36 protein-coding genes (2 of these 36 cut by a window edge) are annotated in these 57671 nt (G+C 42.6%); 6 read left to right on the top strand and 30 right to left on the bottom strand.

The window, feature by feature from the left end; genetic code table 11:
* Window positions 1-42 carry the start of a helix-turn-helix domain-containing protein gene (locus CLV51_RS26745; protein ID WP_106531182.1) on the bottom strand. Its footprint begins 786 nt before the window's first position, so only the first 42 of its 828 coding nucleotides appear in the window; its start codon is at window positions 40-42; the stop codon falls past the left edge of the window.
* A gap of 140 nt (window positions 43-182) precedes the next feature.
* Here CLV51_RS26745 and CLV51_RS26740 point away from each other — a divergent pair, with 140 nt between their 5' ends.
* Window positions 183-365: an RNA polymerase sigma factor gene (locus CLV51_RS26740; protein WP_106531181.1), complete on the top strand. Its 183-nt coding sequence runs from the start codon at window positions 183-185 to the stop codon at window positions 363-365.
* Between the two features lie 62 nt (window positions 366-427).
* Window positions 428-652 (top strand): hypothetical protein, encoded by a 225-nt coding sequence (locus CLV51_RS26735; RefSeq protein ID WP_158267167.1) that lies wholly within the window; start codon window positions 428-430, stop codon window positions 650-652.
* 280 nt (window positions 653-932) lie between these two features.
* On the opposite strand, the gene CLV51_RS26730 is transcribed toward CLV51_RS26735, so the two are convergent.
* The 15 genes from CLV51_RS26730 to CLV51_RS26660 form a co-directional block, all read right to left on the bottom strand.
* Window positions 933-1346, bottom strand: coding sequence for a BrxA/BrxB family bacilliredoxin (locus CLV51_RS26730; protein ID WP_106531179.1), 414 nt, complete (start codon window positions 1344-1346; stop codon window positions 933-935).
* 186 nt (window positions 1347-1532) lie between these two features.
* Window positions 1533-3917 (bottom strand): alpha-amylase family protein, encoded by a 2385-nt coding sequence (locus CLV51_RS26725; protein WP_106531178.1) that lies wholly within the window; start codon window positions 3915-3917, stop codon window positions 1533-1535.
* A 261-nt stretch (window positions 3918-4178) separates the two neighbouring features.
* Window positions 4179-4808 carry a response regulator gene (locus tag CLV51_RS26720; RefSeq protein WP_106531177.1) on the bottom strand — a complete coding sequence of 210 codons (630 nt, stop codon included), beginning with the start codon at window positions 4806-4808 and terminating at the stop codon, window positions 4179-4181.
* Between the two features lie 101 nt (window positions 4809-4909).
* A complete protein-coding gene (locus CLV51_RS26715; RefSeq protein WP_158267166.1) occupies window positions 4910-6505 on the bottom strand; it encodes a RagB/SusD family nutrient uptake outer membrane protein in 1596 nt (531 codons plus the stop codon).
* A 17-nt stretch (window positions 6506-6522) separates the two neighbouring features.
* Entirely contained in the window at window positions 6523-9906 is a 3384-nt protein-coding gene (locus CLV51_RS26710; RefSeq protein ID WP_106531175.1) for a TonB-dependent receptor, read from the bottom strand.
* Window positions 9907-10051: 145 nt separating this feature from the next.
* A complete protein-coding gene (locus tag CLV51_RS26705; protein ID WP_106531174.1) occupies window positions 10052-11254 on the bottom strand; it encodes a FecR family protein in 1203 nt (400 codons plus the stop codon).
* Window positions 11255-11316: 62 nt separating this feature from the next.
* The gene (locus tag CLV51_RS26700; protein WP_106531173.1) at window positions 11317-11922 is read right to left on the bottom strand and encodes an RNA polymerase sigma factor; all 606 of its coding nucleotides are present in this window, start codon (window positions 11920-11922) and stop codon (window positions 11317-11319) included.
* Between the two features lie 182 nt (window positions 11923-12104).
* Complete coding sequence (locus tag CLV51_RS26695) at window positions 12105-12518, bottom strand: hypothetical protein (RefSeq protein WP_106531172.1); 414 nt, start codon at window positions 12516-12518, stop codon at window positions 12105-12107.
* Window positions 12519-12758: 240 nt separating this feature from the next.
* A complete protein-coding gene (locus tag CLV51_RS26690; protein WP_158267165.1) occupies window positions 12759-14612 on the bottom strand; it encodes an OmpA family protein in 1854 nt (617 codons plus the stop codon).
* Window positions 14613-14637: 25 nt separating this feature from the next.
* Complete coding sequence (locus tag CLV51_RS26685; RefSeq protein ID WP_106531170.1) at window positions 14638-15639, bottom strand: PorP/SprF family type IX secretion system membrane protein; 1002 nt, start codon at window positions 15637-15639, stop codon at window positions 14638-14640.
* Between the two features lie 19 nt (window positions 15640-15658).
* Window positions 15659-17428 carry a T9SS type B sorting domain-containing protein gene (locus tag CLV51_RS26680; protein WP_106531169.1) on the bottom strand — a complete coding sequence of 590 codons (1770 nt, stop codon included), beginning with the start codon at window positions 17426-17428 and terminating at the stop codon, window positions 15659-15661.
* A gap of 24 nt (window positions 17429-17452) precedes the next feature.
* Window positions 17453-18385, bottom strand: a complete 933-nt coding sequence (locus CLV51_RS26675) for a hypothetical protein (protein ID WP_106531168.1) — start codon at window positions 18383-18385, stop codon at window positions 17453-17455.
* Window positions 18386-18429: 44 nt separating this feature from the next.
* Window positions 18430-19851: a beta strand repeat-containing protein gene (locus tag CLV51_RS26670; RefSeq protein ID WP_106531167.1), complete on the bottom strand. Its 1422-nt coding sequence runs from the start codon at window positions 19849-19851 to the stop codon at window positions 18430-18432.
* A 69-nt stretch (window positions 19852-19920) separates the two neighbouring features.
* On the bottom strand, window positions 19921-20502 hold the full coding sequence (locus tag CLV51_RS26665) for a hypothetical protein (RefSeq protein WP_106531166.1): 582 nt from the start codon (window positions 20500-20502) through the stop codon (window positions 19921-19923).
* A gap of 636 nt (window positions 20503-21138) precedes the next feature.
* On the bottom strand, window positions 21139-22509 hold the full coding sequence (locus CLV51_RS26660; protein ID WP_106531165.1) for a twin-arginine translocation signal domain-containing protein: 1371 nt from the start codon (window positions 22507-22509) through the stop codon (window positions 21139-21141).
* Window positions 22510-23074: 565 nt separating this feature from the next.
* On the opposite strand from CLV51_RS26660, the gene CLV51_RS26655 reads away from it, so the two are divergent.
* On the top strand, window positions 23075-26449 hold the full coding sequence (locus tag CLV51_RS26655) for a M43 family zinc metalloprotease (protein WP_106531164.1): 3375 nt from the start codon (window positions 23075-23077) through the stop codon (window positions 26447-26449).
* Between the two features lie 51 nt (window positions 26450-26500).
* On the opposite strand, the gene CLV51_RS26650 is transcribed toward CLV51_RS26655, so the two are convergent.
* The 13 genes from CLV51_RS26650 to CLV51_RS26590 all read right to left on the bottom strand — a co-directional run bounded on the left by CLV51_RS26650 (window position 26501) and on the right by CLV51_RS26590 (window position 47872).
* On the bottom strand, window positions 26501-27136 hold the full coding sequence (locus tag CLV51_RS26650; RefSeq protein WP_106531163.1) for a response regulator: 636 nt from the start codon (window positions 27134-27136) through the stop codon (window positions 26501-26503).
* Window positions 27137-27286: 150 nt separating this feature from the next.
* On the bottom strand, window positions 27287-30631 hold the full coding sequence (locus tag CLV51_RS26645) for a sugar-binding domain-containing protein (RefSeq protein WP_106531162.1): 3345 nt from the start codon (window positions 30629-30631) through the stop codon (window positions 27287-27289).
* Window positions 30632-30725: 94 nt separating this feature from the next.
* The gene (locus CLV51_RS26640; protein ID WP_106531237.1) at window positions 30726-32309 is read right to left on the bottom strand and encodes a RagB/SusD family nutrient uptake outer membrane protein; all 1584 of its coding nucleotides are present in this window, start codon (window positions 32307-32309) and stop codon (window positions 30726-30728) included.
* Between the two features lie 39 nt (window positions 32310-32348).
* Complete coding sequence (locus tag CLV51_RS26635) at window positions 32349-35654, bottom strand: SusC/RagA family TonB-linked outer membrane protein (protein ID WP_158267164.1); 3306 nt, start codon at window positions 35652-35654, stop codon at window positions 32349-32351.
* Window positions 35655-36020: 366 nt separating this feature from the next.
* The gene (locus tag CLV51_RS26630) at window positions 36021-36308 is read right to left on the bottom strand and encodes a hypothetical protein (RefSeq protein WP_158267163.1); all 288 of its coding nucleotides are present in this window, start codon (window positions 36306-36308) and stop codon (window positions 36021-36023) included.
* A gap of 147 nt (window positions 36309-36455) precedes the next feature.
* Window positions 36456-37352: a zinc-binding metallopeptidase gene (locus tag CLV51_RS26625; RefSeq protein ID WP_106531159.1), complete on the bottom strand. Its 897-nt coding sequence runs from the start codon at window positions 37350-37352 to the stop codon at window positions 36456-36458.
* Window positions 37353-37368: 16 nt separating this feature from the next.
* A complete protein-coding gene (locus CLV51_RS26620) occupies window positions 37369-38865 on the bottom strand; it encodes a RagB/SusD family nutrient uptake outer membrane protein (RefSeq protein ID WP_106531158.1) in 1497 nt (498 codons plus the stop codon).
* Window positions 38866-38895: 30 nt separating this feature from the next.
* Window positions 38896-42564 (bottom strand): SusC/RagA family TonB-linked outer membrane protein, encoded by a 3669-nt coding sequence (locus CLV51_RS26615; protein WP_106531157.1) that lies wholly within the window; start codon window positions 42562-42564, stop codon window positions 38896-38898.
* Between the two features lie 286 nt (window positions 42565-42850).
* Window positions 42851-43876 (bottom strand): FecR family protein, encoded by a 1026-nt coding sequence (locus tag CLV51_RS26610; RefSeq protein ID WP_106531156.1) that lies wholly within the window; start codon window positions 43874-43876, stop codon window positions 42851-42853.
* Window positions 43877-43881: 5 nt separating this feature from the next.
* Window positions 43882-44475 carry an RNA polymerase sigma factor gene (locus CLV51_RS26605; RefSeq protein WP_106531155.1) on the bottom strand — a complete coding sequence of 198 codons (594 nt, stop codon included), beginning with the start codon at window positions 44473-44475 and terminating at the stop codon, window positions 43882-43884.
* Between the two features lie 205 nt (window positions 44476-44680).
* Window positions 44681-46282 carry a DUF6029 family protein gene (locus CLV51_RS26600; RefSeq protein WP_106531154.1) on the bottom strand — a complete coding sequence of 534 codons (1602 nt, stop codon included), beginning with the start codon at window positions 46280-46282 and terminating at the stop codon, window positions 44681-44683.
* The gene (locus CLV51_RS26595) at window positions 46279-46803 is read right to left on the bottom strand and encodes a TlpA family protein disulfide reductase (protein WP_211302131.1); all 525 of its coding nucleotides are present in this window, start codon (window positions 46801-46803) and stop codon (window positions 46279-46281) included. The genes CLV51_RS26600 and CLV51_RS26595 overlap by 4 nt, the downstream gene beginning before the upstream one ends.
* A 130-nt stretch (window positions 46804-46933) precedes the next feature.
* Entirely contained in the window at window positions 46934-47872 is a 939-nt protein-coding gene (locus tag CLV51_RS26590) for an Omp28-related outer membrane protein (protein WP_106531153.1), read from the bottom strand.
* Between the two features lie 418 nt (window positions 47873-48290).
* Between CLV51_RS26590 and CLV51_RS26585 the strand changes: the two genes are divergently transcribed.
* A complete protein-coding gene (locus tag CLV51_RS26585; protein ID WP_106531152.1) occupies window positions 48291-50684 on the top strand; it encodes an eCIS core domain-containing protein in 2394 nt (797 codons plus the stop codon).
* 7 nt (window positions 50685-50691) lie between these two features.
* Here the strand turns inward: CLV51_RS26585 and CLV51_RS26580 are convergent, their stop codons facing one another.
* Window positions 50692-53916, bottom strand: a complete 3225-nt coding sequence (locus CLV51_RS26580) for a TonB-dependent receptor (protein ID WP_106531151.1) — start codon at window positions 53914-53916, stop codon at window positions 50692-50694.
* Between the two features lie 400 nt (window positions 53917-54316).
* On the opposite strand from CLV51_RS26580, the gene CLV51_RS26575 reads away from it, so the two are divergent.
* Both CLV51_RS26575 and CLV51_RS26570 read left to right on the top strand, forming a co-directional pair.
* A complete protein-coding gene (locus tag CLV51_RS26575) occupies window positions 54317-57577 on the top strand; it encodes a SusC/RagA family TonB-linked outer membrane protein (RefSeq protein ID WP_106531150.1) in 3261 nt (1086 codons plus the stop codon).
* 10 nt (window positions 57578-57587) lie between these two features.
* Window positions 57588-57671 carry the 5' end (the start) of a SusD/RagB family nutrient-binding outer membrane lipoprotein gene (locus CLV51_RS26570; RefSeq protein ID WP_106531149.1) on the top strand. It continues 1395 nt past the right edge of the window, so only the first 84 of its 1479 coding nucleotides appear in the window; the start codon lies at window positions 57588-57590; its stop codon lies off the right edge, out of view.

Below are 57671 nucleotides of genomic sequence, written 5' to 3'. Positions count from 1 at the left end.
TTCCTGCAACGCAGGATGGGGCTTATATACTTTCGCTTTCATTGAAGGCCGACGGATATAGGTTAATGTGTACAGAATTATCCGATCGACAAATATATATAAATCTCAAAAAAAATAACCGGAACTATCCGCCATACATTTTTTTAGTATTTTGGTCACGCAACCAAGATATATAGCGAAGTATGGAGGGATACACGGATGATGCATTAGTAATGCTGCTCAAAAATGAAAACAATGCTGCTTTCGTGGAAATATACAACCGGTATTGGGCCGCATTGTATACTGCTGCGTGTAAGCGTGTAAGATCCAGAGAGCTGGCAGAAGAAATGATCCAGGACCTGTTTACCGCGTTATTATGTAGATAGCATACGCAATACCAGAAGAGTCATGTCCCCAAAGTTGCTTCTCACCGCAGGAAATAGAATGTTTGGAACAACAAATCGAACAATTAGAAGGTAAAACAGAAAAATTAAAAAAACCATATACATCTTCCGATTTGAAAAGATATATATGGGCTATTGCCAGATTAGACGGATGGAAAGGCTACCTCTCCGAACGAAAACCCGGCATCACTACCTTTTGGATGGGGCTACAAAAATTTGCAGCCATCATGCAGGGCTGGATGCTCTTTAGAGATGTGTCCAGACGGTAGCTTTAAGAGCGGGTTTTCTGGTAGAATAAATTACTTCTATTTTCTACTTTGGCATCCCAACGCTTTTACCAAAGCGTATTTAGAAATCCAATAAGAGAATATAATTAATACAGGCAGACCGATGGCCTGCCTGCACAAGATAAACTTTTGCCTCATATAATGGGACCAAAGCCTTCCTTCTGAATACAAAATTCAGATAATTATTTGGAAATTAAAACAGTACCTCTTTTTATTTGTACTTTTAAGAACAATATCTGGATACAAAATGAAATATCAGGATTTAGCAAAACTCATCAAAGACGGCAACTAAATCATTGGCAAGACCATTTGCATCCCGGCCTTCAATTCTGTGTTTGGGGATAAAGGCGACCAGCTCTTGATCTTTAAAAAAGGCAATGGAAGGGGATGATGGTGGGATATCCGCAATGTAATTACGAAAGCGGGCGGTGGCCTCTAAGTCTTGTCCTGCAAATACAGTTGCAATCCTATCCGGTTTTTTGTTATGCTCAAGCGCACGGGCTACTCCCGGGCGAGCTGTACCAGCCGCACATCCGCAAACACTATTAACGACTATCATGGTAGTCCCGGATTTGTCCATTATTTCATCAACATGCTTGGGAGTAGGCAGCTCCTGAATACCTAACATTGTAAGCTCTTCTCTGAATGGTCTTACTAATAAAGGAGAATAAGGCATAAAATATTATTTTGAGATGAAGAAATATTCTTAAAAAGAATCGGTTTTCATATACTCAAATTTGCCATCTCCTTACCAGCAAAGGGTTAATTCTATGTTAATGAAACATTGATTAACAAAATGAGTTTTTGAGACAACTATCAAAAGACACAATGTATCGGTAGCAAAATGATGATTACAAAAAAACTATTTCTTAAACCTTAATTGCCATTTTACAATCCGGCTCTTCTTTGTTTTAATAACTATTCTCATCCACCCTTTTTCAGTTTGAGGTAAAACCTCCATTGTTGCTTCTTCCGGATTTTCAACAATTGTTGCTTTATCAATTTTCCATTCTCCTCCATCATTCATTCCTGCAACACGTAGTTCATAATTGTCACCGGCAATCACTTTACTTATCCCTGAAAGTGTGTTAGTTTTCCATTCTTCCTTAAGTAAATCAATCATGCCTTGTGTTACGTGCTGCGAAGTTGAGACAACAACCGGATGATTTGATTTAGCACGTACAGCGATTATCCGGCACGATTCCGAAGGAAGTTCCAATGCAAACGAACCATAAATATCGGGCAGGGATTTGTTTTCCCAGAAATCGAAAGCATAATAGGCGGTTTTATCGTTTAATCCTGCCCAACCCAATGAGCAACCAATATTTTGAGAAAGGGTTTCCCAATTGAATAAGCCAATTACGTTACGCTGAGTACCGGATTTTTTATCCGTGGCAACCCAAATTGAAGGAAGCGTTTTATCAAAAGCATCAACCGGCCGGGCAATCCCATTATGCGAAGCCATACAACGTTTCATAATTTCAATCCGGTCGTTGGGTAGATCCGGAAGCCAGTCGCTGCTCAGGAAAAACTGACCGGAAACAGCAACGAATGAGGGTAGCAACCGGGCCCTGGTAAGGCAACCAATTCCGGTGCTTGCAGCGTCTGCAGTTGATTTGCCGCTATCTCTCAACATGGAAGGGTCGGGATCATTCCACCAAATTCTTCCGTTCAAAAAATATAGCCGGGATGCGCGGATCGCACCTGTACGAATGTTTTGCCCATCATGATTAAAATCAGGACCAATCCGCATAGAATTGACCAATCCGAAAGAAGCCCCAAACGACCGCATATTCTGGCTTACACAACATCCGGAAAAAAACACCTTGTCTCCAGTTGCTTTTCTCAATATTTTCAACCCATCTCTAAATGCTTCAATCTGTGTTTTAAGTGGATTGAATAGCGGTTTGCAATTACCTATACTGTCGTCTTTATATCCATCATTAATGTAAACCTGTTCTGTAACGGTGCCTGTCCATAGTCCATCCATCTTAAAATAATTAAAGCCCCAATTGCACATCGTTTTGGCAACATAAGCGATATGATGTTGTACTTCAGGATTGGTAAGGTCGAGGGAAGTGCCACCCCAATTGGTTTCGAAAGGTTTTCCATTTTTGCGGTAAGCAAACCAATGCTGCCTGTCTTTGTATTCAGGATCCTGATGATTGCGTGCAAAAGGCATCCACCATATTCCGGCTGTCAGTCCTTCTTTTTTAATGGCAGTTGCCGTGGTTGTCATTCCGTTTGGATAGCCTCCTTTGGGATCAACACGATCGAAACCGCGATGAGGGCCGTTATATTGTCCACCAGCCTGCCATTGGTCATCTATTTGAATAACACCAAGTCCAAAAGGCTTTAAATTGTCTTTGACAAATTTCGCCAGTTCAATGGTAGATGATTCGCTACCGGCGCCTCCGTTTTTTTCGGAATACCAGGTGCAATAAACAGCACTACGGGGTTTTAGTTTGATGTTTTGTTGCTTTGCAATTGCATCGGCAAATTGTTCTTCGCCTAAGCGGGCATCGTCGAAATACCCAATGAGCAAGGTTTCGGTAGTTGCACTTTTCCCCGCAGGCAAACGAAAATGTCCGTAGTCGATTTGAGCTTTTATTTCAACCAAATCATTAGTGATGCCAGAAAACACTACACCACTGCCCTTTTCATTCGTTAACCAACCTGTTACAACCCCGTTTCTGGTGACAGGATCTACTGTTGTAAGAAACACATAACTACCAGGATTTTTGCCGGGATCCAGTAAACCGCCTGTCCCCAACGTTTTTAAGCCAGTTGCCGGTTTTCCAAGGTCAACTGAAAAAGAAACCGGATTCAGCTGCTGAATATCAACGTTATCATGACTTATATTTTTAATTGTTTGCCTCACAAACAAAAACGGTTGTAACGGATAAAGCGTGAAGGATATCGAACCTCCATCAGCAGTATTAAGCACTAATGCAGTCCCTTTTCCAAAAGCAGCACTAATCATCTCCTCCTTTCTGGCTATTCCTGTTGCACCATTGGGAATGATATTTTTCAGAAATATATTATTACCTGATTGGTTTGCTACTTTCAGGTTTTTGCCCACCGGGTTGTAGATTACAGTCAGGAAAGAATTGCTTATAGTGTAATGAGTATCGGAAATGCCATCAGCTTTTTTATTCGTGCCGTGTTTTATTGATGACGGTTGCGCATTAAGAACCGTATAGTGTAGGGTGGTTAAGACAGCTACAATTAAAAATGGAATTCTCATAGGGATAATTTAGTTGTTTGTATAACTTCTATTTTATTCAATCCTTTAATCTGCATTTCTATTTTCAGAATTTTTTCATTGTCAAAAGAACAATCAATAATCATATGTGTGCCGGAAGAACCCACCGGAGGGAGCAGCTAATTAGTGATGGTCGTGGTCGTAATATACAAAATAGCTATTTATTGTAGTAAAGCTGTTATTAAAACTTTATCCGATTTTGAAAAACCAGGAGATAAATATTGTTGGAGTGGGATAATGAATTTAAAACCACCGCCATTTATTTATAGCCTCTGTCTTACTGTGCACCTCGAGTTTAGCATAGATATTCTTAATATGCTTTTTAGTTGTTTCCACAGTTATGTTTAACTGTGCCGCTATTTCTTTATACATTTGGCCGTCTGCCAGCAATCCAATGATCTCTCTTTCTCTGATGGTCAACTGACTATTACATGCTTTGCCAGAAAAATGATTGAAGTGCCGGACAATTTTGCAGGCAATATTCCTGCTTAGGGGCGCACCACCGGCCCACGCTTCTTTTATGCCTAAAATCACGGCATCCAGTCCATCTTCCTTTACCAGGTAACCCGAAGCACCGGCTTTAAGTGCTTCAAACACATCCTCATCTTCCTCAGACATAGTAACCACCAGGAACAGGGTATATGGACAGCTTTTTTTCAGCTGCCTGATACATTCTATCCCACTGATACCAGGCAGATTTATATCGACCAGGAGAATATCCGGCAATATATCAGGAATTGCGCGGATAGCACTTTCAGCATCTTCCCATGAACCAACCAACCGAAATGTAGATGATAGATTTAAAATATTTTCCTGCGCCTGTCTACATAAAAGATCATCTTCTACAATCCCTACACAAATAAAATCAGTCATTCAATACCAAATATAAGTTTACAATGTTTACGTCTGTTTTCGGAAATCAGGGAGGATAACAATCTTACCATCAGCACCAATTTAACAGCTTGTGAGAAAGATTAATAATCAGCATTTTGTTTCAGGTTTTTGTTCAGGTCTATTTCTTTTTGAGGAATAGGCCATAAATAATTTTTGTTTACATTAAACGCACGCGGGCTTCCCACCTGGATGCGTGTAGATGGATCCAGGGTTAAGTTACCGGTATACTCATCTACCGAACCTTTTAAAGTACCATACACCTTTCCCGGCATCACCTGATCACCAATCCGCCAGCGTTGTATATCATACCAGCGCAAACCTTCCATGCCAAATTCAACTCTTCTTTCACGACGGACCAGTTTTCTTAAACTGGTTTGGTTGTTATACAGTGCCTGATTAACAGGTGGCATATTAACGCGGTTTCTTACTTTATTGATAGCGTCGTATACCGATTGATCTATTTGCCCTGCTTCAATTTTTGCTTCTGCATAGGTGAGCAGCACTTCTGCATAACGTATAACCATAAAATCCAAACCGCAATCCCATATATTGCTGAAATCTGTGGTAAGATTAGAGATGAATTTTTTCGATATATACCCGGTAGGGGAACAGTTGTTATTCAGATAATAATCAGCAGAATTAGCGCCCAGCGGATCAAAATACATTCCTTCCCAGGAGGCACCCGGTCGTAATATGGTAGCATCTAAACGTGGATCCCTGTTGATAAATGGTTGTACCGGATTATATTTTGAAGACGGATCATCGATTGTTTTTCCGGTATTCATTTCATAGGCATCCACCAGACTTTGTGTAACGGCTACAGAGCTGTATCCACCTTTTGAATTAGGTACCAGCACACCTAAATCGGCAAAAGAGTTGTAGGTTTTAAGGTATTGTATATCCAATATCTCTTCCTGATTATCTGCAAATCCCGGCCTGAACAAGTTGGTATAATCAGGATATAAACTATAAGAGAAAGGGCTATTCATCAGCTGCTGACAGGTAGCAATGCAATCCGTATATTTTTGATTGAATAGCTCAACACGCGCAGCCAGGGCGAGTGCAGCACCACGTGTTATCCTTCCTGCATCTGCTGCCGGATAGTTAACAGGAAGCATACCGGATATTGTATTTAATTCGTTCAACACAAACAGGGTTACCTCTGCCCTGGGCGTTACTGTTACCAGGTTTGCATGCTCTATGGAGATATTATTGATGATTAGCGGAACATCACTGTATAGCTGACTCATAATAAAATACTGATAGGCTCTTAAAAAGCGGGCCTCTCCCTTCATCCTGGATTTGAGATCATCTGCCATCGGCGTTTTGTCTACATTGGCCAGAAACCAGTTGCAGCGCTGAATGGTGATATAACTCCACCTGTTGGCAGCACCCAAATTAGTAGGTGTGGCATTACCCTGTGCTACCGGTTCATATCCTTCCCACGGAAACTGATCGTATGCATTGTCTGTAAAACAATCATAATAGATGACATGATCTCCGTTTTCCCATCCGCTATAACATCCGTTTAATGCAGTCAGGGCATCATTTGCGGAGGTCCATAATGTGCTGTTGCTATAAGTATCCAACGGCACTTTGTTCAACAAATCTTTTTTACAACCGGTTAATATGATGGTAGCGATAAAAAATATTATTATAGCAAAAGACTTTTTCATCGGGCGTGCTTTGAACATTAAAAGGTTACATTCACTCCAATCGTGTTTATAAGTACCTGCGGGTAAGTGTATCCGCTCTCTCCCACCGGGGCTTCCGGATCAACCCATTTATAAAATTTCGAGATCGTCCAGATATTCTGACCGCTGTAATAAATTTTGAAGTGCCGGATTCCTATTTTTTGCGTCAGCACATCGGGAATATTGTACCCGATCTGTAAGTTCTTTAACCGCAGATAAGAAGCATTTTTCACCCAGAAGGAAGAGGGTGTTCTGGCCGGATCATTGTTGGTATATGAAATCCATAAACGTGGAAAAGTTGCTGTAGGATTGGCGGGGGTCCATCTGTCAAGAAAAATGGTAGTTGGCTTATTAACATTGGCGCCTACTTCACCCAGCATGTTAGCCTGCACATAATTTTTCACTCCTAATGCACCCTGGAAAAAAAAATTTACATCAACACCTTTCCAGCTGATCCCTCCGTTTAAACCATAGGTCATTTTCGGGAAATAACTACCCAGGTAAACCCTGTCTTTCCCATCAATAACGCCATCATTATTGATATCTTTATACATGATATCTCCCGGTGCGATAACACCTCCTCTTTGGGTAGCATGTTTTGCAATTTCATCTTTTGTTTGAAAAATACCTTCACTGATGTAGCCATACAATGAATTAACCGGATAGCCTACCTGTTGGAAGGTACCGGCATTGATATATGGGCCGCTTCCTTTAAGATCCGTAATTTCATTTTTGATGAAGGCGGCATTCATGTTCACATAATAGGAAAATTCATGTACCCTGTTTCTGTACCCGATGGCAAACTCCCATCCTTTATTGGTAACAGCGCCGGCATTCTGATAAGGAGCGGTAAGGCTATAGGGAGCACCAATAGGTAATTGCAGCAAAACGTTATTGGTATTTTTAACAAAATAATCAGCAGTAACAGTGAGTTTATTTTTCAGGAATGTGGCATCCAGCCCGACATCATAAGTAGTAGTGGCTTCCCAGGTGATATTGGGATTAGCCCCAACTACCGGCGCAATGCCGGCAGCTATGGCCTGGCCAAATGAATAATTCAGGCCGGGAGAAACGGTGGCAATGGCAGGATAATTTCCAACTACTGCCTGATTACCCAACATTCCCCAGGAGCCACGTAGCTTTAAACTATTTATTATTGACTGCATCTTTTCAAAAAAATCTTCTCCCGCAATATTCCATCCTGCTGAAAAAGAGGGGAACAGCCCCCATCGGTTAGCAGGCGCAAAACGGGAAGAACCATCATACCTCAAATTGGCTTCCAGCAAGTATTTTTCGTTATAATCGTAGTTGAGCCTTCCGAACACAGATTGCAGGGCCAATTCATTTGCACTGCCTGCATTGGTTTGTCCTGCAGCAGGACCGGCATTTATCTGGGTGATTATATTATTCAGGAAACCCTGGCGGTAAAGTGTATCACTTGTATATCGCTGATATTCCTGTGAATACCCTGCGAGTAATTTAAAGTGATGCAATGCTATATCTTTCTGATACTCCAGTAGTGCCTGCAAATTGGTATAGGTAGCGCTTTCAGCGGTATTGGTCAGGTTATTAGGTCCCTGATATTTAGTTGGTGCGCCGGTTAAATAATCATAGAACTGAATATCTTTTACAAATAATTCTCCCTGAATCATATTCAGTCTGTAACCAAAATTTGGTTTAAAATGTAATCCTTTTACAAATTCCCAATCCGCATTTACATTACCTGCCAGTGTATGGTTGCGTGCTTTGTTGAGGGAGCCTGATTCCAGCCAGGCCATGGGATTACCATCGCCTACATACCCATAATAACCGTTGGCATATTTATAAGGTACCGTATTGGAAACCCGGTAGATCTGACTGATCATTTCGGAAAAAGCAGGTACTCCGAAATAGGCACTCGCAGGCTCTTCAAAGGGAGCATAGATATAACCGAGATTGGCATTAATACTGAATTTCGGGGAGAGTGCTGCATTGATATTAAAGCGGGTAGAATACTTTTTATTATCGGTATGCGGAACAATACCATTCTGATCAAAGTAGCCCAGTGAAAAAAGATATTGCGCTTTGTCATCGCCACCTGTTAAACTCAGATAATGATTCTGCTGCACACCGCTGCCTGCGTAAAACTTCCTGAGCCAGTCTGTATCAGGATGTGCCCCTGTAAGGTCGCTGCCATCTTTAAATTGCCGGATATCAGTATTTGTCCATCTTACATATGCGCCTTCGTTTTTCAGGGCTTCATTGTACAGCGTTGCCTGTTGCCATGATGGTAAATAATCCGGGAGGCGTATCGCCTTCTGTTTACCTGCATAAGCATCATAATGGACCTGCAGATGCCCTTTTTGCCCCCTCTTAGTGGTAATAACCACCACTCCATTGGCAGCCCGTGAGCCATAAATAGCGGCTGATGCAGCATCTTTCAAAACAGAAATATGTTCTATATCGTTGGGATTTACATCTTTCAATGAGCTGATTAAGCCATCCACCACCACCATTGGGGCACTGTTATCAAGTTTTCCGAGTGTTCCAATACCCCGGATATTAATAGTACCCTCATCTCTTCCTGGCTGTCCATTATTTTCCACCACTATAACACCTGCCATAGTACCCTGTAATGCGTTGGTTACATTTGTTACAGGGCGATTATTCAGATCATTGGCAGAGATGGAGGAAACAGCGCCGGTAAGATCTGTTTTCTTTTGTGTACCATAGGCCACCACTACTGTTTCCGTGAGGCTGTTTACTGAAGGTAAAAGTGTAACGGCTAACCGGGAAACAGGACCATTCACTGTTATCTTTTTCTCATATTTATTATACCCGATGATGCTGATCTCAAGTGTATAACTACCGGGAGGTATATTCTCCAATGAAAACTCACCTTTGGCATTAGTGACAATACCTTTCTGGACATCGTTGCCTTTAATAAATACCGAGGCTCCTTCTATATCGGTTCCATTTTCATCCCTGACGATCCCACTGATAATTTCCTGCGGGATCATCTGCTCTTTCGGACTATGATTTCCATCCTCTTTTTTAATGACAATCACATTGTTCCTGATGGACCAGGTAAGACCAGTACCTTTTAAACAACGGTCAAGGATTTCTGATACAGAAATATTTTTCACGTTAATAGAAACCGGTTTAATCCTGCTCAACAGGGAATTATCACATACCACTGCAAAACTGGTTTGCTGTTCAATGGTGGCAAATATTTGTTTGCAAGTAAGATCTTTACCCGAAATAGTCACATTTTGTGAAAAGGATTTCGCATTTACGAAAAATATGCCCGCGAGCAATATGGCTGCAAATTTCATGGTCCCCAGCATTTTCACCGGCAAAAGCCTGCATAAAGGGCAAACTTTGCCACGTATGATTAGAAGCATACCTTTGTTATGCTTTGGATTTGATTGATGTGAAGATGTCTTTTTTAGTGAGAGCGTCTCTTATCAGTAAACCAAACATTCGCCGGGAGTGGTTCCAAGCACTTCCGGTTTTTTATAGCCTTCCGGAGCTGTCAGATTACAATATTTATTTTGTCTTTCGCCCGGGCATCACGATGATTGTATCGCCTGCAGTTCTGAAATGGACATTCCCTGTTTCTTCCAATATTTCCAGCAATTGGTTGACATTGCTCTTTCGTGGTAACATTCCGTAGAATTTATTTTGCGGGATATTGCCTTCATATTTAACTTTCACATCGTACCAGCGTGCAATCTGACGCATGATGGTGCCTATTCCGGCACCGTCAAATCTGAATTTTCCTTCTTTCCATGCCAGTACCTCATTCATGTTTGCCGTGGTAATTTTAAGATCATTTTCTCCTGCAGATAAGCTGGCTTGTTGTCCGGGTTTGATCAATTTACCCGATGTACCATAAAACACCTTTACAGCGCCCTGCATCAGGGTTGTTTTTATAGTTGCTTCGTCCGCATAGGCATTCACGTTAAAACTGGTTCCCAGCACCTCTACAGTAACTTTACCGGCACTTACCATAAACGGCTGATCTTTACTTTTGGCTACCTCAAAATATCCTTCTCCGGAAAGCGCCACTAACCTGTTACGTTTCCCTGTAAATGCTGTCGGAAAATGCATAGAAGACGCTGAATTCAGGCGTATTGCTGACCCGTCAGACAGTACCACCTCGCATTGACCACCTTTTAGCGTTTCTATATTATTGTAAACTTCCCTCATGTTGTTCGTTCCGGTAATTTCATATAACAACCGGCCGTTGGCTGATTTCACAATCTTTACATCTCCCTGAACAAACACGGTACCATTTGCTACACTGTCCAGGTTAATTTTTGATCCGTTCCCCAACGTGAGAATAACGCTGTTACTTCCGGAAATAATGTGGGCCATCTTTACCGGGGAAAGGCCGGCATCTGTATTCCGCCATTTGAAATATAGCCAGCCTCCTGTAGTAATAACCAGCAATAAAACTGCTGCAGCAACAGTACGAAGCCAGGGGAAAAGCTGTTTTACCCGAACAGCTGCAACCGGTTGCAGCTTACGTCTATTCAAAATCTCCTTCCACATCTGCTGCTCTATCTCTGGTGTCCAGCTGTTTGTTTTATTCTTATTACCATCACTCAACAGATGAAAAAAATCTTCTTCCAACAGATGATCATAGTTATTCTCTGAAATAGCATTGCGCAACTCCTCCCAGCTTTCTTGTGATAGCTGGTTATTTTTTAATAATTCCAATAGCAATAGAAAGCGTTCTTCGGTCATTTATGGCATTTTTCAAGATAAAGACGATCCTCCACCCCAAAAGAGTCAATCAGCAAGAAAAATCAACGGGGAGAAATTAAAAAAGAAGACAATGCGATTGCAATAAGAATATCGTAGTGAAAATTTTGATTTATATAAAGCCGAACAGATTTTCTGGCTAATCCAAGGTGTCTTTTAATAGTTTCTTTAGACAATTGCAATCGGGTGGCAATTTCATCCAGGGAAAGCCCCATCTCGTGGGCAAGCAAGTACACCTGCTTTTGTTGCGGAGGAAGCTGATTAACAGCAGATTGAAACAGGTATTGGGCATCTTTTTCTTCTACTTTCTTTCCTGCATCATTCACCTCTTTCGGTAGCTGATTATACAGCCTGTCCAGTTGTTTCGACTGTGCTACTATCTTTTTTAAATAATCAAATAATGTATTACGGGCAATAATAAACAGGTAATTTTCAAGGCTTTTCACCTTAACCAGGGAAGCCCGATTGTCCCAAATCTTAATAAAAGTTATTTGCACTATTTCCTTAGCCAGGTAACTGTCTTTTACGTAGACAATTACTGCATTGTACAGATCTCTGTTGAACTGATGATATATCGTATTAAAGGCGATCTCACTTCCACATGACAACTGCTCCAATAATTCGTAGCTATTTTCTAATTTGCTCGACAACGCAAAATTATTTTAATTAAATGCACCCTAAAATTAACTAAAAAACGCTGATATATAATATCATTCACCTACAATTACAGGAAAATAGTCGCCTTGGGTACTTGAATAAGATATTTTAATTTTCCTTAATGAATAATTTTTAAATTAAGGCCAGTAAAATGGGCTGATTAACTTCCATTATTTCAGGCTGCATCCCAACAAACAGGAAATACATTAAAAGTGGTTACTTTCCCTCCTCCTATTTTCATAAAGACGGCGTACCTGCTGTCACAGGATTGCCCTATTATTACTTTTTTATTCACGTCCAGTGTAAGTGCCCATTTGAAATTATAAAAACGTGCAGGCCAATTACCTGGTTTATAATTATCCGCTGCACCTGTTAATCTTCCACAACTTATTAAAATGTCACCAGTACCATTTTCCTCTTTAGCCATTACCGGCAATCTGAGGTGTACACCATTGTCCAGCATTTTTTCAAAAACGCTCCATATTCCGCTTTCCCAGGCTTTGAGAAAAGTGATCGCCACCTGTTCTATCATTTCCTGATCATTTTTTTCCGGCATGTTATCCGCTTCATTCAAGTATTGGTACTTCATATTTTATGATTTCACTTTGATTGAATGACAATTGTTCCTGTCATCGTACATGCTCAACGCCAACATGATTATGTTTATGTACTTTCTGCCGGACTATAATAAATATTTTTATTGTTGAAAGATGAAATACCGGCCAGGAATGGCCAGTACGTTCAGCTAACAGTTATGAGCACCCATGCTTATGAAACACAGGAATAACATTCTTTATAAAACATTCAACGTATTGTTTACTTTTACTTTTCACCGGTATATCACTTTCAGACAGGCGCGCCTGTTCTCTCTATGCTGCGCGCCGGTACATGGCACACCAGCTATGCAGCCATTCACAATTCCCTTTTTACCTATATTTTGGTAATACAAACGACCGGGAATAATGCCTCCTTTTCTCAGGTAATCCAATAAAGTGAAACAGCGTAATGCCGAAAGATCTATATTATAAGTATCGGTACCACGACAATCAGTAGCAGCAATAATGAACAGCTTCCAACCAGGATGACGTTTCATGATATCTTCCACCTGTGCCAGCATAGCAACAGATCCCGTCTCCAGTGAAGCACTGTTGTATTTAAAATAGAAATTAAATGATTCCAGCTGGCAGATATCTGCCTGTTCTTCTTTTGTGAGCTGCAGTGGTGCCGCAGGTTTAAGCGGTACCGATACAGCTATATTTGTTCCTTTCCTTTGCCCTGGTGTTCTTACCGGAATAGGTTTCAAATCCGGTAAGACCTGTTTGTAACGTTTAAAATGTAGTATATCCATAAAATAATAAATATCATCACTGCCACAACCCTCCGGGCGGTTGGATGACAGGTAACCTTCTATACCGCTGCTTTTAAGCACCATGCCAAAATCGTCTGCCCCGGAATTGAAGGGTGGTGGTAAATGAAACGGAGAGCCCCAGTGATCCTTATTACCACTCGCAATGTATATATCATATCCGCCCATACCCACTCTTCCTTTACTGGAAAAATATAGCAAGCCGTCTTCGTTTATCACCGGGAAGTTTTCTGCTGCTGCAGTATTAATGCCTTCCCCACAATTTTTTGGCGTTCCCCAATTGCCATCCGGTTGTTTTTCACTGTACCAGATATCTGTTTGCCCGAGGCCACCCGGCTTATCAGAAACAAAATAAAGTGTGTTACCATCATGACTCAGCGCAGCGTGACCGGAAGAAAAACCATCCTGGTCCACACCGGGGATCATCACTGGTTTGCTCCATACACCATTGCGTTTTGCAGACCAGTACAGTTTCAGGCGACGCACCCCATTCACCGGGTCATGGCGTATAGTTCCCTCCTGTACATTCATGGTAAGATATAAGGTATCTCCGGCCATGTTTGCCGCTACCGGGCCTATGTGATAATGATATTTATCCAGCAGCTCAGGATAACATGCATTCCCCTCAAAAAATGTTTTGTCGCCGCTCTTATACGCGCTGTACTGATACGGTTTGTAGAAAGGCTCCTCTGTGCGGTTATCAATAGCAGGATGTAACTCTTTTTTTCCAGCAAACAGCATCCTGCGTCTGCCGTTCGATACCAATATAATATCCTCGTTCTTTATGCTGCAAACCCAATCTGATGCTGCTGTGTTCAGGCTTTCCATGTTAAAGAAAGGAAGGTTATCTGTATCTGATTTCCATATTATCGCGGAATCACAACTTTGCAAAGCCAGTTGTTTTAAGCGTATACTATCAGCATTGAAAGTGATAAATTGTTGAAATTGTGTGCGCGCACTATCATATCGTTCCAGGTTACAAAGCACTGCTCCATATCCGTAATTTGCAGCAGACGGGCATCCTGGCTGTTTAAGCCATTCGCGGTACCAATAAGCGGCCTCATTAAAATGTCCGGTTTCCTGATTACATTTTGCCAGCCGCTCCTGTAAAGCGGCTGTTATTCCTTTTCCATTCTTTACTGCGGCCACCTTATTGTAAAAAATATTTGCCGTTGCATACTCCTGCCGGGCATATGCTTCCGCTGCAAGCTGCAACAGCTCCTTCTGTTCCTGGGCATGTACATGCAGGCTGGAACATACCGCCAGCAGCAATATGGTGCAACAACGTATTATGCGGTATGTAAATCCTATGTACATTTTTTTACTTTTTTGAGAAGATGAATTAAAAATAACGGGGATTAGTAATGTTATACTTTTTAGAAGGAAACAACCACCCCAAAGACAATTCATGCGAACCACCCTGATACCCGGCCATCCTGTTCACGTTCAGATCATAGGAATAACCAATGCGCAACTGGTTTGTAGCATAAAATTCAACCATGATGCTGGCTGCATCCAGGGTATTCAGGTCATTTGGTAATGCTGATTTCCACAACTTCAGGCTGGTGCGATAAGAAGCGCCTACCCATAATTTTTCGCTCAATAACAAAAAGGCATTCAGATCGACGTTGGTAGGACCTTTAAAATCTTCTTTTATCATCACAGAAGGTTTCAGTTTCAGGTTATCACCAACATTAAATACCGTACCTGTGGTAAGATATAAATGCTGGGTTTTACGAATGGTTGCATAGTGGTAAGCTCTCCAGGTGTAATTTGTGACATCTGTATAGAGCGAGAACAGATCCATTACAGACACTCCCAGGTAAAATGAAGGTGTGTAATAATATATCCCGAAACGTGCATCAGGGATAATCGTAGTAGTCTTTCCTGCGGGGATAGCAAAATCATTGTTATCTATATACTGTAAAGCCGTTCCGTCTATGGCATATTGCGTCACCCCTACTCCGATCCCCAGGCAAAGCCTGCGTGTATCTTCATCATCAAATGGTATACGATAAGCATAAGAACTGTATAATGATAACGCTTCCTGCGGCCCCAGGTTATCAAACGATGCCTGTATACCTACGCCTACACGGTTGTCGCGGACACCGGTCAATCCGTCTAATGAGATACCACCTGTACGTGGTGCACCCGGGAAGCCTACCCATTGATGACGGTAAGATGCATTTAAATACCAGCTCTCCTTATAACCTGCATATGCGGGGTTTACGCTCAGGCCATTAAACACGTACTGACTGAACTGCACATTTTGCTGGGCCTTTGCTTTCAATATTCCCGCTCCCAGCAGCAGGATCATTGCGTATGTTTTACATTTGCGTTGCATGGCTTTTAGTGTTTGGTGTTTAACGCAGTATTTCTACCCATCCTTTATAAATTTTCTTTCCATCTGGTGTTCTCACTTCCAGTATGTAGAAATAAGTACCTTCGTTAATGCCGTTACCAGTCCAATCATTGTGATAATCTTTCGACTGGTACACCATACCACCCCAGCGGTTATAGATATAAATTCCTGATCCCGGATATTTTTCCAGTCCACCAATAATGAAGCGATCATTTTTACCATCACCGTTCGGTGTAAACGTATTGGGAATAAACAATGTGAATCCTTCTACTTCAATGGAGGATACAGCTATGTTATTCGCCATATTCGCATCCGGTTCAAAGGAGGTAACGGTAGCCATGTTCACCAGCGGCCCGCCTTCAATGATCCGGCACACCATGGTAAGATGTGTTTCTTCATTACCATTCATTGCACCTGGTTTCCATCTAATGATCTTTTTATTTACATCCACCGCTGCCAATCCTTTTTCCGCTATTAATGATTTCGGCAGCATGAGACCTGCTGGTAAGGTATCCGTTACTACTACATTGGTAAAGTCGATATTACTTTTGTTGGTGACCGTTATCCTGTAGGTAACATCCATGCCTATACGATATGGCGGGTTAAAAGGGTTAATCACTTCTTTGCCAATAGACAGATCTCCTTTTACCTGGATAGGGCTATAATCTACTGACTTGCTGAAATATTCGTTCATGCCCAGTGTGGTAACAAAATCCCTTGCATTCACATAAGTACCCGCCTGCGTAGCACCGGTTGTAAGATTACCGGGTGTTAATACACCTGACGCAGGCACCGTATCCCATACCTGTTTCACATGATCATAACGGGTTACATAACTGGAATCCCTTTTAGTGGTAAACACGCTGCCTTCCAACGCCTGCGGGTGTTGCAGCGTGATGCGGGTAGCAGCAGTTTCATTATTTTCTTTCCCTATACTCCAGGTGATTTGTACAAACGATGTCATACCACTACTGCCCGTAACGGCATGATCGTATACCTGGTTAAATGATCTTACCTTAAAATCCTGCGCAGTGCCTTTGTATAAAATAGCCGCCGGTGTATAAAAATTGCCATCAGCTCCAACTGGAAATACGACCGTACCCGAAGCGCTATTTATTTTCCTGCGGTATAAATAGCCACCATTAATGCCTGAGCCGGTAACAATATACCGGTCTCCTGTGTAGCCGCTTATAGCACCGGGGCCATTATTACCTACCAATAAATTATTATTATTTAACCATAGTTTACCATTGACAAAGCTGAGTGTATTGCGCACCTGGGCATCCGTTGAAGCCACCAAAAAAACATGTTGCGGGTTATCTATTTGCAGATTGGGAAATGCTGCCCCATTACGGGTATCCACATGAAAGCCACCTGATAATGATTGCGGCAGGTTTTGCGAAACGGCAAAATTATTGAACCAGAAAAGTCCTCCTGTACCTGTAAATGAAGCCGGAACAGACGAACCGGCAACATAACTGTTTTCATCCGGCAGTGTAGCATGGCTGTCATTAGTCCATAACAATCCCATAAATCTCACTACAGCACCTGGCTCTGATCCAACATTTCCGTCATTGGTTACATCACAGAACACGCCTACCGTATCTCCGCCATGCACGAATATATTGGCCTGCGGCGCAATGTACAGGCCGGATTGTGCAGCAACAGGTGTACTTACCCAAAGCCCTGCCAGTATAAAAGCAATCAGCTTTATACTGCCGCTGCTTTTTACAACCGGTACCGTCGTTATGCTATGTTCAGTGCTGTTCATGCTGCTGCTTAATTGGTGTATTACTCAATTCAGGATATAAGTAACTGTAGCTCCGGCTAAATAAGCAATGGGCCAATCTCCCGGATAATCATTTGCTACAGCAAGCGTTAATGTAGCATTAGCCACCGGCTTAAACACGCCTGAAACCTTAATGAAATAAGCAATGTAGCCAGGGGTTCCATCCATCTGCCCCTGCATGGGAAGTATATTATTAAGTATAGTGCCTGTGATCACAGCATTGATACCGCCGCCAGTTGGCTCATAAACACAGGCGGAAAAAACATCAGCAGAGGATACTCCCTGAAACCCTACATTGCCTTCTACAGCTGTAGTACCAGTGACAGGATAACTGGGATTAATCAATCCAACGGTAGTAACCGGCAGGTAATATTCAAAAGTACAGACCTGCCCCGCAGCCACCTGGATCTGTAACTCAGACAATCCATAATAACCGTTTCTGTTGTAAGTAGCACTGTTACTGATAGTACTTGCGCTTGCAAGGCCCAGATAAGTACCGGCTGATGTACTGCTACCACCGGTGTTTTGTGTAAGTACATATGTGTTGCTTGTTTTCTTAACAAACGAAGATGCTAAATTCTGTACCCAGCGTACCTGGTCATGATAATACACTTTTCCATCACTGGCGCTGTAGATCATCATTCCTGCAGGTACAGGATTGGCGATACCGGTAGTATCGGTTATACGCGGCAGCAATAATCCTTTTCCATTACCAGCACCGGCAGGAGATGTAAGATCCAGCAGTGCCTTACTGTTAGGTGCATAAATCCCTACTCCTATTGCACTTGCGCTGTCTATGGGTTTACCCTGCATGCGCAGGCTGTCTGTGGCTTTATGATTACCCAGGTTATCGCCCATCTTTATATTCTGCCCAAAACAGATCATGCCCGTTACAGATAAAACTACCGTCATCAGCCATTGCTTTATAAAAATGCGCATAACTTCCATATTTAGTTTTGCAGAACTTTTTCGCCCTTTCATGACTACCTGTGTATGTAGGTTACCACCAGTCGTTTTCCATCAATAGCGGTGGTAGTGCCGGATGCGAAGTTTGCCAGGGTAACCTTTACCGTATTGGTGCCTGTAGCAACAGCCGACAAGATGGCAATAGCTGTGCTGGCAGTATTAAAGGAGGCCAGATCTGCGTTGAGGAAATTAACCGTAATTCCATCATCTGTGGTTGCACCCGGAACGGCTAATGTAACGGTGGTTGCAAAATTGGTGCTGCTGCCGGAAGTATTCAGATTAGCGTCAGTGCCTGCCGGAATAGCCACCGTATCTTTTGCAACAAAACCTGCACTAAAGGAAGCTGTTTTCACAACACCATTGGCATCTCTTACCAATACCAGGTCAGTAGTAGCTGTGCTGGCAATGGGGTTATTGATCTGCAAACTATCATTCGCAATTACATTGTTATTAAAAGTTTTTACACCACTGAAGGCTTGCGTACCGGCAGTAACAACACCGGCATTGGTAGCATTCGCGCCCTGCATATTGAGCTGAAGCGTATTACCTGTAACTGTTGCCGTTATTGCCTTTCCGTCCTGACCACTGGTAGTAACTGCCGTAGTACCCACTGTTGTTATCGCACCTGCTGCCGTAGTAATGGCCGCCACATTGGTTTTCTTTACCACTCCGCTGGACACATCCATCAACAAAAGACTGTCTGTTGCCGTTATTCCTCCGGAGTTGCCTATACCGGTATTGCTTAATGTAAGACTACCACCCAACGTGCTGGCACCTGTTCCTACAGTGAATGTATTGGTACCTGTTACACTTGTATTACCATTGAAAGAGGAGGCACCATTGGCTGTTAATGTGCCTGTGAATATGGTATTTCCGTTGAAAGTTTTATTACCCCCAAAGGTTTGTGCTGCTGTAGTTATCAAACCGGGATTAATTGCATCTGCAGGTTGCAATGTAATGGTTACATCTCCTGTTCCTGAAACAGGGCTGAGAGAAAAGCCGTTGCTGTTTGGTGCACTGCCTCCTGCAGCTGCCAGCAGCGATGTGACTGCCGCGCCAGTGGAGGAAGAAGCAAATGTTACCCAAACACCATTCTGGCGAACATAAAATTTATTATTGTTGCTGTTGTACACAATCATACCGTTCAGGGGAGTAGTGATAGCCGTAGTATCTGTGATACGCGGTATCAGTATGGAGCTGTTGCTGCCATCTACCTGCAATGCAACATTATTGTTGGCCATTACAGCCGTACCGATAGCAACACCTTTGGCATTTACAATAAAATTATTTTGCATTCTCAGCGTATCAGTTGCTTTGTGATTACCAAGATTATCGCCAAAACGTACCTGGGCCTTCACTGTAACTGTTACCATCATTCCTGCCATTATTAAGATCAACAGGGAAAAAAGCTGTTTCAATTTCATAGATGTTGATTTCATAAAATTTGATTTTGTTTGATCATTAATAATAATTAAACCCACTACAGATAAAATACACAGTTGCCTGCGTTATGATTTTTTGCGGAGTACAGCCAACGTGAGCCTAAGGCTTGGTGGAGTAACTATAGCGGATATACCATTTACTACTGTTATTTCAACAGTATCACTGCCTGTTACTTTTGCCTTCGCTATAAATAGTGAATCATTAAAAGTATCCGATGGTGTTACTGCGATGGCATCACCCGGCTTTGCTCCTTTAAGGGTAAATACCAGTTTCACCACTTCATTATTGGTAAAGGTGACATGGCCATCTCCCGGATAAGGCGCCGGTAAAGCGGGAAAGGTAGTGGTGGAAACCACTGCCTGATAGATAGCTATAGGGATAATGAAACCCGTTGCTGTATCCGTTTGCAGGCTATTATCAACGGAAGCTCCCAATTCCATCCATTTTGAATAATGACGTACATACAAATGTTGTCCGTTTACCGGGCTTATAATATAGATCAGCATTCCATCCGGTGGACTTAAGAGATTGATCAGCGAAGTATCCTGCAACCTGGGCAATAATAAACCCTGATTGGCACTCTCTAATTCCAATAGTGATGCCTTTTTGATATTAGTAGGATTACTACCAATTTTAACCTGGGCCATCAATGTATTGCTTTGGCTGATAAGGAAGCATATTAGTACAAGTAATATCGGCAGCTTTGAGATTGCAGTTATTCGCTTTTCAGAGTAGTGAAGCTTTCTCATAGACAATCATTTATTTTTGGTATAGTTACCTGACCTGCATCGCAAGTTTCAATGCATTCCCTGCCGGTAACATATTTCTATGTATCCGAAATGATCCGGGAAATTTAGCCAGGTAATTATATTTGTTTAACAAAAACCAACTGGGGAACTTCTTTATACAGTTACAATATCGTGTGAGATAATTATTTATTGCAAACCCTATCTACCGGCTTCGCTCAACTGATCCGGCAGTTTTACAAACAGGTAATTTTATCATTTTATCCGACCCTCCTTTTAATAAATCCCGATTTAAAATTGCAGCAATGATTTCAGTGTTGTAGGGATGATGTTCTGATTTTTACTATCATCTTAAGAGCAAAATAAAAGATAAAGTATAAGATAAACAATACCCCTTTTTCGGTATATCAAATAAAATATTCTCCTGAACTGTACTGAGCGTAGCATTCAGATAAAGATATCAACAGGCAAATGAGTAAGGGGATCAGGGTTAACAACAATGTTAAAAACTATTTCCGGTTGCAGGAATTTAGTTGACTATATATCCGGGGAATCTAACTTATAAAATCCTACTCCATGTGCAGGAATTGTGGGGGAAAACGTTCCGGTTATTTTACCTGATTCAGATTTATTCCATATATCTTTTACAAGGGCACCTTCCGGAAAACCAATATCTACCAAACCCTGATCAATAACGCGTGAGGTGAGTCCTGTATTGAATATCGCCAGGTATTTAATATTAGTGCCGTGTACTGTACTTATCCACTTTCTTGTTGAAGCATCCCCATAAATTTCTCTTTGCTTCGATCCATTTTTATTTGCATCCAGGGCATCCCTGTTTATCAACACATCTAATGTAAACGCATCATTTGCTCTTACATCACCACCCATGATTAAAGGTGACCGCGATATACAATGAAGCGTCATACACGTTTTTACTTCATCGTTCGTCAGCTTTGTCCAAATTACTTTTCCCGGATCCGGGCCCCAATTATCCCTCAGCTGCCCGAATGGAAGCATATCAAGATCAGCCCATGTACCATTTTTAGTATAAGGGGCCCAATCTCTTGCACTATCAAACTGCTTATATATATCATTCCAATGATCCCATACGTCTGAAGTTACTCTCCACATTTCCATGTTGTTCTGCAAATTGGCCGCATGCTGTAAATTAGGACCTCCCCCAGGCGAACCACTTATTAAGATAGGTCGTTTCAATTTTGCTCTCCCGGTATGATAACCGCTAACCTCAAGGCTTTCGTAAGGGTCCACTAAATCATCAATTTTGAGGAAATCTATACCCCATTGGTTATACAACTCAAATTGCGCATCAATATAGGCCTGAGCACCCGGGTGCTTCATATTTAAACCATAGTTATAGATACACCAGGAACTTACATTACTTGTATCCGTTACATTTTTTGTATGATAAGTAGTTCCCTTGACAGGTGGATTAGCATTATATATATCCTTAAACATGCCTCTGAAAATATGGAACCCAAATTTTAACCCTTTACTATGTATATAATCTGCCAGGGGCTTAAAACCATTACCATTGGCAGATGACGGGAACTTAGTGATATCAGGTATAAGCCGCCCATATTTATCCCAGGCGTTAGTCCTGGTGGTATTATCCTGATACCATTCAGCATCAAGAATTACGTATACATAACCAGCATCCTTCATCCCTGAGCTGACCATATAATCCGCTATTTGTTTTATTATATCTTCGTTTGCTGCCCCCTGGAAACAATCATAAGTATTCCATCCCATAGGAGGTACAGATGCCAGTAAAGGGTTTCCCCTATCAGCAAATGCTTTTTGAACGGAGAATGGCAGCATACCTGAAAGCCCGGCTGCACCTGCCAATAATGCTGATTTTTTTATAAAGTCTCTTCTCGAATCCATCGTAAAAGGTATAAAATTAGTTTGCGTAATTTATATATTTTGTATGAGCGATGCTAGCATTATTTTTAAAAATCATCACTCATTTATTATGCCGGCATATAATCATTCATAGTCAGGATATAATTAGCATTCCTATGTTAATAAAATAATCAACAAGGTTAATATCGGCAAAGAAGTAATCAATTCCTGCATATGCAGCTACCAGGCTATATGTTAAATTCGTGTTGTAGCAATCCATAGCAATTACTGTGACGAGCACCTATGTACTCTTTTCTATGGAATATTCAGTGAACACCATATTATGAAACCAAAAGAATATCAGATCGACCGTAATGAATCTTCTCCGCCCTGCAGGCCACTATAATCAATAATACCATTATCTGAACAATCATTTCATCACCAAAAACAGTCTAATGAGATAACCACCCTCACAACACCACCCTGAGCGCGTACAGCTATATTTTCTTACAATTATCTGTTGCCTCATCCTACGTTTTTTTTTATTGCTGCTCGTAGCATACCGCTACCTGTAATCACACTTATGTCAATATTTTAAACCTGTTTTATGTTACAATTATCCAAAAAGATAATAGGGCTATTGCTATGCCTGACCGTCAGTATAGGGTCTGCGGCGCAGCAAAAGGTACCGGAGGCGCCCTTGCCGGACCATTGTGCTTCTTCCCGGGTTATGCTGGAATTATACAAACAGCATCCTGCCACCAAAATAGCAGCCGGCAATCAGGAAGCCAACATCAAAAAATTCATTGCTAATCTGCGCCAGCAGCGGGTTGCGCAAACTGCACAACCTGTACAGTATACCATACCGGTGGTATTTCATATCAATGATCCGGTAAATCCTTATAAAGTAACGATAGAGCAAATCCGTTCTGCCATGGAGATCCTTAACCAGGATTATAATCTGCAGAATGCTGACTACTCTCAGATTGATCCCCGGTTTATTGGGCTGGCAGCCAATCTGCATATCACTTTCCGTCTTGCTGATATAGATCCGCAAGGTAACCCTACCAACGGTGTTACTTATCATTACAATGATCTGGATGGCCGCTCCCCGGATGGTTCCGGTGCTGCGGTAAAAAGTATTTCCTGGTGGCCTTGTGAGAAATACCTGAATATCTGGATTGTGAGTGAAGTAGAGCAGAAGGGCGTATTTAATAATTCCGGCTGGACTTACCTGCCGGATAATTGGGTGGCTGATAATCACCTGGATGGCGTGATGTATAACTGGCGTTATCTTGGTGCGCCCGGGGTTGGCTGTTCTGAAAACGGTTACCCGAATATGAAACGCGTACTCACGCATGAAGTAGGTCACTACCTTAACCTGTGGCATACTTTTGAGAATGGCTGTAATGCACCCGGTGATTATATTGATGATACCCCGCCTACACAGTCGAACTTCGGCGGTTGTAATTTAAGTGCCAACTGGTGCGGCGTTGTGGCCAACGTTGAAAATTATATGGACTATTCTTCCTGCACCAAAATGTTTACCAACGGCCAGAAAGACCGTATGATGGCGGCGCTGAATGATACGGTGGCACATCGTAGTAATCTATGGTCAGCAGCTAATCTTGCCGCTACGTTATTGTCTAATTTATCCAAAAGGATTGTGCCTGGTTTCTCCATTTTTACCGAAAGTGATGCGAATGATGGAAGTGTAACGGTAACGGATACACTAAGAATGATGGGAGGCGCAAAATTTGCTTTCAGCAGCGGCTACATGACTCAGGGCAGCCACTTTACGGTACAAAATTTACCTGCAGGCCTGGGGACAGTTATCCAGGTTGTTAATGATACTACCGCCGTGCTGTCATTTAATGGCAAGGCTACTCAAAATAATGTTGTCGATAATACAGACAACATAAAGCTGACGTTTCTGGACGCCGCTGTACAGGGAGGGGTAAGTACATTGTATCGCTCAGGTCTTATTACATTAGGTATTCACTTCGTGGATCCGTACAAGATCGTTTATGGTAATCTTCCTAATATTGTGGTCAATACTTCCAGTACATGGACGTATTTCAGTTTTGGTGTGGGAGATGCAACATTCGGCGGATGGTTTGACAACGGAAAATTACGATTGGAAACATACAAGAAGGCAGCAGTATGTGAGGGCGTTACACATAATATCTCCCCGCTGGTTGCAAATACCATAATTGGAGGCAACTCTTCTTTTGTTAATGGTGGCGACTACCCGGATGAACTTGACATTTACAGTAATGCCTATACGAAATGGGCGGGCCAAACAGGTTTTATCGGCGTGAAATTCAGTATTAACGGAAAGCCGCGTTATGGCTGGATACGTATAACTGTGGCTGCTGATGGCAGCAGTTACACCATAAAAGACTATGCCTGGAATGAAGCTCCCAATGGTAGCATCGCAGCAGGAGATGCAGGCTCCTCCACGCTTTCATGGTCTGCCTCGCAAGTTTATGAAGCCAAAGCCAATGATGGCAGCATTACAGATACCGTGGAAGTAGCTGCACTGGGTAGCACTTTTGCGATTAGTTCCGGCAACTTTACACCTGGTGTTCATTATACAGTCAGTAACCTGCCGGCCGGACTGGGTGTACAACTGACTGCACTCAATAATACTACGGCACATTTAACATTTACGGGCAAAGCCTCCAGCAACAATGTGGCCGATAACACTAGCTTTACCGTAAACCTATTACCGGCGGCCTTTAGCAACAACCAGACAGTAGATAATGCCAACAAACAGATCAGCATTAATTTCCGGGATCCATATAAGATCAAATATGTAAAAGTAAATGATACCGTCTTTACCGTTAATCCTACCCATACCTGGTTTTATTTCCTGGTGGATAGTATTAATGATGCGAATTACGGATTATGGGCGGATACCGGGAAGCTAAGGTTGGAAACCTATAATAAGCCAATGGTTTGCAAGGGTAACACCCGGAACATAGCCCTGCTGCCGGCCAATACCAATATCAGTGATACGTCTAACTTTGTACCGGGAGCACCTTTTCCGGATGAACATATTCTTAGCAACGCTGCCTATACTGTATGGAAAGGCCAGACAGGTTATGCCGGCTTCACTTTTACCACCCGTGGAGATACTTACTATGGCTGGTTCAGATTTAAAGTATCGCCTAGCGGTCTCGGATATACGTTGATGGACTATGCATACAATACCCTTCCCGGGGGCAGCATCAGAGCCGGGCAAATGACAGAGCCGGTAGATTCTGCTGTAAATGCGCAGGACTACTGCCCTGCCAGTACTTTGCTGAACTATAACAGCATCACGCGCGTCCGTTTAGCCAACCTCGATAATTCATCACAGTGGGATGGCTACAGAGATTTCACCGCGCAATCTGCTACTGTAACAGCCGGGCAATCATATCAACTGGAAATCAATCTGGGTATTGAATCCTGGCCGGATATATCTGTGGCCGCCTGGGTTGACTGGAATGGTGATAAACAACTCGACGATGCTACAGAAAAAATATTTGTGAAGCGTGGCAGTGGTCCATTTAAACAAACGATTACAGTACCTGCCAACGCAAAAACAGGGTCTACATTATTACGTGTGCGGATGGGTTATGGCAGTAATGTGACACCTTGCGGCATTGACAATTACCAGGGAGAAGTAGAGGACTATACCGTGAAAGTAACCGCAGGCACTGCCTTACAGGAAAAACCTTTGCTTGCTGCTACTTCTTTAACGGCTACCAGTCCTTTTACAGACAGGATCAATATCAGCTATCAATCAACTGTTGAAGGTCCGGTAATGGTTCGTCTTTATAACCTTAATGGTGCTATGATGAAACAACAGACTGGGCATGTAACAAAAGGGGCAAATGCATTACAGTTAAATAATCTGTCTGCATTATTACCCGGATTTTATGTGATTGATATCTCCCATGGTATTAAACACTATTCGGTGAAAGTGGTTAAATAGAGAAGATAATAAACCATACTGCAAGGGCAAATAAATGCGGCTGTTTCCAGATTACTTTTGGGGCAGCCGCCATTTATTTACGGCTTCTGTCCTGCTATGAACCTCCAGTTTAGCGTAGATATTCTTAATATGCTTTTTTGTTGTTTCCACTGATATGCTTAATTGTGCTGCTATTTCTTTATACGTCTGACCTCCGGCCAGCAATACAATTATCTCTCTTTCTCTACTGGTTAATTGATTATTACACACATTACCAGAAAAATGGTTAAAGTGTCTGACAATTTTGCATGCAATATTCCGGCTCAGTGGGGCGCCGCCAGCCCATGCTTCTTTTATGCCTGCAATCAAGGCATCCAATCCGTCTGTTTTTATCAGATAACCTGAAGCACCCGCTCTAAGCGCTTCAAACACATGCTCATCTTCTTCAGATGTAGTCACCACCAGGAACAAGGTATGCGGACAGCTTTTTTTTAAGCGTCTGATACATTCTATCCCATCTATACCAGGCAATTTTATATCAACCAGCAGAATATCAGGTAATATTTCCGGCATTGCAAGAATGGCACTTTCCGCATCTCCCCATGAACCAACCAGGCGAAATGTAGCTGATAAATTTAAAATATTTTCCTGCGCTTGTCTGCATAAAAGATCGTCTTCTATAATTCCTACACAAATAAAGTCAGCCATTCGGTACTAAATATAAGTTTTAAATATTCTACAGGATTGTAAGCAAAAAGAAAGGCTCCGGATTAGACAATCCTAAGCGTTTATTTCTTATTAGATTTATCCAAGTTTTGGGGGAAGTATCTACACCGGATCCGGGATTAAGATTTATGCTTATTCTCCCGGAGTAAGTGCAATGTCAGTCACCATGATATTTGTGCCTGATTTTTTCTTAATATCAAGAATAAGTTTACCATCTAAACAATTTTCTCTTGTTATAGGAAAAGTAACCCATTTACCTCCGGTTTGATTTTCTACAGTTACAGGACTATGATCTTCGCAGGTAACTACACAGGCACACCCTTGTTGATTCCAATCATGCAGCTTAACCTTCAACCTCATCCGCTTTTGCGAAGCCACCATAATTTCAATGTGCAGGTTATCATTTGCATACCATGCAGCACCATTCTCATCTTTCCAAACACCGTCACATACCACTTTGTAATCATAACCACCATCCTTCACAACAGCATCCACGTCAGTGTTCCAGGCAGTATTTCCTTTTACCAGCGGATGATGGCTGCCGGCTTTTACATAAAGAAAAGCATTTTCAAATTCTGCCGGTTTTGCGATTGGCGCATAATTATCCGCAAAGGTCTGGCTCAGCCACGTTTCTGTTACTTCCTGCATTGGATTAAACCTAGCAGAACTGACATAAGAAAGTAAACTATGTTTTAGTTGCCGGGCTGCCGGTCTGTGTTCCAAATCATCCGTAAGATTAAAACCACAAACCAATAACTTTCCGTTGTCTTTTGTTTTCAGTTCAAACAGCAGCCCTAATTTATTGCCAAAATGAAAATCATTTACGGGCTGGATAATGGGTTGATAGTTCAGGGGCAATCCCTGCAGGTTAAACCCATGCCCCTGTATTTCAAAAACATCTAACCATTGCCAGTCCATCACATCATTTGTTGGAAACCTGTCCAGGGAAGGATGCTGTTGGTTGATAACGGCGCCCAAGGTTTGACAATAATCATCCGTAAACCATACGGCCGACCAAAATACAGGTTTAAAACGGCAGTACATGGTGTTGGTAATATCACCCAATTTATTAGCGAACAATAAAACGCTTTGTCGTTTTTTCAGGGCAGCAAGTGCCTCATCAATTTTTGTAGTGATGATAACGTTAGCTGGAAACCCTTTCTCCACAGGTATTTCAGGCAATACCCAAATATCCCATTCATTATGGTAGTCTGTATTTTTCAGTGACAGGGTCAAATTAAGATGTTCCCCTTTATCATTCCTGCAGGTAAGCAATGTTTCAATTTCTCCAACAGCAGTAAGTGAGCCTTGTGGTATAGTAGTAGTGGCCAATATTCCCTGCGCTACAGTTTTACCTTTTTCATCTTTAAAACGCCACATCAACTCTTTATTTACCAGATCAGCTGGTCCATAGTTGGCAATTTCTACTTCGGCATGAAATGTTTCTCCATGCTGCCATACAAATTTCGGCGTGCGGATAAGTGGTACCGTATGCCCTCCATATTGACGGTATTTTTCGGATGTGAGGAAATTTTTTTGTTTATAGCAAGCATCTACCCAACCAACATAGGCTTCACCCTGCCCCGGATAATCTACCATAGATAACATAGAGTACCCGGCAGCATCAGCACTGCGGAGATTTGCTTCAATATCTGATTTCATAAAAATGCGGTTCATCTGTCCGGACGCTTTTTGAAATATGGTATCTTGTTTATCTACCCCACTTCTGCTGGCCAGTTCACGGAAGTATGCTAAATTACACAAGCGGAAAGGTCCTTTTTTATATGACTCAATTTCACTCCACAAAGGATGCACCACCTGTTGCCCCATTTCGTGTACAAAGTCTGGTTTTGTACCTCGTTTAATAGCGGGCGCGCTGTAAGTATATCCTTCCGACGTATAATAACTTTGATAATCCCAATCATTGCTGGCCGTTGTTTTTTTATCATAAGCTTTATCTCCGTATTCTACAAAATCATCATTGGGAGTTACTTCATGTGCTGCACCTACTGCGTATAAATGCCGGGGGTCATACGCTTTTTCTTCGCCCAGCCACTTACTGCACAGTTTAAAATCCACTCCCAATTCATTGCCATACAGCACCAGCATCATGGAAGGATGGTTGCCGTATGCATCCAGTGCATTACGGAATTCACGACAGGCGAAAGCATCGAGCTCCTTATTTTTTCCTGTTCCAAAAACCGATGGATTTCCCATCCAGCTATCCTGCCAAAAAAATTCCACCTGCAGATAGAGGCCCAACTGGTCTGCTGCCTGGAAGGCTGCTTCAGGTGGGGTGCAGGAATGGAACCGCACTCCATTTAAGCCATGATCTTTATACACTTTGAAAACGCGCAACCAATAAGCGATATCCGTAGCAGGATAACCGGTTAGTGGAAAATGCATGCCTTCATGACTAAACCGGATAAAAGAAGATTTTCCGTTTACAGTGATGTGTGTTCCATTGCTTCCAATATCCCGAAATCCAACATCCGTGACTATTTTTTGGCTGGCATTCTTTTTATATATGGATACTTCTACGGTATATAAGTTCGGTGTAAACTCATCCCAGGGCAGTGGCGTTGCTGATAAGTAAATTTCCTGCTGATGAACAGATGAACCAACCCTTACTTCAATTGCTGCCTGATAATTTGCCACTACTTTACCAGATTTTTTTTCTCTGATTACAATTGAAATCGGGCAGAAAATATTTTTATGGCTATCATTTTGCAAGGTAGTTGCTACATTAATCCTGCGATCTTTAAATGATGGGAAAACGCGAATGAATACAGGAGCCACCATCTCCCTTGCAGTTAATTCCATGCGGCCTGCTACTCCATTCCAGATAGATTGCATATGATTGCAGTAACTATGTCCTGCCTTGCCAATGGAGTAAATTTCCCTGTTATCTATCCTTATGGTTAGCGTGTGTTTTCCGGGCGTTAATGCCCCGATGCTATGTATATGAGGGGTACTCAGATAATCTACTGATTTCCCTGTTTCCCTGCCATCAATAAAAATACGGCTACTCCAAAGAACGCGTTCCAGGGTTAAGGTAATATGTTTCCCTTTCCATGAGGCAGGTATTTCAATTTCGCGCTGATACCAGGCTATACCGATATATTTATGAATACGCGTAAAGCTGCCAATATCTATACTGTCCGGATAGCCTGCAGCCTTTGGCATATTAGACCACTTGTATATGGGATATTGATTTCCTATACCAATTTCATCTGTACTGCCGGGCAACATGATACTGCCTGTTAATGTTTTATTTGCCCAATTTTGGGCAAGTCCTTCCTCTTCAGGATCAGCCTGAAATGCCCATTTACCTGCTAAAGAAAGGGTATCTGCTGCTTTTAAGCCTGATGTCCCGAAAAATATCCAGCATAAAAATGCAGTGCGTAATAACAAAGCAAAAGATTGTTTGGTGAGATATTGTTTTGATGTTTTCACACTTATTGAAGATGGCGACATTAAGTTGGTGTTTTTTAATAAAGCTGAGAAAAAGAGGGAAGTAGAAACTTCCCTCTCTGATCTTAGAACCAGTTTAACTATAGGACATGAAAAATTAATAATTTGGATTTTGTTTCAGGTTTTTATCCAGGTCTATTTCTTTTTGAGGAACAGGCCATAAATAATTTTTGTTGATATCAAAAACCCTGTCTTCTACTTTAATTCTTTCCGGTGTGAGTGCAAGCGCACCATTATTTGGGTTAACAGTGCCCAAACGTGCGCCCATTAATGGCCCTGGCATTACCTGTGGACCAATCTTCCAGCGTTGTACATCAAACCAGCGTAATCCTTCCAGTCCGAGTTCCACCCGTCTTTCTCTACGGATCAATTCTCTCAGTTTGGTTTGGTTATTATATACCGCCTGGTTAGTGGCCGGCATACCAGCCCGGGTCCTCACTGCATCGATTGCGTTATACACGGAACCATCAATACTACCTTTCTCTATTTTGGCTTCTGCATAAGTCAACAATACTTCTGCATAACGTATTACCATAATATTCAGGCCCGTGTTCCATATATCGGCGTAGTCTGACACAAATGGTGCGAATTTTTTTACCAGGTAACCGGTTTTTGAATTACCGTAAGGCGAATAAAAATCAGGTGCACCTGTTTGAATAGGATTATAATAGCTGCCTTCATATTTAGCGCCCGGCACAAGAATAGAGGCAGACAGTCTTGGGTCCCTGTTTTTATACGGATCATTAGGATTATAACCGGATGTTGGATCGTCAATAGTTTTTCCGTTAGTCATTTCATAGGCATCTACTAAATTCTGGTTAGGATTAAGGGAGCACCATCCTCCTAAAGAAGCAGGTAACATAATGCCCACAATATCAAATGGATTATCGTCTTTTTTGTATTGCACATCCAGTATCACTTCAATATTATTATTATTCTGGATCCGGAATAGATCCTGGTAGCTGTTCGTGCTTCTGAAGAGATCATAGCCCAGTTTCATCACCAGCTGGCAATCGGCAATAGCCGCATCATACATGCCCTGATACAATTCTATTCTTGCTTTCAGCGCCAATGCTGCCCCCTGGGTAATACGGCCTTTATCAGACCCCGAATAACTTACAGGCAGGTCCGGTGCAATGGCTGTTAACTCATCTAAGATAAATTTCACCACGTCTGCTCCTGCTGTTCTGGATTGTGTGTTAGCCTCCTGTATGGTTAATGTTTTTGTAACCAATGGTACATCTCCATACAAACGGTTCATAATAAAATACTGGTACGCCCTGATAAATCTTGTTTCTGCTTTCAGACGTTTTCGTAAGTCCTCATCCATTTTAGGTTTACCAATATTTTCCAATACCTCGTTACATTTACGGACAGTTGTAAAATCCCAGCGAACTGCAATATTCCCATTGGTAGGTGTAGCATATCCGCTCCCTAAATCCGTATATCCTTCCCATGGAAACGGGTTATAAGAATTGTCAGCTGCGCAATCCAGGTAAATAATATTGTAACCGGTTTCCCATCCTTTATAGCAGCCATTTACAGCCGCAATAGCATCCTTATCCGAATTCCAGAATGTTGCGTCGCTCAGCGCATCCAGCGGGGCTCTCTGCAGAAAATCTTTTTTGCAGGAAGATAATGCTGCTGCAACAATTATGATATAGCAAAAGTATTTTTTCATAATAAACATTTTGATAGTCAAACTTGCTTGTAACCATTTTTAAAATGTTACAGACAGACCCAGTGTGTGTGTTAATACCTGCGGATAATAATCTCCTCTGCCTACCGGGGCTTCAGGATCAAAACCTTTTGCAAATTTTGTAAGCGTAAGTATATTCTGACCGCTGTAATAAACCCTTGCTTTTTTTATGCCCGCCTTTTCAATGTTCTTTGTAGAAAAATTATATCCCAATTGCAGGTTTTTTAAACGCAGGTACGAGGCATCTTTTACCCATGCTGATGAAGGAGTGCCCAAACCTTCATTCTGCCGGCTGGTGGCCAGTGCGCGGGGAATGGTAGCGGAAGGATTATCAGGTGTCCAGCGTTGCCAGTATAAACTGGTAGGTTTGCCTACTACATCTCCCAGTCCGCCTAATTCAGCACCGCCTATATAACCTTTTACGCCTGCAGCGCCCTGAAAGAAAACCACGAGGTCGAGTTGTTTCCAGCCAACATTAAAATTAGCACCATAGGTCACTTTGGGAAAAGGGCTTCCAAGATAAACCCTGTCAGATCCATCAATTTTACCATCGCCGTTCACATCTTTATACATGAAATCACCCGGTCCTATTTTTCCGCCTGTTTGTTTAGCATGTTTGGTTACTTCGTCCTGTGTTTTAAAAATACCTTCTACTATATAGCCATAGAAGGAATTAACAGGATAACCTTCCTGTAAGAAAGTAGGAGATGTTATGATGGGCCCTGTACCTTTCAGATCAGTGACGGTGTTTTTGATGAAAGAAGCATTTAAGGAAGCCCCATAAGTAAAATCACCTTTGGTATCGTTATATCCTGTAATAAATTCAAACCCTGTGTTCTTCACTTTACCACCATTCTGTTGTGGCGCAGTTAATCCGAAAGGTGCTCCCACAGGAAGTCCCAGCAGAATATCGGATGTATTCCGGACAAAATAATCAGCACTGAAGGTTAATTTATTTTTCAGCAATACAGCGTCTATACCTACTCCATAACTTTCTGTAGTTTCCCATTTTATAGCTTCATTAGGCCCGGCAATATTTGCTACACCGCCAGCGATCGTATTATTTAAAGAGTAGTTCTGACCAGCTTCCAGCGTAGAAATAGCGGGATAATACAGCGAATAATAACTATTTGTACTTGAGCTTAACACCTGGTTACCCAATTTGCCCCAGGAAGTTCTTATTTTTAAACTCTGTACTGCTTTCTTTATATTTTGAAAAAAATCTTCTTCAGATATTTTCCATCCTGCTGAAAGGGAGGGGAAACTACCCCATTGATTTGCTTTTGCAAACCGGGAAGAACCATCCAAACGAATATTTCCTTCTAACAAATACTTCCCTTTGTAATCATAATTAATCCTTCCAAAATAAGACTGCAAGGCAATTTCATAAGCTTGTCCATCGGTGGTTTGCCCGTCTGACGAACCTGCATGCAGCTGATTCAGATTATTATTTAAAAAATTCTTTCTGTATCCTTTCAACAGACTGAAATTGGTATACTCCTGCGAGTAGCCGCCCAGCACATGAAGGTGATGATCCTTCAGGGATTTTTCGTATTCTAAAACAGCCTGGAGTGTAACTATATTTGTTTTATCATCTTCCTCCGTCAATGAATTAGGCCCCTGATAAATGGTTTTCGCGCCAGTTTTCCAGTTATAGTATTGTATGTCTTTTATAAATTCATTCCTTTGACTTGACAATACGGTATAGCCCAAAGTAGGTTTAAAAGAAAGGCCTTTAACTATATTAATATCCAGGCCTGTATTACCTACAAAATTCTGGGATTGTATTTTATTCAGCTGATTTGACTCCAGCCATGCCATGGGATTCCCGTTGGGATAAGCGCCATACACACCATTTGAATATTTATACTGGAACATAGGCGTTACACGCGACATTTCCCTGAAATACTGGGTAAATCCACCTGTATAAGGATTCGTAGGCTCCTTAAAATCTCCTATAGTATAAGCAATATTGGAATGAAAAACACCCCAGTCTGACAATTTCGTATTCAGGTTAAACCTTGCGGTATAACGTTTGTTATCGGTATTTTGTATAATACCCGATTGATCTATATAGCCCAAAGATGCCAGGTATTGGGTATTATCAGTTCCTCCGCTGAAATTCACGTAGTGGTTTTGCTGTATACCGCTCCCTTGAAAAAACAATTTCTCCCAATCTACATTGGGATAATTATCCGGATCGGAGCCATCTTTAAATTTTTGTATTTCTGCGGCAGTATATCTTGGCGCTTTACCTTCGTTAGCCAGCCCCTCATTCAATAAGGTAGCAGCCTGCCAGGAGGGTAAATACTTAGGAAGATTAGTTGGCGTTTGTTTGCCCACATAAGCGTTGTAGGTAATTTGTGTACCCCCTCTTCTGCCTTTTTTAGTAGTGATCAATACAACGCCATTGGCTGCCCTTGAACCATATATAGCTGCCGACGCTGCATCTTTCAATACGGATACAGATTCAACATCATCCGGATTCACATCATTCATGGAGGCAGCCAGTCCATCTACAATTACAAGCGGATTATTGTTATTTAATGTACCTACACCACGTACACGGATAGTACCATTATCCCTGCCTGGCTGGCCGCTACCTTGTGTAATGGTAACCCCTGGCATGGTTCCCTGCAGCGCCGCAGAAACGCTGGTTACAGGCCTGTCTTTGAATCTTTCTGCTGTTACAACAGCTACTGCACCGGTAAGATCTGTTTTCTTTTGTGTGCCGTATGCCACCACTACTGTTTCCGTAAGGCTATTGATGGAAGGAGAAAGGGAGATCGTCAACAGGGCAACAGGACCATTTACGGTTATCTTTTTTTCATACTTACTATAACCGATGATGGTCACCTCCAGTGTATAAGTGCCGGGAGGAACATTTTCCAATGAAAACTCACCTTGTGCGTTGGTGGCAATTCCTTTCCGGAAATCGCTGCCTTTAATAAGTACCGAAGCTCCTGCAATAGCGTTGCCCTTTTCATCTCTGACTATACCCCGGATAATTGCTGCCGGAGATGGGGAGATAGATGGCTCTTTCGGACTATGATCAACGGTTTCATCTTTTATGATGATTACTTTGTTCCGTATAGCATAAGTAAGTCCTGTATGTTTCAGATAGTGGTCGAGTGCTACTGTTAAGGGCACTTCTGTTTCATAAATCGAAACCGGCTTCATCTTATCCAATAAGGAATTATCACATACTATTGCAAAACTGGTTTGCTGTTCAATGAGGGTGAAAATTTGTTTGAATGTGAGATCTTTACCCGAAATGGTTACACTTTGTTGTGAAAACGTTTTCGCATTCAGGATAAATGTTCCCATAAACACAAAAATGGTTGTCAATTTTATAACCCTCCGCAATTTCACCGGCAAAAGCCTTTCTAAAAGGCAAACTTTGCCCTGTACGATTAGATGCATACCTTAATTAGGTTTTGGATTTGATTGATGTGTAGATGTCTTTTTTAGTGAGAGCGTCTTTTATCGGCAAACCAAACATTCGCCGGCAGTGGTTCCAAGCACTTCCGGTTTTTTATGGCCTCCCGATGATCTGTTAGCTTATCATCGTTTTTCATTGTTTAAAAGTGGATAAATAAAAATGGTTCATTGTTCTACGGCGCCGCTGAAACCGGGCCTTTGGCATATAAGTCTATATTCATTTTGTTCACTCCTGAAAGTTCAACTGTCCTTTTATTCTTTCTTATAAACGCCGGCAGGAAATGTATAAAAGTGTACAGTAACATTTGCCTGCGTATCCTGGTTGATTTTTTCTCCTTTTCCCGGTGCATTATTTCCCGGAACAATGCGGACAATCTTTGCCGGGTGATGACTGGTACCTGTGAAATGTTTCCAGCTTCCCGTAGCAAGGGCCAGCAATAAAACGGGTGCCGTAATGGTATGAAGCCGGAGGAAAATATCTTTCACAGCTACATCTGCAACCGGTTGCACCTGACATCTATTTACAATCTCTTTCCTCATCTGTGGCTTTCTACGTGGTGTCCAATAGAAAATGTTCTTCCGTCATTTAAAGCACCTTTCAATATTAAAGACGATCCTCAAATCAAAAAGGGTCAATTGACAACAGAGAAAAATTAAAAAAGAATATAACGCTGATAAACAGGCGCTTTAATCCTGTTTATCAGCAATAGCCCGGATATCTATTTTATATTGTTCTTTAAAAAAACCGATAAGGATATTGTATTTCTTTCTTATAAGCCCGTTAGTATCTGTAGTTGTTGATAAAAGTGTGGCAGACAGTTTCCATTCCGGTGTACTGATGATCGTTTCCAGGTAAACGGCAAAATCATCATACTTACCAGGGACCACCAGCTGATTATTATTATCAGTTGCAAGTGCAAGAAATCCGTATTGATACTTATCTGTATCTGTTAATCCTTTTTTATCATAAGGGCTCACTTCAAAAAATGCAGCAGGGGGAATCAGTTTGGCTGGCGTAAAATCAGAGCTGCCGAAAAAAAGTGATTTCAGGAAAATAATGTTAAGATATGTTTTTAGTGTTTGGCGCTGTTGGCCGGACATTTTATTGAAATTACTGTCAACATTTGGAATGATGATATAATCAAGGCCCGCCATAGGACGGGTAACAGGTATATTAGTAGTGTCGAACCCGTTGTTTGATTCCATCATCAATCCTGCCAGCAGTATTTTGAACGGCAGATATTTTTTGAGAAAATCATCTGTATAAAAACTGAACCAATAGTTTTTCAGGAAATTTATAGCGGCAGGCATAGATGTGGTATCAGCTGTTTTACACAGTACGGCTTGCGGATAGAAACCGGTTATGCCGTATTTGAATTCTTTTTCTGTGAACCGGTACAGCACATAAGTATCATATTTTTTATACCAGTCCAGTATCTGTTGATCAAAAGCTGCATTGCCCTGTGGCAGCTGATAATAGGTGCCCGGTTTTTTTGAGGGGGTGCTGTTGTCGTCATTTTTTTTACAGGCAGGCAACAGGCAAACAAATACAGCACAGCTGCACAGCATTTTCAATAAACGCATTATGATAGTTTTTACATCAGGGATTGGGCTCCAGCAACGGGTTATTCACCAATGCCATATCCGGTATCGGGAGCACATAGCTATTGCTTTTTTCGGGCAACTGGTAAGCGACAGGTTTTTTGTTTTCATCCGTGTAATAAAAATGTGTGATGGCAGGCATACCTAAACGACGAAGATCAAACCAGCGTTGTTCCTCAAAACATAGCTCACGTCTGCGCTCTCCCAGGCATAACTGCAACAACTGCTGCGGATTATTGTAATATCCGGCAGCTGTTTCAGGAACAAAAGTTTTGCTTGAAAACCGGTACTGCCGGAGGTGATTGAGATCAGCCACCGCTTTTTGCAGCAACGCCCCGTCTCCCTGCTGTATATATTTTCTGATACATGCTTCTGCCCTGTTGAGATAAGCTTCCGGTAAGCGAAAAGATTTACCCAGGTGTGCTTTATAATTTACCTTTGAAAACTCGCCGGTCGTTTTCCAGGCATTCAAATAAACATCCGCACGAAGGTCTCCTTTTTCGTAAGATGCATTCAACGCATCAGAGGCACAGTAGCGGGGAGTAGCATTGAACCTGCTCAATCCAAGCAAACTATATTCATCTACACAACCATATAGAAAAAGTATTTCCTTATTGAACGGATTGATATAACATTCCTGGGATTTATCTGCCGTGTCTCTATTCGATATGGAAGCCCAAAACCGCATGTTTTCCAGCTGAAACCGTGCGGCCAGCAGTTTGTCGTTGTACATCATCACGTTATCCCAGTTTTCCATATACAGAAATATACGGCTGGCCAGCAACCAGGCTGCATATTTGTTCATGCTGAAAACATTCGGCTCCCTGTCTGATTTTTCCAGCAGTAAACATCCCCTTGTAATATCACTCACCACCTGGTTGTATACCTGTAATACTGTATTCCGGTGTAAACAGGCATCTGCTACTTTGCCTGACAATACCAGTGGCACACCCAATGCTTTATCCGGCGTATGTAGAGAATCGTTAAACGGCCATCCGTAGAGGTTAATCAGCATGAAATAATAATAAGCCCTTAAGGCTATTGCCTCTCCTTCCAGCTGGTCTTTTTCAGCCTGCCTGCCTTTTACCAGTTGCACGTTATCCAGTATTACATTACACCCTTTGATCCGTTGATAATATTTGCCGTAGGTATCCGGATCATTATCCCCGTTCAGCTGCATTTCGCTATACATTTTTTTGCTCCAGGTAAAGGCGGGTTTCCCCTGTCTCCAGTTGCTGGCGCCTTCATCACGGCCAATGCATTTGATATCATCGTCCAACAGGCTGGCATAAGGATGAAACGACCGGTTAGGTACCGGATACCCTTCATACATCAATATTTTCTGAAGGTCTGCCACAGTAGAAGGCTTAAACTCATCCGGTGATGGCTGCTCCAGGAATTTGGTGCAACTGCTGAGAAAAAGCATCACCATAAACATTATACAGCTGGCATACCTTCCATATTTTTTTCTATGTTTCTTTATATATCTTTTCATATTTCAGAAATATAGTAGTATTCATCTGTCTTATAACCGCAGGTTAATACTCAGCACATAACTCCGGTAACGAGGCAGCGTGGCCGTGTTTTCTGTTGCTGACATACTTTGTATCTCAGGGTCTTGTCCTTTCAACCTTTTATCACATATCACGAAGGCATTATTAACGCTTATCGAAATATCGGCGCTGGTGACTCCTCTCCCCCATTTTGTATTTTTATTCACCAGCTGATATCCTATTGTGATATAGTTACAACGCAAATTGCCGGCATTAACTGATATGAGATCACTATAATTATACAGATCATAGCGATATAATGTATTACCATCTTTACTCAGGGTGAGATCACCAAAATATTTACCGATGGAATAGGCAACAGGATAATACTGGAAGGAGTAAATGGAAGGAATGTTGGTCAGTTTTTCATCACCGGGTTGCTGCCATCGCGCAGTCAGTTCTTTACCTGCATTTTTATCAGGAGCAGGCGGCCGGTAATAACCTCCCGAACCCGCCTGCATCAACGGATTGAGGCGCACGTTATATCCCAGCTGCACGTTAAAGCTGGTAGCCAGTGAAAAACGTCCGTAATACAATGTTGAATGAAGTCCACCTGAAAAAACGGGTTCGCTGCTGCCGCTATACACCAGGTAGTCGGTGGGGCTACCGTGCAGCAAGCGTTCCCGATCTTTATCTATGTCCAGGTATCTGAATAAAGGTTGACCATCTTTAGGAGAAAGGCCCGCATAAGGGAAAGACCACAGGCTGCCCACCGGCTTTCCGTTAACAATAGCGTTGCCTTTTACAAGTGATACCAGCCTTGCATTGGTGCGTGCATCAAAAACCTGGTTGTTGTTCCTCCCTGCAATTACCTGCAGCTCCCAACCCAGCTTTTTCCCGTTAGTAGCTGTCCAGCCCAAGGCTAACTCCCACCCTTTGTTATGTATTTCTCCGCCGTTTATAAACGAATCAGCAACACCATATTCCTCCGGCACGCGCTGTTTCACGATCACATCTGAAGATACTTTGTAATAATAATCCCATACTATCCTGAGCCGGTTGCTGAAGAATGCCACGTCTATGCCGGTATTTACACTACGCGTTCTTTCCCATCGAAGATCGGTATAGGGTAAATTTTTGATGCCCAGATAATGCTGGCCGGTATACGGATCAAAAGACGGGTTCACATTGGTAGCCAGCAAATAGGGGGAAATCGATTCTACCGTATTACCCTGATAGCCGAAAGAAGCCCGCAGTGCCAGGTTATCGAGCCATTGTGTTTTATCGAGCCATTTTTCCTGCTTCATATTCCAACGAACCCCTGCAGACCATACCGGGTTAAAACGATGATGAGAGCCTGCTGCAAAACGATTGGAGGCATCGGTGCGCGCATTAAAACTGACAATATATTTTTGCCGGTAAGCATAAGAAGTGCTCCCATAAAAAGACAAAAAATTAAATATAGAATTGATAGCAATGGGGCTGCTGCTGGTATCATTGCCTGGGTTAGCAGCACTCAGTGATTGTCCTTCGTATATATTCCTGCGCACTTCCATACCGGCCATAGCGTTGATATCATGTTGCAGCCGTTTACCGGCTGCATGGTAAAAATGCAGCGTATTACGCCAGGTAACACTTTTTTTATCAATGGCGTCTGTATTGCATATATTAATATCGGCGATACCGGCACCGCTGCCATATACATCCTCATAGTTCGCTTTGCGTAAAAGAGCCGCCGCAAATGAGCGTTCATCTGCCCAGCGCCTGTTGTTGGTGGCATCATACCCAAACGCATATACGGATTCCCAGCGGAATTTTTGTGCGAACCTGACATTAAGGTTAACAGCCGCATTGATGGATTTGCTGGTGCTGGTATTACCGGAATGAGCCAGCTCATTCAAAAAATTAAACCGCAGCAGCGGTTTGTTATATAAGAAATCAGCAGGTATATAGGTTTCCCCTAAACTGGCGTAATAACGTTCATCTGCTTTAAGCACCCGGTTTGTGTTTAAGGCATATTCAAACGGGTTCAGGCCATCAAAAAAGCCTTTGGTGCGATAGGTAGTACTGCTGAAATTAATACCTGCGTCAACGAACTTCAGTAGTTTAATATCTGCTTTGAAGAGGGTACTTAGTCTGTTCATTTCATTGCCGATAGCATTGCCATTTTCGTTTGTGCGGCCCAGTGAGCCAAAATAACTTATCCGTTTGTTTCCACCACTCATACTTGCGTAGGAGTTAAAGGAAACAGCATTCCTGAACAATACATTGAACCAGTTTGTATTATTCCGTTCCAGTTGTGCTACTTCGCTGTTGAAGTCCTCCTGGCGGATCTCCTTGTTCAGCAGGCGAAAGAGCGCCCCTTCGTAACCTATACGCGGCAGCACATCATCCGGGTAGATGATGCCTTTGTCAAAAATTTCTCTGGACAGGGCTATTCTCTCCGGAGCATCCATCCGGTTCATATTTTTATAACCCGGTTTATCCGTTACCGTTATATCTGTACGGATATTGAATTGCGGAGGCCCGGTCCTTCCTTTTTTTGTAGTGATAACAATCACACCGTTTGCGGCCCTGGAGCCATAAATAGCTGTAGCCGACGCGTCTTTAAGTACCGTTATCTCTGCTATGTCATCCGGGTTGAGGCCAGTGATACCATTGCCAAATATGCTAAGCCCTGCCTGTACTGCAGCCCTGTCTGTAACGTTCATGAGTTCCACCTGGTTCTCCGTTTTATACGGGTAGGGAGATTCCCGTACAATACCATCTACCACCCATATAGGTTCCCGGTTGCCCAGCACGGTAGAAGTACCGCGGATACGTATTTTAGGAGCAGCACCTACGCCGCCTGACGGTGTTATTACGCTTGCGCCGGGGATACGTCCCTGCAGGACCTGGTCTATCCTGTTAATGCCCGGTATGCGCAGCGCTTCCATTTTTGTTTTAAAAACGGCGCCTGTCATCTCCCATCCCTTTACCTGCTGGTAACCGGTGACAATAACTTCATTCACCGCCTGTGAATATTTCTTCAATCGTACCGGCAGCACTGTATCTGCTTTTATGAGTACCCTGCTGCATTCAAAGCCCAGACAGGAAAACAGCAATGTTATGCCAGGCAGTGTTTCCAGTTTATATACACCATTTTCATCTGTCAGCGCACCTTTACCGCTGTTAACATCCACTACGCTAACACGGCACACCGGTTTACCATCTTCGCCGGTGACGGTACCGGATACCCACACAGGCATAAACGTAACGCCGGTATTATGTTTGTTTTTATCGTCACTATCAACCGCCGGCCTGATAATAATAATATTTTTATCTACCAGGTATTCCCACCTGTATTTTTGTAATACCCTATCCAGTACCATTGTTAACGGTACCTGTTTCAGGTGGAGACTGATAGGGCCAGGCAGCTTGTCCGGGCTGCTATTATAAAAGAACTGGAATGCCACTTGTTTTCTCAATACCTGTATCAGCTCATCAAAGGAAACATTTTTCACGGCTACTGTTACCAAAGGAAAGTGCCTTGCAGGATGATCCTGCGAGCATGCGGGGTGGCTGTGCGATAAACACAGGTACAGCACAACCACTGCCCGTAGCAGTAACCTGCCCGGTAATTGGATATGCAGCTTTTTCTGACCTAAGGTGTAAGTTGCCGCAGTACCGAAATTTTTTTTGTATGATGGGTCAACGGTCAAGATTTCGATTTTCTCTGGTTTATTTCAAAGGAAATACGCTAATGGTTATATTAATAAGTAAACATTTGGAATAACATTCAAGGCTGGTTGTTACCTGTAAATGTTATACCAGTAAAACGCAAGGGGCGCAATATTTATGCAGGCTGCTGAATTGCGTGTTATAACTGCTTCCTGTATGGAGTTGGCAATACTTCTAAGTTATAAACGATTATGTATTTATCCAAATCAGGAATTACCCAATACTTACATGATCTTAACCGATGTTACAGACTGGCCGAGGGAAAGATTAAGGTTTGCTCTCCAGTATGAGCGTATTACCATCTTTTGTAACACGGATATTAAGTGCTTTTGATAATAAAGTATCCAGTGAAGCGATATCGGGGGCATCTATTTCAGCGGTAATTTTATAGGAAGCCAGTTCCTGATCTTTGAAAACTACTTTGCAGCCGTAAAAGTCTTCTATGATCTGCGCGACTTCTTTTAAGGGAGTATTCGTAAAAATGAAACGTTGCTGTTTCCAGGAAGTAAACAACAGGGTATCTACCGGTTGCTGCAACAATGATTTTTTTGTTTCGTTATATTCCAGCATTTCACCGGGTAGCAGTTGCCTGGCGGTTTCCCTGTTGTTTTTAAACTGAATAGTAACCCTGCCATGGTTCAGCACTACGCGGGTTAGCTGCCTGCGGGCATATACGTTAAATGCGGTGCCGGTAACCAAAACATCCAGGTCAGTGCTATGCACTATAAAGGGTTGTGATTTACCTTCGCCATCTGTAAATGGTTTTACTGAGAAGAAAGCTTCTCCCTCTATCCATAGTTCTCTTTTGTTATTGGTGTTAAAATCTTTGGCATATTTTAACCGGGAATTAGCGTTGAGGATTACTTCGGAATGATCCGGCAATAATATGCGGGATATTTCGCTGCCGGCAGTATCCTTATATATGAATTGTGTTTTTCTCCATTGCCAGAAACCCAGCACGATGAGCAATAATATACTGGCTGCTGCCAGCATTTTTTTGTAATGCCAGTTGATATGGCGGATGTTATGTTCGGGTGTATGTACATCTATATATTCCCAGATGCGCCTGGTACGGCTTTCATCAGGCGTACGGGTTTTGAACCGCATGCTGCTGAGCAGATCAAATGCCTCCTGTATTACTTTTTTCTTTTCGGGATGCAGTTCCTGCAGTTGCTGCCAGAACATAGCCGTTTCCGGATGATTGTACTTCACCCATTCCTGGAAATACTCATCCGCCAGGAAATCATTTGCATCATACGTTAAATATCCATCGACTGTTGGATGTTGCTTCATACACGTTAATTCAGGAAAAACAAGCGAAAGAAAAGGTAGGTAATCACGGTAATAAGTGTTTCGCGGAGATAACTTAATGCCCTGAAAACATTTTTATAACAAGCCTTTACAGTGGTCCCCATAATCTGTGCAATCTCTTCATAAGATGCATTTTCATAGAAACGCAGATAAATGGCCTCTTTCTGGCGGTGAGGAAGCTGCTGCAGCGCATTTTCCAAACGCTTATCCCTGATGAGTTGCTGTTCTGCATTGATGTGATTTGTTTCTGCAGAAAGCTCTACATCCAAAAAGATATATTCCGATTCATACTTTGACGTTTTCTGCAACTTTGAAAGCTTTCTAAAAAGCAGGTTACGGAATGCCTTGAATAAATAATTTCTGACAGAAGCGGGCATGGACAACCTCTTCCTGGTGGTCCACAAACGGATAAAGAGATCTTGTATGGTATCCTCAATAATATCTTCATCCTGTGTAAACTTTAAACCATAGTTGTATAGGCTTCCAATGAACGTATTGAAGAAATATGCTAAAGCATCTTTATCGCCCGTTTGAAAAGCAAGCCAACGCTCCTGATCTTCGTTGATTCCATTGTTCTCCATTAATTAAAAGTGATTCTTCTCTAATATACAATCATAATAATTAATAATAAATTAAAAAAGATATACATGGCAAGTATAAATATAAAGTAGTAATCGCGGGATAATACCCGCGATTTTTCTCATAATGTAAACAACAACTTTAATCCTGGTTGGTTAATACGATTAATGGAAATAATTAACAACACCTTGGCAGGAGCATTGCCATTTAGAAATTGTAAGTGAATGATAAACTTGCACCACTGTACGCCGGCACCATTCTGCAAATACCGCCCACGCACAATAATCCTGCACGTTGCCTGCCATAGCTCAGCGACACGCGTGCCGCTTTATAATTATAGGCGCCGCCCACACTGAAATAGTGGATCTTCTTTGATTGGTAATTGAGCATATCACCAGCAAAGCATGACCAGCCAGGTGCATAACTGTATTCCAGCAAAGCAGCTGCCCAGTTTTTTTCATCATCCACTGTCCATAAATGCTGCAATTCTACGCGCAATGCATTTTTCCTGTCAAAGTTCAGCAACACATCTGCAATAGCCATATTAGCGTTCACCATTCCATATCCGGGCCCCTGTATATAACCCTGATTGTAATTAAGGTTCATGTAAGAAAAGATTGTTTTTATCTGCGGTGACCATCTTCTTTCCATGCTGATATTTACATCATTGTATAATGCTGTTGGTCCGAACCTCCAGAATGCAGACCTGAATCCTTCTTTTGATTTTAATCTGACCGTATCCAAATTACGATACAGGGAAGCAGTCAGCGAAAGCTTGGTACCATAGCGGCCTCCTAATGTACTTCCTCTTTTGAAGTGATAATATATATCTGCCTTCCCCCCTATTTCGCCCATTGACTGCGCTGCATAAGGATACAGATTAGGTAAAGAATAGGTATACAACTTTGTTAGTGCGGGCAGGTAATTCACCACTGCAATGTTATCCTTTTGGGTCCTGTCTGTCCTGAAATCCATGCTCTCCATCCTGCGGAAAGCAATATCCATGCTCAGGCCCTTATTGGTGGTGATGGTCTGATTAATGTATAACACCGATCCTTTTTTAAAGATATTCTTGTTGAGGTCCGTCGGATCAGCGCTTTTGCTTACATATTCCATATTCAGATCGTAATGTGCATGCGTTAATCCAAACCTGGCTGAATACGCATTTACTTCCGGAGGAAAAACATCATCAGGCCCGGTATATTTCTGATAACGATTCACTACACTACCACCTATTGTAAGACCCCAGTTATGTTTTATTTTCAACAGATCAAGCGGGTCCAGCTCCAGGTCTGCACCACGCACGATACCTTCCCCGTTATCCATCAGTACGCGCTGTAAACCATAGGATGCTTTGAAGCGGATACTTTTTAAGGGAGTGAAGCGCACATTTACACCGTCCATCATATTATCTATTCCGAGCTGCCGTTCTTCATAAGAACGGAAGATGAGTCCATTACCATATTGCTCATAAAAATTACCGGCAGTAATATCTATTTTATCTGTCCGGTACCCGGCAAATCGGTGCGTAAGCTTCGTCCCTTTGAGTCCTTCCGGGTATCCCATCAGCGCCGATAAATAGGATTCCAGCTGAATACCGGCATAAAAATTTTTCAGTGTATAATTAAGTGTAAAGTAGCTGTTGGTCGCTATTTTATCACGGGGTGCTTTTGCCTGGGTTGCTTTATCATCAACATAATATTGATTGTTTGATTCCAGCCCGCCACTTAATTTTCCGGGTATTTCCTGTGCCAATGAAATATGACTGATCCCTGTTATTGTGATGACGATAAATATCATTTTCTTCATAATCCCGATATTTTTTTTACTGCTTCCAGTAAATGATATTCATCTCCGGGATTATAACCGGCATGCCTTTCCACTACTGCCCCATCGCCATTGAGTATAACGGTGTACGGCACATTGGCGATGCCCAGTGCCCGGTACAGCTCTTTATTATAATCATTATACACTTCGTATTGCCATCCACGTGAGGACACCAGTGATTTTATGCCGGCACTGGTCCTTGCATCATCAATGGAGATAGCGATCAGCTTTACTCCAGTCGTTTTCTTCCAGTTATCATAGTCATCGGCAATAGATTCCAGCTCGGAGATACATGGCTTGCACCAGGTGGCCCAGAAACTGATGATCACCGGTTTGCCGTTATTGGAAAAAGTGCTGACGTTCACCAGTTTTCCTTCCAGATCTTTTACCTGTACATTGGGCAGCTTTTGCTGACTTTTATTTTCCTGTGCAACAGCAGTTGATAAACTGAAGCAGATAAGTGCTGCAGCCATCCTATAAATCAATGCCGGTTTCTTTTTCATTTTATTTGTTTTAATACAATAATTACTCCGGCAACCATTGCACTACTATCCTCTTGAAAGACGGGTTTACAGATAATGGTCACCGGAGTATATCGGTATACTATGCTACAGTACAGATACAGGTATTTTATCAATCAAATTTTTGCGATTGTCCGGCAACTACTACTTGTGTGTTGAAGGTATCCACCAGTTTGCCTTCATCATCCTGTCCGTATACCAGTGCAATGAGATGGCAATTGGCAGCCTTATACTTGCTGATGTCAATGCTGTAATCTTTTGAAAAAACAGCACCCTTTATTTTATAGGCAGCAGGTATTTCATCACCTTTCGCATCTGTTAAAACCTTTCTTACCACATGGTTATAAGTGTATCCTGTAATGTAATGTGGCAACAGGGTTAACGCACCAAGATCAGGATCATTCTTATAATCATTTTTCACCTGGTCATCAGAATAATAATTGGTTTGCCGTGGGCCTGTCAGCCCGTCTTCCACAACATATACCATCACTTTTGCTTTAGCAATGTTCAGTGCCTGTCCCATACCTACTTTTACAGTTATATTGAGTATGTTTCCACTGATAGTACTGTTAATACCCAGACCCAGCACGGCTGCCTTCTTCATGTAGGTATTAACCAGAGAATCTGCCTGACCGAAACTGATATTGTTATTATTATCGTACCAGTCGAGATCAGTTACCCTTTCCAACTTGCTGGTGGGATAACCTTGTACGCCCAGTTTATCTTCAATCACTGATCTCACCTCCTTTCCGATATCAAATGTGTCAATGCCATGAAAGGCAGATACAATCAGGTTAGGATATTTTTGATGCAGCTTCTCCAATAGCACGGGCATGCGCGGACACCAGCCACACCAGGTGCCGGTAAATTCTTCTACTAAAACTTTCTTTGTATACGTTTCAGGTGCACCTGTTTCTATATTGGGCTTAGTGGAATCTCCGCCGCCGCCACCGGGAGGATTCGTATTGTCTTTTTTGGTGCACGCAGTAATGAACATGATGCCTAATATCAGCGTAATACCTGACAGGCAATGAATGGATTTTGATTGCATAAAGTACTTTTTTGGTTTAAATGATTGGGTTTTAATTGGGTTTGTTTTTAAATAGCGTTTTACGGGCAAATAATCCCCTCCTGCATTCCAATGTGGTTGCAGTATGATAAGGTTTTGGTTATTTTCTATGTTGTCATTAATAAGTATATACAGCGGTTTGCTGTTTTTACCCTCCGGAATAGATTTTTTTTAGAAATTTTTTCTTTGGGAGATAACGGACAGGTTCCCTGCACTAAAACCTGTTATCTTCATTTTGATAATTCATAATTTTTGTTTAACTTAACCTATACTGTTATAAATAGGACACGCTTATTAGTGTATACGAACCCCGGAACTTCTCTTGATATTTTCTACAACAGATTATAATGATGACGCAAACAGTAGCAGCTGTTTATTTTAATGTTTGATCCAAAACCCCATGCATACCCCGGAAGCCGTTAAACCCGCTGTGGACCCCATCTCTTCAGCCACCGCAGAAAGAACCAGTCCGACAGAAGACAGATTGGAATTCCATACGCAGGCATCCAATGGATGGATGATTATGCCTAAACTTTCTGTCGGGGCGCCTGATGATCCATTGGAGCAGGAAGCAGATAATATGGCGGATAAGGTGATGCGTATGCCGGATACATCGTTCCTTCAACGCAAATGCGCGCATTGCGAAGAAGAAGACAAAGTCAGGTTAAAACCCTTTATTCCTTTCATACAAAAAAAAGAAATGTCCGGAGAGAGAACAGCCGGCGACAATGTAACCACGCAGATACAAGCTACGAGAGGCAATGGAGATAAGTTACCCGGCACTACCCGCAACTTCTTTGAAAATCGTTTCGACTCAGATTTTTCTGATGTACGTATTCATACAGCCAGCTATGCTGTACAGCTGTCACGCGAATTAAATGCACAGGCTTTTACAGTAGGCAATGATATTTATTTCAATGCCGGGAAATTTTCACCGGAAACGAACAGTGGTAAGCACCTGTTGGCACATGAGCTCACACATACCGTACAACAGGGAGGCATCAAAAGGAAAATAAACCGAAAGGCAGCAGAAGAGGAATTACCGGATGTATTCGCATCAGGAACAGTGGCTGAATCTATACAGCGAACTGGTGAAGAAGAGATGTCGCGCAACCAGGAAATCGCATTGTCTGAGTCTTCTGCGGGAGAAGCAGAAGTATCTATGCAGCCGCTGTCAATAAGTCTTTTCAACTTTGCTATCAATAGCTCCCGGCTGAAAACTTTGCACACACAGTTATTGAATGAAATTATCCTCGTACTCAATGACAGGCGTGCACAAAACTGGCGGGTAGAACTGGTTGGTAATGCTGATTCCAGCGGTGAGCCGGTGGTAAATGACCCGCTGTCAGTAAGAAGGGCCAATGAAGTAAGACGTTTTCTGCGTACCCGTCTGGGATCAAGGATTAGCAGCAGAGGAGAAGGTGAAGATAATCCGGCTGTTTCCAATGAAACTGTTTCCGGCAGATCACGAAACAGGAGAGTGGATATTTTACTGGTATCGGATGGAAGTAAAGTAAAGCAACGTAATCAGCAGGATGAAGATAAGGATGATCATAAGCAGGAGCACACCAACAGAGACCCTGGTCCGAAGCCTGCAACACCTACTGAGAAACAAAGGCCACCACGGAAGGAGCCTGAAGTAGATTGGGATTGCTCGCAAACACCTATCCTCTGCGGACTTGTTGGCGGTGGCCTGTTACTGGTCCCTATCATACTTTGTGGTATCTTCTGGGAAGCTTGCCTGTGCTTAGCATTACCATCGGTCTGCACGCCTCCCACTATTCCACCGCCCATACCGGAGGACGATGACAATGACAAGGACAAAAAAGATAAGGATAAAGAAAAACAAAAACCAGCCAGGCACGCCTGCGTGATACGGACACACCTGCCTTCCGGCGATCTGCCTGTATACGCAACGTGGCCCCATTTAATGATGAAGGACAACGCGTTTTTCATGACGATCCTTTTCAGAGGAAGTGCAACGGATGGATGCGATTGCAGCTGCGGCGAATTCCAACAAAATGTAAGGGGCTTTTTTGAAATCGAATATGCGGATGGTACTATTGATAGAAAAAAGAAACTGCTTACGCCCGGTGTATACCTGGATGAGACACTTTACCAGGAAGATGGCGACGGATCTGCCAATTCTGAATATGGTCACAGATCACACATCGCCAGGCCATTGGATGTGTTCCTGCTTACACAAAATGCAGGGTGCACCTATTCAGGCTTAGATAGACCTGGAATGCAGGACCATGGTATTGCACAACAAGGTGAAGTGAGGAGAACCATGATCCTGGAATTTGAGGGCGGACCGGTAGAAAACTGCCAGGGAAGCAGGGTACCCATGTCTGGATACTGGAACAATTGGACCCTGAAGGGAGAAATCAGGAAACCACCAGCTGCCCCACCACAAACCACACCACCACAGGGCAGTTCACCTGGTGGTGGTACACCTCCCCCAAGCGTAGTAAAAACCATACCCAAAAAATCAACTGCGCAAATTACAGGTACGTATCCATCCACGTATGGAGGTGGCCTATCACCGATTGCCAGCACCGGAGAACACTACAATATGCGTTTCTATTTCCGGGTAGACGGCAGATCAGCATCATTTGAAACTACCGTTGGTGTAACAGTAGCTAACGCAGATGCAGATAGCGTTACATTAGTTACAGACAATGATGATACATTGAATATAGCGCCGGATGATGCACCTCCCATTTTATTGGCACCACACCGGAGATTCACTTTGACCAGGCAGTTGCTGCGCAATTTTGAAAGCGGGCGCTGAAGATATATTAGAAAATATAACGAAGGCCCAGTTGCAACTGCCACCTGGAAGGCAAATCAGGGCTGGTAATAAAAGTTTCTTTCTGCGAAGGATCAAACTGGTAAACAGCTTTACCTCCCCCATCTTTACCTATGTAGGTAATCGGCTGATAATAACCAGTGGTGCTGGCGTATTTACGCAGCCCCCATCCGCTATTGATCAGATTCCCCAGGTTCACAACATCAAGGCTCACCTGCAGTGTACTCGTGTTCCCTTTGGAATGGAAATTAAAATCCTGTAGTATACGCAGATCCACCTGGCTAAACCAGGGTGTTACGCCCGCATATTTGCCGGTATACTGACCGCGGTGATGACGCAGGTATTTATCCTGCTCTATAAAGGATTCTAACGCCGCGCCTTGTGCGGCGGCAGTTTGTGTATTACCTGCGGCATCTGTTAAAGGAGCAAAGTTCATGTTGCTGATCTCTGCCTGTGCAGGCACGTATATGAGGTCATTGGCACCGGAGCCGTCGTTGTTTATATCTCCGCCATACACATAAGAGAAACGGTTACCGCTGGTCCAACTGCCGAACATGGAAATAGTAGTAGCATATTTACCCTTGCCATAATTAAATTTCTTAATGCCGGCCAGTATAAAGCGGTGGGTATTTCCATACAAGGACGTAGACTCCACCGCCTTGTTGGCGTTGCCCAACACCGGATTCCGGTCGAAAGCATCACCGGAAATTTCTGCAGAAATAGAGCTGCCATCTTTTGCAATGAGATAGTTATACCCCAGCATCAGGAAGAAGCCTTTCCTGAAAGTTTGCTGCGCCTGGAAAGAGGTATTGAAAGAATAACCCACTTTGGTATTGGTAAACACATAGGTGGAAGTGTTGCCTTTATCAGCAGCCAGGTATACGCTGCGGGTATCGCCGGTGCCGGAGTTAAGTGTACCCGTAGGGATTCCTAATCCATAATCACGTACCATCATCGCGTTCAAATCTTTTGAATAGGACACATCTGTAGTTAAGACAGTACCTGTGGGCAGTTTATAATCTAATCCCACATTAGAGCGCCAGATCTGCGGCCATTTGAAATTACGTGCTGTTACGTCGTAATAACCGGTAAAGGGATTACCGATAGCATTACCTACCCACACAAAAGGGAAACGACCAGTGAAGATGCCAGTACCACCGCGTAACTGTACAGTTTTATCACCTTTGATATCCCAGTTAAAACCTACACGGGGAGATACCAGTATTTTACCACTAGGCATACGGGTATTGTCGATCTCCTCGCCAGGGCCGTTTTTTACCGGGTTGCCGTTTTCATCAAACAATACCAGTTTCTCTTTATTCGGAACAGTAGGAGAACCGGTTTTATTGGTGCCGGCATAAGTACCATCCGGGTTGATATCAGGACTATTATAACTGGCTTTGGAAGGGAAGTAAAGTGCTTTATCCATCCGTACGCCATATGTTATTTTCAGGTTGCCGGTAACATTCCATTCATCCTGTGCATAGGCAGAGAGCTGACCTACGGTCAGGTAATACCAGGTCCACTTATCAACCTCAGCGCGTTTTTTGGCATACGATACGCTGCCATCATAGGCACCGGCTGCTGCAGTAGTAAGGAAGGTATTGATATCTGTTCCTGCAAACACAGAGAAGCCGAAACTGGTAAGATTAAATGAATTACCAAACTTGAACTGTTCAAAGGAAGCGCCTATCGTAATTGTGTGTTTGGGCAGGATAATATTGAAGTTATCCGTTAACTGCAACGCATCCTGGTTAAGCCGGTTATTAATAGAGAACGGTTCGTAACCGGCTACTATGTAGGGCACATTATACTTAGTAATATTGAGTACAGGAAAAGGCGTAGAGAAAGGATTACGTTTATCCCTGAAGGTGGTGAATACTGCACGGAACTTGTTAGCGTAGGTATCGTTAAAATTGGATTTGAGTTCCAGCCCAAAAGAGTGCAGCTTGTTGACCATCTGATAACCGGAGTTGCGGAACTGTAAGGTGATGGCATCCGGGCCGCGACGGTTGATAGCATTGGGATGCGCTGTTTTTTCCTGGGAAGCATCCATTCCATTGTAAGTAAAGGAAAGCGAATGTTTGCTGCTGATAATCCAGTCCAGTTTAGCCAGCCACTTATAGTTGCTGCGCTTCAGATCATAATGCTGGTAAGGACCGGTTACATAACCATAGCGTTCAAACAGTAATGCACTTACTGCTTTCAGATCATCTTCCTGTACACGGGAAGTGGTAATTTCACCTGCATTGGCAACATTTCCGGCCACATAGGGACTGGCTTCATCTTTACGTTGTTCAGATTCGAAGTTGATGAAATAAAACAGTTTATTTTTTTTGATGGCGCCACCCAGCGAAAAGCCGGCCTGTATGTGATCCAGCGTAGGCACCGTAAACTTTTGACCATCTATTTTATTACCAGACAATGCATCATTCCGATAAAAGCCATATACCGTACCTGAGAACTTATTACTTCCGCTTTTGGTAACAGTGTTAACGCCTGCACCAGTGAAGCCTGATTGTGTAACATCATAAGGCGCAATGTTGATCTGTATCTGGTCAATAGCGTCGAGGGAAATAGGCTGCGAATTGGTTTGACCACCAGGCGCAGGTGCATCCAGTCCGAAGGGATTATTAAACACTGCACCATCCAGCGAGAAATTATTATACTGCCCGTTTCTACCGGCAAAGGAAATACCATTATAGGTAGGTGAAGCCGAAGGTGTAAGGCGCAGGTAGTCGTCTGCTGAGCGGGAAATAGTAGGCAGCTGCCGGATCTGTGTAGCACCGATATTGGTGGAAGCACCGGTGCGCTGATCGTTGAAGATGGTAGAACGCCCGCTGATAACTACTTCATTGAGCTTACTGGCAGCTTCAGACAGCCGCAGGTCAAGCGCCGTGTTTTGTCCCAGGTTCAGATAGATGTTGGTAGCTGTTTTGGTGGCAAAGCCGGTAAAAGAAACCGTAACAGTATAAGGTCCGCCTACACGAAGATTAGGCACCAGGAAGCTGCCATCCGATTTGGTGACAAGCCCTTTATTTATACCGGCATCCTCATAGGCAATTTTTACAGTAGCCCCGGGAAGGGACTGTCCTGCTTCATTTTTCACCATACCACTTAGCGTGGCAGTAGTAACCTGCGCTTGTACACTTAACAACAAAAAAAAGGTAACAGAAAGACACAATAATGACCTGGTTAGATTTGGTTGATACATCTTTATAAGATTGATGGTTAATAAGCTAAAAATAACAAACAGGGTATGCTGTATAATAATATAAGATACTATAAAAAAAATCGATTCCAACCAGATATCAAAGGAAAAGACGTGAACCTTATCTAGTTCCCCGGCTAATTCACATAAACAAAAAAAAACCAGTTGTATGGAAAACTATATTTTCTTTTTGAAGCATTTTTTTTATATTTATACAGATGAAGTAAAAAACCTGTAGCCCTGTTTGCAACCCAATCGCAGTGTAATAAGATGAAGCCAACACTTATTACTGCAAGAACCCCGATAAAAAATCAAACATTCAGTTTTAAGAAAAACCCAAACACTTATGACCGTAGCATCATGACCGGACCCTCTATATTTTTCTAACCAAATCTAAACCATTATGAAAAAGACACTATGCCTTTTTGCCATACTTATGGCAATAGCAAACCTATTGCCTGCACAACAGCGACAGGTAACAGGCAAAGTAACAGGTAACAATAATAATGTGCCTGTTCCTTATGCCAGCGTTCAGCTAAAAGGTGCTTCCGCCGGCACTATTACTGACCAGCAGGGTAATTTTAAGCTCAATATTCAAGGTGACGAATCGGTATTAGTTGTAAGAAGTATAGGATACCTAACAAAAGAAGTATCCGTAGGCGCTGCCACCAATATCAGCATTTTGCTGATCATAGATGACAAAACCATGCAGGAAGTAGTAGTTACTGCACTCAATGTAAAAAGAGAAAAGAAATCACTCGGATACTCTGTACAGGAAATAAAAGGCGCAGACATCAATCAATCAAAAGATGCCAACTTTATTAATTCACTCAGCGGAAAAGTGGCAGGGATACAGGTTACAGGCTCCTCCGGCAATATGGGCGGTTCTGCAAGAATTACCATACGCGGTGTTAACTCTATCTATGGAAATAATAATCCCCTCTTTGTAGTAGATGGTGTTCCTATGGACAACAGTAATTTCACCGGTAGTAATGCTACTACCAGTATCGACCAGGAACGGGGCAGAGGTGGTTATGATTATGGCAATGCTATTCAGGATATTAATCCGAATGATATTGAATCCTTATCTGTACTTAAAGGCGCAGCTGCATCTGCACTATACGGCACACGCGGCTCTAATGGCGTTATCGTTATCACTACTAAAAAATCAAAAACCGGGGCAGCAAAAGGGCTTGGGGTAACTTATAATATCGGGGCACAAATAGAGAAAGTATACATTATGCCAAAATACCAGAATGAATATGGTGGTGGATATAACTTTGAGAAACTTTATGTAAATGAGCATCCTGAAGGATTTAAAGATGGAAAGGCTACCTATAACGACAATGACGGCAAAGGACCTTATGACCTGGTCCCTAATTTTGAACCTGATATTTCCTGGGGCCCGAAATTAGATGGTAAATTAGTGCGGCATTGGTGGTCATGGGATAAAAATAAGCAGAACCCCGATTTTGGTGTATCAGCCCCCTGGGAGCCGCATCCTGATAATAACCGCAGCTTCTTTGAAACCGGGTTAACGTTAACAAACAGTGTAGCCGTATCCGGTGCAAATGATAAAGGAGCATTCAGATTATCCTATACCAACCTGGATCAGAAATTTGTATTACCAAATTCCAAACTTAAACGCAACTCACTTGGTTTTAACGGTAATTATTTTATCACCGATCGCCTGGAAGCCTTTATTGGTGTTAATTACGCCGGTACTAATGCTTTAGGCAGACCCGGTACCGGATACCATGGAAGAAATGTGATGCAAGGCTTTTCCGAGTTTGGTCATCGCGACTGGGATATGAACAAACTAAAGGATTATGCTTATCCTTATGATGGTTCTCAGCGGTCGTGGAACCGTGGTGCATGGGATGATCAGCCCCCAAGATATACAGACAACCCTTACTGGACAAGGTATAAAAACTATGAAACGGATCGCAGGGACCGGGTATATGGAAACGCAGGTCTCAATTTTAAGCTGACAGATTATCTTTCCATAACCGGCAAATTCATGACTGACTTTTATACAGACAGCCGTCAGGAAAGAGTAGCCATCGGCTCACAGGGTATTCCATCCTATATTGAAGCAACCCGTTTTGTAAAGGAAAATAATTACGAAGGGCGTATCAATTTTAATAAATCCCTGGGCAATGATTTCTCCCTATCTGCCTTTGCTGGTTTAAACAGAAGAGAGAACTTTTTGCGATTCACCGGAGGAGAAAGCAAAGATGGATTAAATATAGATGGATGGTATAACCTGGCTAACTCCAAACAGCCGGCCAGGGTTTATGACCATGTTGAAAAGCTGAGGGAGAATGGTATTTTCGCCAGCGCCTCCCTGGGTTACCGGGGCATGCTTTATATAGATGCCACCGGCAGGAATGAATGGTCCAGCACCTTACCTGCTGCCAATAATTCTTACTTCTTCCCTTCTGTTTCAGGATCGTTTGTATTCTCAGAACTGAGTAGCCTGAAAAGCGCCACCTGGCTGTCTTTCGGCAAACTAAGGCTTGGATGGGCGCAGGTGGGTAAAGGTACTATTCCTTACAGCACCGCACTTGCCTACCTGGCTGAAGAGAATTTCGGATCTACTGCTAACATTACTGTACCCGACCGGCTGAATAATGAAAAAATAAGACCTGAAATCACCACAGAAGTAGAAGCCGGCCTGGAAGCGCGCTTCCTGCATAACAGGCTGGGCATAGAGTTAAGCGTATATGACAAAAAATCAAAAGATCAGATCATACCATTAACCATTTCCGCTTCTTCCGGTTATACAACCGCCATTATTAATGCAGGGCTGATCCGGAACAAAGGATTGGAGCTGGCATTAACGGGAACGCCCATACGTACTAAAAGCGGCTTCACCTGGGAGCTTGGTTTCAACTTTGCCCATAACAGGAATAAAATTGAAAAACTTTATGAAGATCTGGCCAAAGGTATCCGTGTTACCAACCTGTTACTGGCCAATGCGCCCTTCGCTGTTTCCGTGAATGCACGGGAAGGAGAAACATACGGCTCTATTGTAGGCTATGCGGTAAAGCGGGATGCAAACGGGCATAAGCTGGTGGATGCAAATGGCTTCTACATCAGGGCAGCCCAGCAATCTGTACTCGGCAATGCATTACCTGATTATACCGGTGGTTTCTCAACTGCATTTAATTACAAAGGCATTACGCTGGGACTCAATTTTGATTTCCAGGTGGGAGGAAAATATTTTTCCACCACCACCATGTTTGGCCGTCAGTCCGGCATACTGGCTGAAACCGCAGCAGACGGCATCAGGGAAAAGGGTATCATAGCCGAAGGATATACAGAAGACGGGAAAGTAAATACGAAGGTAATATCTGCCTATGATCATTTTAATAACAACAATGGATATGTTGTTCAGGAGCTGGATATGTGGGATGCCGGTTATCTGTATCTGAAAGAGATCAACCTGGGATATACCTTTGAAAAATCCTTTGTATCAAAGCTGCACCTGCAAAATCTCCGGCTTTCACTCACTGCCAGGAATGTATGGCTGATCCATTCAGCGAACCCGCACCTGGATCCTACCAACCTGGCCATATCTGCCGGCAACGTGCAGGGAATTGAAGCCGCTGCGCTCCCATCTGTACGTTCTTTCGGCGCTAACCTATCTGTTTCCTTCTAAAAAAACTGCCATGAAAAAAACAGCCTATAAATACTATTGCATCACATTTGCAATGATACTCCTGGTAACCAGTTGTACAAAACAATTTGATGAA

This window comes from Chitinophaga niastensis (assembly GCF_003014755.1).
Classification (GTDB): Bacteria; Bacteroidota; Bacteroidia; order Chitinophagales; family Chitinophagaceae; genus Chitinophaga; species Chitinophaga niastensis.
The sequence above is the reverse complement of the archived record's forward strand: the minus strand, read 5'-3'. Positions and strand labels throughout refer to the sequence as shown.

Coding starts and splice junctions, on each gene's coding strand:
- CLV51_RS26740 (WP_106531181.1), top strand. CDS start 183: ATGGAGGGATACACGGATGATGCATTAGTAATGCTGCTCAAAAATGAA.
- CLV51_RS26730 (WP_106531179.1), bottom strand. CDS start 1,346: ATGCCTTATTCTCCTTTATTAGTAAGACCATTCAGAGAAGAGCTTACA.
- CLV51_RS26725 (WP_106531178.1), bottom strand. CDS start 3,917: ATGAGAATTCCATTTTTAATTGTAGCTGTCTTAACCACCCTACACTAT.
- CLV51_RS26720 (WP_106531177.1), bottom strand. CDS start 4,808: ATGACTGATTTTATTTGTGTAGGGATTGTAGAAGATGATCTTTTATGT.
- CLV51_RS26715 (WP_158267166.1), bottom strand. CDS start 6,505: ATGAAAAAGTCTTTTGCTATAATAATATTTTTTATCGCTACCATCATA.
- CLV51_RS26710 (WP_106531175.1), bottom strand. CDS start 9,906: ATGCTTCTAATCATACGTGGCAAAGTTTGCCCTTTATGCAGGCTTTTG.
- CLV51_RS26705 (WP_106531174.1), bottom strand. CDS start 11,254: ATGACCGAAGAACGCTTTCTATTGCTATTGGAATTATTAAAAAATAAC.
- CLV51_RS26695 (WP_106531172.1), bottom strand. CDS start 12,518: ATGAAGTACCAATACTTGAATGAAGCGGATAACATGCCGGAAAAAAAT.
- CLV51_RS26690 (WP_158267165.1), bottom strand. CDS start 14,612: ATGTACATAGGATTTACATACCGCATAATACGTTGTTGCACCATATTG.
- CLV51_RS26685 (WP_106531170.1), bottom strand. CDS start 15,639: ATGCAACGCAAATGTAAAACATACGCAATGATCCTGCTGCTGGGAGCG.
- CLV51_RS26680 (WP_106531169.1), bottom strand. CDS start 17,428: ATGAACAGCACTGAACATAGCATAACGACGGTACCGGTTGTAAAAAGC.
- CLV51_RS26675 (WP_106531168.1), bottom strand. CDS start 18,385: ATGCGCATTTTTATAAAGCAATGGCTGATGACGGTAGTTTTATCTGTA.
- CLV51_RS26670 (WP_106531167.1), bottom strand. CDS start 19,851: ATGAAATCAACATCTATGAAATTGAAACAGCTTTTTTCCCTGTTGATC.
- CLV51_RS26665 (WP_106531166.1), bottom strand. CDS start 20,502: ATGGCCCAGGTTAAAATTGGTAGTAATCCTACTAATATCAAAAAGGCA.
- CLV51_RS26660 (WP_106531165.1), bottom strand. CDS start 22,509: ATGGATTCGAGAAGAGACTTTATAAAAAAATCAGCATTATTGGCAGGT.
- CLV51_RS26655 (WP_106531164.1), top strand. CDS start 23,075: ATGTTACAATTATCCAAAAAGATAATAGGGCTATTGCTATGCCTGACC.
- CLV51_RS26650 (WP_106531163.1), bottom strand. CDS start 27,136: ATGGCTGACTTTATTTGTGTAGGAATTATAGAAGACGATCTTTTATGC.
- CLV51_RS26645 (WP_106531162.1), bottom strand. CDS start 30,631: ATGTCGCCATCTTCAATAAGTGTGAAAACATCAAAACAATATCTCACC.
- CLV51_RS26640 (WP_106531237.1), bottom strand. CDS start 32,309: ATGAAAAAATACTTTTGCTATATCATAATTGTTGCAGCAGCATTATCT.
- CLV51_RS26635 (WP_158267164.1), bottom strand. CDS start 35,654: ATGGGAACATTTATCCTGAATGCGAAAACGTTTTCACAACAAAGTGTA.
- CLV51_RS26630 (WP_158267163.1), bottom strand. CDS start 36,308: ATGAGGAAAGAGATTGTAAATAGATGTCAGGTGCAACCGGTTGCAGAT.
- CLV51_RS26625 (WP_106531159.1), bottom strand. CDS start 37,352: ATGCGTTTATTGAAAATGCTGTGCAGCTGTGCTGTATTTGTTTGCCTG.
- CLV51_RS26620 (WP_106531158.1), bottom strand. CDS start 38,865: ATGAAAAGATATATAAAGAAACATAGAAAAAAATATGGAAGGTATGCC.
- CLV51_RS26610 (WP_106531156.1), bottom strand. CDS start 43,876: ATGAAGCAACATCCAACAGTCGATGGATATTTAACGTATGATGCAAAT.
- CLV51_RS26605 (WP_106531155.1), bottom strand. CDS start 44,475: ATGGAGAACAATGGAATCAACGAAGATCAGGAGCGTTGGCTTGCTTTT.
- CLV51_RS26600 (WP_106531154.1), bottom strand. CDS start 46,282: ATGAAGAAAATGATATTTATCGTCATCACAATAACAGGGATCAGTCAT.
- CLV51_RS26595 (WP_211302131.1), bottom strand. CDS start 46,803: ATGAAAAAGAAACCGGCATTGATTTATAGGATGGCTGCAGCACTTATC.
- CLV51_RS26590 (WP_106531153.1), bottom strand. CDS start 47,872: ATGCAATCAAAATCCATTCATTGCCTGTCAGGTATTACGCTGATATTA.
- CLV51_RS26585 (WP_106531152.1), top strand. CDS start 48,291: ATGCATACCCCGGAAGCCGTTAAACCCGCTGTGGACCCCATCTCTTCA.
- CLV51_RS26580 (WP_106531151.1), bottom strand. CDS start 53,916: ATGTATCAACCAAATCTAACCAGGTCATTATTGTGTCTTTCTGTTACC.
- CLV51_RS26575 (WP_106531150.1), top strand. CDS start 54,317: ATGAAAAAGACACTATGCCTTTTTGCCATACTTATGGCAATAGCAAAC.